General features: G+C 71.1%; 55 protein-coding genes and 1 pseudogene (1 of these 56 cut by a window edge). 32 read left to right on the top strand and 24 right to left on the bottom strand.

The features are described from left to right. Both IEZ10_RS31455 and pknB read left to right on the top strand, forming a co-directional pair. A protein-coding gene (locus tag IEZ10_RS31455) for a protein kinase domain-containing protein (RefSeq protein ID WP_189250148.1) crosses the window boundary here: on the top strand, positions 1–301 show its 3' end. Its footprint begins 1,262 nt before the window's first position; 301 of the gene's 1,563 nt are visible here — the last part of the coding sequence; the start codon falls outside the window, past its left edge; its stop codon occupies positions 299–301. An 82-nt stretch (positions 302–383) separates the two neighbouring features. Then, positions 384–2,291, top strand: a complete 1,908-nt coding sequence (gene pknB, locus IEZ10_RS31450; protein WP_189250147.1) for a Stk1 family PASTA domain-containing Ser/Thr kinase — start codon at positions 384–386, stop codon at positions 2,289–2,291. 151 nt (positions 2,292–2,442) lie between these two features. Here the strand turns inward: pknB and IEZ10_RS31445 are convergent, their stop codons facing one another. The 3 genes from IEZ10_RS31445 to IEZ10_RS31435 are packed head-to-tail and all read right to left on the bottom strand — an operon-like array spanning position 2,443 to position 4,095. Further along, entirely contained in the window at positions 2,443–3,081 is a 639-nt protein-coding gene (locus IEZ10_RS31445) for an anthranilate synthase component II (protein WP_229811841.1), read from the bottom strand. Then, the gene (locus IEZ10_RS31440; protein ID WP_189250146.1) at positions 3,078–3,236 is read right to left on the bottom strand and encodes a hypothetical protein; all 159 of its coding nucleotides are present in this window, start codon (positions 3,234–3,236) and stop codon (positions 3,078–3,080) included. Before IEZ10_RS31440 ends, IEZ10_RS31445 begins: the two co-directional genes overlap by 4 nt. A 10-nt stretch (positions 3,237–3,246) precedes the next feature. After that, complete coding sequence (locus tag IEZ10_RS31435; RefSeq protein WP_189250145.1) at positions 3,247–4,095, bottom strand: class E sortase; 849 nt, start codon at positions 4,093–4,095, stop codon at positions 3,247–3,249. 206 nt (positions 4,096–4,301) lie between these two features. On the opposite strand from IEZ10_RS31435, the gene IEZ10_RS31430 reads away from it, so the two are divergent. Next, entirely contained in the window at positions 4,302–4,547 is a 246-nt protein-coding gene (locus IEZ10_RS31430; protein ID WP_189250144.1) for a cell division protein CrgA, read from the top strand. Positions 4,548–4,598: 51 nt separating this feature from the next. Here the strand turns inward: IEZ10_RS31430 and IEZ10_RS31425 are convergent, their stop codons facing one another. Next, positions 4,599–5,477, bottom strand: coding sequence for a rhomboid family intramembrane serine protease (locus tag IEZ10_RS31425; protein ID WP_189250143.1), 879 nt, complete (start codon positions 5,475–5,477; stop codon positions 4,599–4,601). Between the two features lie 234 nt (positions 5,478–5,711). After that, positions 5,712–6,248 (bottom strand): peptidylprolyl isomerase, encoded by a 537-nt coding sequence (locus tag IEZ10_RS31420; RefSeq protein WP_189250142.1) that lies wholly within the window; start codon positions 6,246–6,248, stop codon positions 5,712–5,714. Positions 6,249–6,426: 178 nt separating this feature from the next. On the opposite strand from IEZ10_RS31420, the gene IEZ10_RS31415 reads away from it, so the two are divergent. Continuing rightward, positions 6,427–6,999, top strand: coding sequence for a hypothetical protein (locus IEZ10_RS31415; protein WP_189250141.1), 573 nt, complete (start codon positions 6,427–6,429; stop codon positions 6,997–6,999). 161 nt (positions 7,000–7,160) lie between these two features. On the opposite strand, the gene IEZ10_RS31410 is transcribed toward IEZ10_RS31415, so the two are convergent. The 3 genes from IEZ10_RS31410 to IEZ10_RS31400 form a co-directional block, all read right to left on the bottom strand. Beyond that, positions 7,161–8,141: a GNAT family N-acetyltransferase gene (locus IEZ10_RS31410; protein ID WP_189250140.1), complete on the bottom strand. Its 981-nt coding sequence runs from the start codon at positions 8,139–8,141 to the stop codon at positions 7,161–7,163. A gap of 130 nt (positions 8,142–8,271) precedes the next feature. Further along, complete coding sequence (locus IEZ10_RS31405; RefSeq protein WP_189250139.1) at positions 8,272–9,525, bottom strand: hypothetical protein; 1,254 nt, start codon at positions 9,523–9,525, stop codon at positions 8,272–8,274. Then, a complete protein-coding gene (locus tag IEZ10_RS31400) occupies positions 9,522–10,034 on the bottom strand; it encodes a SigE family RNA polymerase sigma factor (RefSeq protein ID WP_189250138.1) in 513 nt (170 codons plus the stop codon). Before IEZ10_RS31400 ends, IEZ10_RS31405 begins: the two co-directional genes overlap by 4 nt. A gap of 244 nt (positions 10,035–10,278) precedes the next feature. Here IEZ10_RS31400 and IEZ10_RS31395 point away from each other — a divergent pair, with 244 nt between their 5' ends. The 6 genes from IEZ10_RS31395 to IEZ10_RS31370 all read left to right on the top strand — a co-directional run bounded on the left by IEZ10_RS31395 (position 10,279) and on the right by IEZ10_RS31370 (position 14,936). After that, entirely contained in the window at positions 10,279–11,184 is a 906-nt protein-coding gene (locus IEZ10_RS31395; RefSeq protein ID WP_189250137.1) for a GNAT family N-acetyltransferase, read from the top strand. A gap of 168 nt (positions 11,185–11,352) precedes the next feature. Then, positions 11,353–11,925: a GNAT family N-acetyltransferase gene (locus tag IEZ10_RS31390; RefSeq protein WP_189250136.1), complete on the top strand. Its 573-nt coding sequence runs from the start codon at positions 11,353–11,355 to the stop codon at positions 11,923–11,925. 197 nt (positions 11,926–12,122) lie between these two features. Beyond that, positions 12,123–12,803, top strand: coding sequence for a hypothetical protein (locus tag IEZ10_RS31385; protein WP_229811840.1), 681 nt, complete (start codon positions 12,123–12,125; stop codon positions 12,801–12,803). A 125-nt stretch (positions 12,804–12,928) separates the two neighbouring features. After that, positions 12,929–14,101: a sensor histidine kinase gene (locus tag IEZ10_RS31380; RefSeq protein WP_229811839.1), complete on the top strand. Its 1,173-nt coding sequence runs from the start codon at positions 12,929–12,931 to the stop codon at positions 14,099–14,101. Positions 14,102–14,127: 26 nt separating this feature from the next. Continuing rightward, positions 14,128–14,277, top strand: a complete 150-nt coding sequence (locus IEZ10_RS31375; RefSeq protein ID WP_189250134.1) for a hypothetical protein — start codon at positions 14,128–14,130, stop codon at positions 14,275–14,277. Next, positions 14,268–14,936 (top strand): response regulator, encoded by a 669-nt coding sequence (locus IEZ10_RS31370; protein WP_189250133.1) that lies wholly within the window; start codon positions 14,268–14,270, stop codon positions 14,934–14,936. The genes IEZ10_RS31375 and IEZ10_RS31370 overlap by 10 nt, the downstream gene beginning before the upstream one ends. A gap of 223 nt (positions 14,937–15,159) precedes the next feature. Here IEZ10_RS31370 and IEZ10_RS31365 read toward each other — a convergent pair whose 3' ends face one another. Together IEZ10_RS31365 and IEZ10_RS31360 are read right to left on the bottom strand one after the other, a co-directional pair. After that, positions 15,160–15,537, bottom strand: coding sequence for a VOC family protein (locus IEZ10_RS31365; protein WP_229811838.1), 378 nt, complete (start codon positions 15,535–15,537; stop codon positions 15,160–15,162). A 221-nt stretch (positions 15,538–15,758) separates the two neighbouring features. Further along, a complete protein-coding gene (locus IEZ10_RS31360) occupies positions 15,759–16,700 on the bottom strand; it encodes an LLM class flavin-dependent oxidoreductase (RefSeq protein WP_189250132.1) in 942 nt (313 codons plus the stop codon). A gap of 75 nt (positions 16,701–16,775) precedes the next feature. Between IEZ10_RS31360 and IEZ10_RS31355 the strand changes: the two genes are divergently transcribed. Next, positions 16,776–17,582: an MmyB family transcriptional regulator gene (locus tag IEZ10_RS31355; protein ID WP_189250131.1), complete on the top strand. Its 807-nt coding sequence runs from the start codon at positions 16,776–16,778 to the stop codon at positions 17,580–17,582. Here IEZ10_RS31355 and IEZ10_RS31350 read toward each other — a convergent pair. The 3 genes and pseudogenes from IEZ10_RS31350 to IEZ10_RS31340 form a co-directional block, all read right to left on the bottom strand. Then, positions 17,554–17,973 (bottom strand): hypothetical protein, encoded by a 420-nt coding sequence (locus IEZ10_RS31350; protein WP_189250130.1) that lies wholly within the window; start codon positions 17,971–17,973, stop codon positions 17,554–17,556. The genes IEZ10_RS31355 and IEZ10_RS31350 overlap by 29 nt on opposite strands. Positions 17,974–18,914: 941 nt before the next feature. Continuing rightward, positions 18,915–20,138, bottom strand: a pseudogene (locus IEZ10_RS40490) (RNA polymerase sigma factor); the annotation flags it as partial. Positions 20,139–20,398: 260 nt separating this feature from the next. Next, complete coding sequence (locus IEZ10_RS31340; RefSeq protein WP_229811836.1) at positions 20,399–20,737, bottom strand: YciI family protein; 339 nt, start codon at positions 20,735–20,737, stop codon at positions 20,399–20,401. 324 nt (positions 20,738–21,061) lie between these two features. Here IEZ10_RS31340 and IEZ10_RS31335 point away from each other — a divergent pair, with 324 nt between their 5' ends. Both IEZ10_RS31335 and IEZ10_RS31330 read left to right on the top strand, forming a co-directional pair. After that, positions 21,062–21,796 carry a DUF998 domain-containing protein gene (locus IEZ10_RS31335; protein ID WP_189250129.1) on the top strand — a complete coding sequence of 245 codons (735 nt, stop codon included), beginning with the start codon at positions 21,062–21,064 and terminating at the stop codon, positions 21,794–21,796. A gap of 109 nt (positions 21,797–21,905) precedes the next feature. Further along, positions 21,906–22,562, top strand: a complete 657-nt coding sequence (locus IEZ10_RS31330; RefSeq protein WP_189250128.1) for a class I SAM-dependent DNA methyltransferase — start codon at positions 21,906–21,908, stop codon at positions 22,560–22,562. A gap of 130 nt (positions 22,563–22,692) precedes the next feature. Here IEZ10_RS31330 and IEZ10_RS31325 read toward each other — a convergent pair whose 3' ends face one another. Together IEZ10_RS31325 and IEZ10_RS31320 are read right to left on the bottom strand one after the other, a co-directional pair. Then, entirely contained in the window at positions 22,693–24,243 is a 1,551-nt protein-coding gene (locus tag IEZ10_RS31325; RefSeq protein WP_229811835.1) for a serine/threonine-protein kinase, read from the bottom strand. Positions 24,244–24,352: 109 nt separating this feature from the next. Continuing rightward, the gene (locus IEZ10_RS31320) at positions 24,353–25,210 is read right to left on the bottom strand and encodes a DUF72 domain-containing protein (protein WP_189250127.1); all 858 of its coding nucleotides are present in this window, start codon (positions 25,208–25,210) and stop codon (positions 24,353–24,355) included. Between the two features lie 242 nt (positions 25,211–25,452). Between IEZ10_RS31320 and IEZ10_RS31315 the strand changes: the two genes are divergently transcribed. After that, positions 25,453–26,049 carry a dihydrofolate reductase family protein gene (locus IEZ10_RS31315; protein ID WP_189250126.1) on the top strand — a complete coding sequence of 199 codons (597 nt, stop codon included), beginning with the start codon at positions 25,453–25,455 and terminating at the stop codon, positions 26,047–26,049. 271 nt (positions 26,050–26,320) lie between these two features. On the opposite strand, the gene IEZ10_RS31310 is transcribed toward IEZ10_RS31315, so the two are convergent. Continuing rightward, the gene (locus IEZ10_RS31310; RefSeq protein WP_189250125.1) at positions 26,321–26,623 is read right to left on the bottom strand and encodes a hypothetical protein; all 303 of its coding nucleotides are present in this window, start codon (positions 26,621–26,623) and stop codon (positions 26,321–26,323) included. Positions 26,624–28,008: 1,385 nt separating this feature from the next. Here IEZ10_RS31310 and IEZ10_RS31305 point away from each other — a divergent pair. From IEZ10_RS31305 to IEZ10_RS31270, 8 genes are all read left to right on the top strand, one after another. Beyond that, positions 28,009–31,131, top strand: coding sequence for an AfsR/SARP family transcriptional regulator (locus tag IEZ10_RS31305; protein ID WP_189250124.1), 3,123 nt, complete (start codon positions 28,009–28,011; stop codon positions 31,129–31,131). A gap of 1,114 nt (positions 31,132–32,245) precedes the next feature. After that, entirely contained in the window at positions 32,246–33,217 is a 972-nt protein-coding gene (locus IEZ10_RS31300; protein WP_189250123.1) for a TSUP family transporter, read from the top strand. A 292-nt stretch (positions 33,218–33,509) separates the two neighbouring features. After that, positions 33,510–34,160, top strand: coding sequence for a DNA alkylation repair protein (locus tag IEZ10_RS31295; RefSeq protein WP_229811850.1), 651 nt, complete (start codon positions 33,510–33,512; stop codon positions 34,158–34,160). 357 nt (positions 34,161–34,517) lie between these two features. Further along, on the top strand, positions 34,518–36,203 hold the full coding sequence (gene xynC / locus IEZ10_RS31290) for a glucuronoarabinoxylan endo-1,4-beta-xylanase XynC (RefSeq protein WP_308426324.1): 1,686 nt from the start codon (positions 34,518–34,520) through the stop codon (positions 36,201–36,203). A gap of 402 nt (positions 36,204–36,605) precedes the next feature. Further along, positions 36,606–37,277 (top strand): thermostable hemolysin, encoded by a 672-nt coding sequence (locus IEZ10_RS31285; RefSeq protein WP_189250121.1) that lies wholly within the window; start codon positions 36,606–36,608, stop codon positions 37,275–37,277. A 93-nt stretch (positions 37,278–37,370) separates the two neighbouring features. Further along, positions 37,371–38,957, top strand: coding sequence for an AMP-binding protein (locus tag IEZ10_RS31280; protein WP_189250120.1), 1,587 nt, complete (start codon positions 37,371–37,373; stop codon positions 38,955–38,957). Between the two features lie 3 nt (positions 38,958–38,960). Then, positions 38,961–39,917, top strand: a complete 957-nt coding sequence (locus IEZ10_RS31275) for a TauD/TfdA family dioxygenase (RefSeq protein ID WP_189250119.1) — start codon at positions 38,961–38,963, stop codon at positions 39,915–39,917. Then, positions 39,917–40,639: a class I SAM-dependent methyltransferase gene (locus IEZ10_RS31270; protein ID WP_189250118.1), complete on the top strand. Its 723-nt coding sequence runs from the start codon at positions 39,917–39,919 to the stop codon at positions 40,637–40,639. The genes IEZ10_RS31275 and IEZ10_RS31270 overlap by 1 nt, the downstream gene beginning before the upstream one ends. Before the next feature lie 202 nt (positions 40,640–40,841). Here IEZ10_RS31270 and IEZ10_RS31265 read toward each other — a convergent pair whose 3' ends face one another. Further along, the gene (locus tag IEZ10_RS31265; RefSeq protein ID WP_229811834.1) at positions 40,842–41,552 is read right to left on the bottom strand and encodes a trimeric intracellular cation channel family protein; all 711 of its coding nucleotides are present in this window, start codon (positions 41,550–41,552) and stop codon (positions 40,842–40,844) included. Between the two features lie 137 nt (positions 41,553–41,689). On the opposite strand from IEZ10_RS31265, the gene IEZ10_RS31260 reads away from it, so the two are divergent. Continuing rightward, entirely contained in the window at positions 41,690–42,955 is a 1,266-nt protein-coding gene (locus tag IEZ10_RS31260) for an amidohydrolase (RefSeq protein WP_189250116.1), read from the top strand. A 259-nt stretch (positions 42,956–43,214) separates the two neighbouring features. On the opposite strand, the gene IEZ10_RS31255 is transcribed toward IEZ10_RS31260, so the two are convergent. Beyond that, positions 43,215–43,793 carry a TetR/AcrR family transcriptional regulator gene (locus tag IEZ10_RS31255; protein ID WP_189250115.1) on the bottom strand — a complete coding sequence of 193 codons (579 nt, stop codon included), beginning with the start codon at positions 43,791–43,793 and terminating at the stop codon, positions 43,215–43,217. Between the two features lie 68 nt (positions 43,794–43,861). Between IEZ10_RS31255 and IEZ10_RS31250 the strand changes: the two genes are divergently transcribed. Together IEZ10_RS31250 and IEZ10_RS31245 are read left to right on the top strand one after the other, a co-directional pair. Beyond that, positions 43,862–44,650, top strand: coding sequence for an ABC transporter ATP-binding protein (locus tag IEZ10_RS31250; protein ID WP_189250114.1), 789 nt, complete (start codon positions 43,862–43,864; stop codon positions 44,648–44,650). An 11-nt stretch (positions 44,651–44,661) separates the two neighbouring features. Then, on the top strand, positions 44,662–45,972 hold the full coding sequence (locus IEZ10_RS31245; protein WP_229811833.1) for an FtsX-like permease family protein: 1,311 nt from the start codon (positions 44,662–44,664) through the stop codon (positions 45,970–45,972). Positions 45,973–46,176: 204 nt separating this feature from the next. Here the strand turns inward: IEZ10_RS31245 and IEZ10_RS31240 are convergent, their stop codons facing one another. Further along, a complete protein-coding gene (locus tag IEZ10_RS31240; protein ID WP_189250112.1) occupies positions 46,177–46,971 on the bottom strand; it encodes an ArsR/SmtB family transcription factor in 795 nt (264 codons plus the stop codon). A 456-nt stretch (positions 46,972–47,427) separates the two neighbouring features. Here IEZ10_RS31240 and IEZ10_RS31235 point away from each other — a divergent pair, with 456 nt between their 5' ends. Then, entirely contained in the window at positions 47,428–48,006 is a 579-nt protein-coding gene (locus IEZ10_RS31235; protein ID WP_189250111.1) for a hypothetical protein, read from the top strand. On the opposite strand, the gene IEZ10_RS31230 is transcribed toward IEZ10_RS31235, so the two are convergent. After that, positions 47,981–48,280, bottom strand: coding sequence for a hypothetical protein (locus tag IEZ10_RS31230; protein ID WP_189250207.1), 300 nt, complete (start codon positions 48,278–48,280; stop codon positions 47,981–47,983). The genes IEZ10_RS31235 and IEZ10_RS31230 overlap by 26 nt on opposite strands. Here IEZ10_RS31230 and IEZ10_RS31225 point away from each other — a divergent pair. Beyond that, positions 48,261–48,740, top strand: a complete 480-nt coding sequence (locus tag IEZ10_RS31225) for an IS3 family transposase (RefSeq protein ID WP_189250110.1) — start codon at positions 48,261–48,263, stop codon at positions 48,738–48,740. The genes IEZ10_RS31230 and IEZ10_RS31225 overlap by 20 nt on opposite strands. 47 nt (positions 48,741–48,787) lie before the next feature. Here the strand turns inward: IEZ10_RS31225 and IEZ10_RS31220 are convergent, their stop codons facing one another. Then, positions 48,788–49,843 (bottom strand): sigma-70 family RNA polymerase sigma factor, encoded by a 1,056-nt coding sequence (locus IEZ10_RS31220; RefSeq protein ID WP_189250109.1) that lies wholly within the window; start codon positions 49,841–49,843, stop codon positions 48,788–48,790. 76 nt (positions 49,844–49,919) lie between these two features. Here IEZ10_RS31220 and IEZ10_RS31215 point away from each other — a divergent pair, with 76 nt between their 5' ends. From IEZ10_RS31215 to IEZ10_RS31200, 4 genes are all read left to right on the top strand, one after another. Beyond that, on the top strand, positions 49,920–50,279 hold the full coding sequence (locus tag IEZ10_RS31215) for a VOC family protein (RefSeq protein ID WP_189250108.1): 360 nt from the start codon (positions 49,920–49,922) through the stop codon (positions 50,277–50,279). Between the two features lie 2 nt (positions 50,280–50,281). Continuing rightward, on the top strand, positions 50,282–50,947 hold the full coding sequence (locus IEZ10_RS31210) for a maleylpyruvate isomerase family mycothiol-dependent enzyme (RefSeq protein WP_189250107.1): 666 nt from the start codon (positions 50,282–50,284) through the stop codon (positions 50,945–50,947). Between the two features lie 227 nt (positions 50,948–51,174). After that, positions 51,175–51,741 carry a histidine phosphatase family protein gene (locus tag IEZ10_RS31205; RefSeq protein WP_189250106.1) on the top strand — a complete coding sequence of 189 codons (567 nt, stop codon included), beginning with the start codon at positions 51,175–51,177 and terminating at the stop codon, positions 51,739–51,741. Positions 51,742–51,790: 49 nt separating this feature from the next. Then, positions 51,791–52,045 (top strand): hypothetical protein, encoded by a 255-nt coding sequence (locus tag IEZ10_RS31200; protein WP_189250105.1) that lies wholly within the window; start codon positions 51,791–51,793, stop codon positions 52,043–52,045. Positions 52,046–52,395: 350 nt separating this feature from the next. Here IEZ10_RS31200 and IEZ10_RS31195 read toward each other — a convergent pair whose 3' ends face one another. The 3 genes from IEZ10_RS31195 to IEZ10_RS31185 all read right to left on the bottom strand — a co-directional run bounded on the left by IEZ10_RS31195 (position 52,396) and on the right by IEZ10_RS31185 (position 55,005). Continuing rightward, positions 52,396–53,475 carry a CU044_5270 family protein gene (locus tag IEZ10_RS31195; protein ID WP_229811848.1) on the bottom strand — a complete coding sequence of 360 codons (1,080 nt, stop codon included), beginning with the start codon at positions 53,473–53,475 and terminating at the stop codon, positions 52,396–52,398. 80 nt (positions 53,476–53,555) lie between these two features. Next, entirely contained in the window at positions 53,556–54,086 is a 531-nt protein-coding gene (locus tag IEZ10_RS31190) for an RNA polymerase sigma factor (RefSeq protein ID WP_229811832.1), read from the bottom strand. 484 nt (positions 54,087–54,570) lie between these two features. Further along, the gene (locus IEZ10_RS31185) at positions 54,571–55,005 is read right to left on the bottom strand and encodes a MerR family transcriptional regulator (RefSeq protein WP_189250103.1); all 435 of its coding nucleotides are present in this window, start codon (positions 55,003–55,005) and stop codon (positions 54,571–54,573) included. A 56-nt stretch (positions 55,006–55,061) separates the two neighbouring features. On the opposite strand from IEZ10_RS31185, the gene IEZ10_RS31180 reads away from it, so the two are divergent. Beyond that, positions 55,062–55,763: an SDR family oxidoreductase gene (locus IEZ10_RS31180; RefSeq protein ID WP_189250193.1), complete on the top strand. Its 702-nt coding sequence runs from the start codon at positions 55,062–55,064 to the stop codon at positions 55,761–55,763. Positions 55,764–56,257: the final 494 nt, after the last annotated feature.

Raw genomic sequence — 56,257 nt, 5'->3', positions numbered from 1 at the left:
CATCCCGGCCAGCCCGACCGTCACAACCTCCCCGTCGCCCACGCCGACACGCCCCCGGCCGGTCCGGAGCCGGCCGTCGGCCGTGCCGACGAAGCAGCACCGGCCTTCGTCCACGCCGTCGGCTACCGTAAGCACATCGGCCACGCCCAGCGCCCGGCCGAGCACGTCGCCGACACCCAGCCCCACTCCGACCGCCCCGCCTCCGCCCCCGACCCCCACCGCCCCTCCGGCGACGCCGAGCACCACGACCAGCACCACCCCCGACCCCGGCGAAACAGACCCGCCGAACGGGGAGACGTAATGTGGCACGGGGTCGATGATGGACACCGGTGGACCAAGGGATCACCGGCACCCAAGATGAACGGTAAGGGACAGTGCAGGAAATGACTCAGCCCCGACGCCTCGGCGATCGCTACGAGCTCGACGGCGTCGTCGGACGCGGCGGCATGGCCGAGGTGTACCGCGCTCGAGACATCCGGCTGGACCGGGTCGTCGCCATCAAGACTCTCCGCGCGGACCTCGCCAGGGACCACATCTTCCAGGCGAGGTTCCGCCGGGAGGCGCAGTCCGCCGCGTCACTGAACCACCCGTCCATCGTCGCGGTCTACGACACCGGTGAGGACGTCACGGACGGCGCGCCGGTGCCGTACATCGTGATGGAGTACGTCGACGGCCGCACGCTGCGCGACCTGCTGCGCGCCGACCGGCGGCTGATGCCCGAGCGGGCGGCCGAGCTGGTCGACGGGATCCTGCGGGCGCTGGACTACAGCCACCGCGGCGGCATCGTCCACCGGGACATCAAGCCGGCGAACATCATGATCACCCGTAACGGCGACGTCAAGGTCATGGACTTCGGCATCGCCCGCGCGATGGCCGACTCGGCCGCGACCATGACGCAGACCGCGCAGGTCATCGGCACCGCCCAGTACCTGTCGCCGGAGCAGGCCCGGGGCGAGCGCGTCGACGCCCGCAGCGACCTGTACTCCACCGGCTGCGTGCTGTACGAGCTGCTGACCGGGCAGCCGCCGTTCACCGGCGACTCCCCCGTGGCGATCGCGTACCAGCACGTCCGCGAGGATCCGATCCCGCCGTCGCAGATCGACCCCGAGATCCCCAAGTGGGCCGACGCCATCGTGCTCAAGGCGATGGCCAAGGACCCGGCGCACCGCTACCAGAACGCCGGGGAGATGCGGGCCGACATCCAGCGGGCGCTGTCCGGGATGCCGATGGACCCCCAGACGATGGCGATCACCAACAACTACGGCTCCGCCACCCGGACCATGCAGCAGACCCAGGCCGGCGTCCCCGGCCCGGCCACCCAGCGCACCACCGCCGTCCCGGCGTACGAGTACGGCACCGAGGTGGCCGGCGGGGGCGGAGGCGGCGAGCGCGGCCGGCGCCGCCAGCAGGGCAACGGCAACGCCGCGGTCAAGACCGCCGCGTGGATCCTGGTCCCGCTGCTGATCATCGGCGCCTTCATCGGCGTGGGCTACATGTTCCTGAGCGACCCCGGCGACACCGCCAAGGGCAGCAAGGTGAAGATCCCCTCGCTGGTCTCGCAGACCGAGGAGGCGGCGAACAAGACGCTCACCGATATGGGGCTCAAGGTCAAGGTCGTCGAGAAGTACGACGAGGAGATGGAGAAGGGCGCGGTCATCGACACCGACCCGCCGGCCGAAACCGAGGTGGACAAGGGCAGCGAGGTCGTCCTCACCGTCTCCAAGGGCCTGGAGAAGGTCGCGGTGCCCGACGTGGTCAGCATGACCACCGAGGAGGCCACCTCCGCGCTGGAGGCCAAGAACTTCAAGGTCAGCGTGGTTCCCCAGGTCTCCAGCGGCAAGGAGGGCGTCGTCTTCAAGACCGACCCCGAGGCGGGCAAGCGGGCCGCCAAGGGCAGCACCGTCCGGCTCTACGTGCCCAAGGCGGCCGTGGAGGTGCCGAGCGTGGCCACCCTCACGGTCCAGGACGCCAAGCGGCTGCTGCAGCAGGCCGGGCTGAAGGTCAAGGTCGTCCCGCAGGCGAGCGAGCTGCCCAAGGACACCGTCCTCAGTCAGGGTCCCGAAGCGGGGACGAAGGTCCAGCCGGGCACCACGATCACGCTGGTCGTGTCCAGCGGCGAGGCGCCGCAGCCGACCCAGCAGCCGTCGACCCCGAGCGACGATCCGACCACCGGCGACGAGCCCCAGCCGGACGACACCAACACCGACGACGGATGGGGTGACGGCGGCGGCCAGGACGACGGCGGCGGCGGCGACGTCTTCGACAACCCGCCGCCCGGCGACGGGAACTGAGCGACCGGTCGGCACCACGATGAAGGGGCCCCGCCGTACGGCGGGGCCCCTCGTCGTTCACGGACCGCGCGAGCCGTTCCGGGCCGGAGAGAGCCGGAGAGAACGGTGAGCCCTTCCGTCACTCGGGGGCGATGGCGGAAGGGCTCACTGGTTAGTCGTTCAGGCGGACGCGGGTGTTACAGACCTCGCCGAGCCAGTTTCCGAGCAGCCGGTGACCGTGCTCGGAGACCACCGACTCCGGGTGGAACTGCACGCCCTCGACGGGCGCGGTACGGTGCCGCAGGCCCATCACCGTGCCGTCCGCGGTGGTCGCGGTCACCCGGAGGTCGGCCGGTACGGTTCCCGGGACGACGGCCAGCGAGTGGTAGCGGGTCATGGTGACCGGGGACGGCAACCCGGCGAAGACCCCGCTGCCGTCGTGGGCGACCGCGCTGGTCCGGCCGTGCATCAGCTCGGGGGCCCGCGCGACGGTCGCGCCGTGGGCCACGGCGATGGCCTGGTGGCCGAGGCAGACACCGAGCAGCGGCAGGCCGCGGTCCCGGCAGCGGATCACGAGCGGGACGCTCACCCCGGCGTCCTCGGGGGTGCCGGGGCCGGGGCTGATCAGGACCCCGTCGAACCCGTCGGCGTCCTCGGCCGCGACCAGGTCGCGCGGGCGGACGTCACAGGAGGCGCCCAGCTCGCGGAGGTACTGGACGATCGTGTGGACGAAGCTGTCGTGGTTGTCCACGACGAGGACGCGCGGCGCCGTCCCCGGCCGGCGCGGGGCCATCGGGTGGCGCGGGGTCATGGGACCATCGTGACGTGGTCGAAGGGAATCCGGGTCTCCATCCAGGGGAACACGAGAAACCAGAGTACGGCCACCGCCAGCCCGGCCAGTGTCAGCGCCGTGACCGTCTTCCCGACGGGGCCGCCGGGAAGCAGCCGCCAGATCCACCCGTACACGCGACCCTCCTCATCCGCTCGTGTCGTGCCCGCCCGCCGGGCCGTGCGCGGGACGCCCGTCCGCCGGGCCGTCCGTGGAGTGCCCGCCCGCCGGACCGTCCGTGGAGTGCCCGTCTGCGGCGTGGTCTCCCTTCACGCCCGTTCCCGCGGCCGGGCCGTCCGGTGGGCGGTCGGCCCGCGGTGGTTCCGGCTTCCGATCGGCCCGCGACGGCTCCTGCTTCCGGCCCGCCCTCCAGGGGCGGTGGTCCCGGCGTCCCTCCAGCTCGCCGGTGACGACCAGCCGCTGGGCGGCGGAGTACTCCGGGTGGCAGGTGGACAGCGTGATCAGGGCTCTGGTCGGCCTGCGATCGGGATGGGCGGGGTTCGGGGCGATGACGTCGATGTCGGTGGGATCGACCACGCGCTTGCCGGTGACCCGGTAGGTGTAGCGGGCATCGCGGGCGTCGACCACGATGTAGTCGCCCCGGCGGAGCTCGTCAAGGCGGTTGAACGGGGCGGCATAGGTGGTTCGGTGCCCCGAAATAACGAAATTTCCAACTTTTCCGGGCAGGGCGGAGCCGGGGTAGTGGCCGGGCCCCATCCGGAGCTGCTCCCAGCCGACGCCCTCCACCACGGCGTACCGGTAGAGATCGCCGAGCCGGGGGATCCGCAGCATGGCCAGCGCCCCGCCCACCTCGACCTCGCCGAGCCGGCCGGTCCGCACGATGTTCTTCCTGGCCTCGACGAGCTGTCTGCGCAGCAGCGTCTGCTGCTCACCCGTGTAGGAGCCGGTCCCCCAGACGAGGTAGGCGCAGAAGAGCAGCAGGACCGCGCCCAGTGTGATGCCCGTCTCCCCCAGGGCTCTCAGCGCGGCTCTCATTCGCCCAGGCTAGGCGGGAGAGGCGGCCCGGGACCGGAGCGAAGCGCGCCGTTGGCGCAAGGTTTGCCCCATGCTGATCGCCCGTGGGATCGCCATGTCCCATGTGTGCGGTCTATTCTTACTCGGGTCTTCACCCACCAGCGACTACGCTGGCTACACGGCCTGCGCACGATCCGGACCGCGCAGGGTTGACGCAGGAGAACCCAGTGCCCAAGTCCAAGACTCGTAAGAAGGCGGTCTACACGCCGCCGCAGACGGCCCAGACGGTCAAGGTGAGCCCGCGCTGGCTCGCGCCGGTCATGGTGGCCTCCTGGATCATCGGCATCCTGTGGATCGCCGTCTACTATGTGGCCCCCACCGCGCCCCTCATCGGCGCCCTCGGCAACTGGAACCTGTTCATCGGGTTCGTTTTCATCATCTTCGGTGTGGTGCTGTCCACCCGCTGGCGTTAGTTCTTTCCACAGGGTTATCCACACCCTGGGGAAGCCCCAGGGTGTGGATGATCAAACAGGAAGGCCGTACCGCGCCTCGTAGGCGATCGGCGGCAGCAGCACGACCGCCGCCACCAGCAGCAGGAGCACCGCCACGCAGCCGGCCAGCTGGAACGCGTTGCGGTTCCCGCGCGGGGCGTGGACGAGGATCGCCGCCACCGCGACGCCCGCGACCAGACCGCCCAGGTGGCCCTGCCAGCTGATGCCGCTGAGGGTGAACGTGAGCAGCACGTTGATGCCGATCAGCCACAGCACGCCGGTGACGTCGTAGCGGAGCTTCCGGCCCACCACGAACAGCGCGCCGAACAGGCCGTAGATCGCACCCGAGGCGCCCACCGCGTTGATGCCGAACAGGTATATCGCCACCGAGCCGCCGAGCGCGGAGAGCAGGTAGAGGGCCAGGAAGCGCAGTGAGCCGAGGCTGCGTTCGAGCTGCGGGCCGATGACGTACAGCGCCAGCATGTTGAACAGGATGTGGGTGATCGAGAAGCCCTGTCCCGGCTGCGCGTGCAGGAACGCGCCGGTGACCAGGCGCCACCACTCGCCCTCGTGGATGGCGGGGGAGAAGGTGGAGAAGGTGACGATCACCCCAGGGTCGAGGAACTGGGCGCCGTAGGCCAGGACGTTCACCACCAGGAGCGTCCAGACCACGTACGGGGTGCCGACCGGCCTGCCGCCGAAGACCGCCTGGGTCCGCCGTACCGTCTTGCCGCCCTCGGCCACGCACTCGGGGCACTGGAAGCCCACCGAGGCGTCCCGCATGCAGTCGGGGCAGATCGGGCGCTCACAGCGCTGGCAGCGCACGTAGGTCTCGCGGCCGGGGTGGCGGTAACAGGTGGGGACGGCCGCGGTGTCAGCGGTGTCAGGCTCGCCGGGAGGCTGGGTGGTCATGGCGTCTCGCTGCCCCTTCGACCGTGCTGTTGTCCACAGACTGCCAGCCTATTAAGGATCCCGGGTGCCCGCGCACGCCACGGTGGCCGGGAACGGACGTACGGCGGGCGCTGACGTCCGCGCGATGCGGATACGGGCCCGCGGTGGCCGTACGGCGGGCACGGGTGCCCGCGCCGTGAGGCGGCCGGCGACCCCGTGCGCGGGGTCGCCGGCCGCCCGGCGGTCGCGGACGGATCAGCCCTGGACGCGGTCGATGGTGACCGACTCCAGGACGACCGGCTCCTTGGGCCGGTCACGGGCGTCGGTGTCGGTCTTGGCGATGGCGTCGATGACGTTCTGGCCCTCGACGACCTCGCCGAAGATGGTGTGGCGGCCGTTGAGGTGCGGCGTGGGCACCACGGTGATGAAGAACTGCGAGCCGTTGGTGCCGCGGCCGCCCTGGATGCCGGCGTTGGCCATGGCCAGCAGGTAGGGGCGGTTGAAGAACAGCTCGGGGTGGATCTCGTCGTCGAACTTGTAGCCCGGTCCGCCGATGCCCTGGCCCAGCGGGTCGCCGCCCTGGATCATGAAGCCGTCGATGACGCGGTGGAAGACCGTGCCGTCGTAGAGCTTGTCGGTGGTCTTCTGGCCGGTCTCGGGATGCACCCACTCGCGGGTGCCCTCGGCCAGCTCGACGAAGTTGCGCACCGTCTTGGGCGCGTGGTCCGGGAAGAGCTGAACCTTCACGGTGCCGCGGTTGGTGTTCAGAGTAGCGATCAACTTCTCAGCCACGAGGGACTGCCCCCTTCGGGTCTCTTTGTTCACACCCTGTGCGAGGTGCTGTTTTGTGGTCTTGTGATGGCTGCGGCCGGAGCCGGTCCATCTAGCATCCTCCCACGGCCGGTAATGATTGAGCCGCCTTCGATCGGGAAGGGGACGCAACGGGGCCCCGACGACTGGGGAGGTTGATGTGCCTCTTGTACTGCTGAGGAAGCAGAAGATCGAGAAGATCATGCCGACGGACGCACGGTTGATGACACAGATGAAACTGCAGCAGATGAAGTCTCAGGTCGCGAGTGCCGCCGATCGCATGGCGCCGGTGGCCGTCCAGGCCCGGGACATGGCGCAGGACAAGCTCTACGTGGCCCGCGAGTGGGCCGCGCCGAGACTGGACGCGGCCGCTCACTCCGTGGAGGAGCAGCTCGCCCCCAGGGTCAGCGCGATGCTGTCCCAGGCCGCGGCCAAGGTCGACCCCGCGCCCAAGGGGAAGTCCCGCAGCTGGCCGATGTTCCTGCTGCTCGCAGGGCTCGCGGTCGGAGCCGCCGGCTTCGCGATGTACCGCAGGAACTCCGAGCAGTGGACCGACATGCTGAAGGAGAACGCCTCCGACGCCTCCCGCTGGGTGAGTGAGAAGGCTCACACCGGGACGCAGAAGGCCGGCGAGATGACCGGGAAGACCGCCTCCAAGACCGGCCCCGAGGCGGACGGGCACGCCGACAAGGGCGAAGCCCAGGCGGATCAGGCTTCGAACAAGCTGTCCTGAGCAACGCGAGTGCGGCCCACCCTTGCGGGGTGGGCCGCACTCGCGTTCCCGGATGCCGTCCGGGCGCCGGCGATCGCGCTTCACCGGATTCCCGGCCGCTGCATCCGTGTCTCGCGCCCCACCGGGCCGCGCCGCCGCGAACCGCCGGCAGCGGACCGCGGTCAGCCGCCGGACGCCTCACCGGCGAGCCGGAGCACGTAGGTGGTCGTGCGGTTCTCCACCTCGAACCCGGCGCGGGAGTAGACGCCCAGGGCACCGGTCGGATTGTCGGCGTCCACGCCCAGGGCGGCCCGCCGGTAGCCCCGCGCGCGGAACTCTCCGAGGGCGTGGGCCAGCAGCGCCCCGGCCACCCCCTTGCCCCGCCACTCCCGCACCGTGCCGATGATCTGGATCCACGCCTCGCGGATCCCGGTGGCCTGGGTGTCCGCCTCGTAGTAGTGGGTGATCAGCACCGCCACGCCCCTGCCCGACTCGTCCTGTACGAGGTAGGAGTCCTCGGGACGGAAGGCGTGCACGCCGACGATGGTCCGTTCCCAGCTCTCCGGGGTGTGCGGGACGCTGCCCCAGTGGTCGGTGAAGGCGGCGTTGCGCACCCCGCGGGCGGCGTCGGCGAGGTCCGCGCGGTAGGGGACGATCCGCAGACCGGCCGGCAGGGCCGCCGGGCGGATCTCCGTGCCCAGGTCGCGGCCCATGGTGAAGAACCACCGGGAGGGGGCCATCCCCGCCGTCCGCATCAGCGCGGTCGCGCCCTCGTTGCCGTCGAAGACGCCGGTGTGGAGTTCGAGGGGACGGCCGGGATGACGCCGCTCGTGCAGCACCGGCGTGTTGCGGACCGCCCAGTCGAGCACGTGACGGCCGAGGCCACGGCGGCGGTACTCCGGGTGGACCGCGGCCCACAGGTGCATCCGGTGGGCCGGGTCCGCGGCGGAGCCGCAGGCGGTGAGGCCGAAGGCCACCATCCGGTCGCCGTCCCAGGCGGCCAGGGTGCCCTCGGCCAGGTCGAGCAGGGGATTGTCGAGGTCGTCGGTGAGATCCTCGGCCCCGTAGTTCTCCCCGATCCGGTCCGCCTTCTCGACCTCGGCGAGCAGCGTCGCCCACCGCTCGACGTCGTCCTTGGTCAACGGCCGCCACTGGAGAGTCATGGGCCGCAAGCCTAGGGGGCGCCTCGCCGCGCCGCGAGACGTTTTCCGCCGTGCCCGCCGTACGGCCCGCGCCGGGGTGCGCGGACCGGTCCGGTGACGGGAGCGGGCCGTACGGCGGGCACGGGCCGGTTCAGCGGCGGGAGAAGACCGGCACCCAGGTTCCGGGCCGCAGGCTGTTCTCCCGGTAGCCGGTGAGCGGCACGACCGCGCCTCCCCGGACGTCGACGAGGAGCAGCCGGTTGCGGAACTCACTCTTCACGCAGTCGTCGGCCCCTTTGAGCTCGCACGCCCAGGCGATCACGTGTCCGTCGTCGGCCCAGGCGGCGAGTTGCTCGATCCAGTAGCCGTCGACCGGCCTGAGCGGCTTGACCTCGCCGGACTCCATGTCCTTCACCGCGGTGACCGCGGTGCGGTCCGGGCTGTTGGACGCGAGCCACCGGCCGCCGGGTGACAGCCCCGCCGTCTGTTCCCGCTGCACCGGCTCATCCGGGGGCACGGGCCGCGGGGCACCGTCCATGCCGTAGAACTTCTTGGATCTACCGGGGTTGGTCCACTCCCAGATCAGGGTGCCGTCCGCGTTCCAGAAGAAGTCCTGCCTGCTGGCCCCCCCACCATCGCCTTCCACCGCGGCCGGGTGGAAGTCCTGCCGTCCGGCGGCGGGGTCGATGAGGGTGAAGCCGGTCCGGGTCGCCAGAATCACGGTCCAGACGTCCTTCCCCATGACCTCGACCTGGTCGGGGTCGTCGTCGTAGTTGGTGACCAGCAGTCTCGTGCCGTCCGGTGACCACGACACCGCCCCCGCGGGGTGTTCGAGGTCGAACCACCGCACGTCGCCGCCCCGTACGGTCACCACCCCGACCCGGCGCGCCGGGATCGACTCCAGCACCGCGGCGGACTCCCCGCCCGGCGCGGGATCGAGCCACGCCCAGGGGGTCTTCTCGTAGGTTCCCGAGTCGCCGTCGTAGAGGTGCCAGGTGAGCCGGCGTGCCTCCCGGTTGCCCACGACCTTCTCGTTCCTCCAGGTGTAGTAGGCGTAGACCGCCGTGTCCCCCGCGGCCACCAGGGTCTCGGGCGGCGCGGAGTCCGCGTCCCCCAGGGTCTCCCGGGTCCCCGCCGACGGGCCGGGCGCGGCGGACGGGTCGGAGCCGGTGGCGACGGCCACGGCGGGCGCGGTGCCGTCCGATCCGGAAAAGCCCCCGGCGACCAGGTCCGGCACCGCGAACGCGCCCGCGACGACGGCCGCGGTCGCCCCCGCGACCACCGCGAACGTCCTCACCCTGGAACGCCGCCGCCTCCCCAGCGCCCGCGACGCCAGGTCCGCGGGGACCCGCGCCTCCTCCGACCAGCCGTGGAGGGTCCGCCTGACGAGCTCGTCGATGGTCATCTCTTCGCCTCCCCAAAGATCATGTACGGCTCCCGCAACTCGGGCGCGAGCTGCCGCAGCCTGGCCAGGGATCGGTGGGCGGTGCTGCGGACCGTGCCCACCGAGCAGCCGAGGACCCCGGCGACCTCGGCCTCCGGCAGGTCCTCGTAGTACCTCAGGACCAGGACGGCCCGCTGCCTCGCCGTCAGCTTCGCCAGCGCGCGCCGCATGACGAGCCGCAGCTCCACCCCGTCCGTGCCGTCCGCCGCGGCCCGGTCGGGCGGCTCGGGGACGGCCGCCTCCCGGTGCCGCCGCCACCACGAGACCTGCTGGCGGTACATGACCTGCCGGACGTACGCCTCGGGCGCGTCCACCGTCCGCCACCTGGTGACCGTCCTGGCCAGCGCGGTCTGCAGCAGATCCTCGGCCGCGTGCTGGTCGCCCCCGGTCAGCAGGAACGCCAGCCGCATCAACGCGGGGGACCGCGCCGAGACGAACTCGCGGAAACGTCGCTCCTCTGCGGCGTCCACGATCACCTCCACTGTGTGGTTACGTCCTACAGACGCGCCCGGGGCGCCCCGCTATGCTCCGCGCCGGCCGCCTGTGAAACCCGCGTTGCCCGAACCGCCGTCGCATCCCGTCGCGACGGCGGAGAATGCCGGATGTGATGATCGATCCGGCGTGCCACCCGAATCATCTGGGATCGCCGCGGAGGCGTGTGGACCCGAACCGTCCGGGATCGTCGCGGAGGTGCGAGGAGAGGGAGCCGTACAGGTGAACGACATCGTCATGCGGCCCTGTCACGGTCCCGGCGCGTTGCGCAGGATGCAGGAGCTCGCGTGGACCACCTGGACGTCCGGCAGCCGCTGGCACGTCGGCGGCCTCGCCTGGAGCCGCTGCCGGCACATCGGGCGGGACGGCGAGTGGCCGACCATGCTGTGGGAGCGCGACGGCCGCCCGCTGGCCTGGGGGTGGGCCGAACCGCCGGGCGAGCTGCGCCTGCTGGTGCATCCCCGTCACCCCGGGCTGGCGGATGAGGTGCTCGGCTGGTTCGAGACGGTCGCCACCGGCGACACGCTGAACGTGGAGATCATGGACGGCGAGGGTCCGGTCTCCGCGGCCCTGACCCGGCACGGCTACCGGCCCGCCGACGGCCTTCCCTTCCTCGTGCGCATGGCCCACGACCTGCGGGAGCTTCCCCCGGTGGAGCCGCCCGCCGGGTTCGCCGTCCGGCACGTGCGGGACGACGGCGACGTGCCCGCCCGGGTCGCGGCGCACCGGGCGGCGTTCCACCCCTCCCGGGTCACCGAGGAGAGCTACCGCGGCGTCATGAGCGCCTGGCCGTACCGGCGTGAGCTGGACTGCGTGGCCGAGGCCCCGGACGGCCGGCTGGCGGCGTACGGCCTGGCCTGGCTGGACGCCGGAAACCACGTCGGGGAGTTCGAGCCCGTCGGCACGCACCCGGACTTCCGCCGGATGGGGCTGGCGCGCGCGGTCTGCCTGGAGGCGATGCACCGGCTGCGGGCGGCCGGGGCGCGGACCGCGGTCGTGCACGTCCGGGGCGACGCGGCCCACCCCGGACCGGCGCGGCTGTACGCCTCCCTGGGTTTCACGGTCACCGGGCGTACGGTCACCTACTCCCGGGCCCGCTCACACCGTCCAGGCGGGTCGAGGGCGTAGAGCCGCCCGGTCCTCCCCTCGCGGAACAGGCGAAACGGTCGGCGGGCCCGTACGGAGCGGGCACAACGACCGCCCTGCCCACGCGGAGCGGGCAAAACGGCTGCCGTACCCGCGCAGAGCGGGCAAAACGGTTGGCGGGCCCGCCTGCCGCCGGACGATGATCGGACCGTGAAGATCTTTCTGGAGACCGAGCGGCTGACGCTCCGCGAGCTGACCGACGCCGACGCGGACCACCTGTTCGAGCTCGACGGCGACCCGGAGGTCATGCGCTTCCTCAACGGCGGCAGGCCCACCCCGCGCGAGGAGATCCTGGGCCGGGTGCTCCCCCGGATGCTGCGCCGCCACGACCTCTTCGGGCACCCCGGGTACTGGGCGGCCGAGATCCGGTCCACCGGGGAGTTCATCGGCTGGTTCGAGTTCCGGCCCCTGGTGGAGGAGGACACCCCGGAGACGGTCGAGCTCGGCTACCGGCTGCGCCGTACGGCCTGGGGGAAGGGCTACGCCACCGAGGGGGCGCGGGCGCTGGTGCGCGAGGGCTTCACCGGCCTCGGGGTCGAGCGTGTCGTCGCGCGGACGATGGCGGTCAACACCGGCTCGCGGAACGTGATGGAGAAGGCGGGCCTGCGCCACGTCCGCACCTTCTTCGCCGACTGGCCGGAGACCATCCCGGGCAGCGAGCACGGCGAGGTGGAGTACGCACTGACCGGGGACGAGTGGCACCAGGCGGCCCGGAGGTCCTGACCTCGGCGCGTCCCGGGACCTTCTCCGGACCGGTCCCGGGTCCTTCTCCGGACCGGTCCCGGGTCCTTCTCCGGACCGGTCCCGGGACCGGTGCTCCCCCGTGGGAGGGAGCGCCGGAATCGCTCTCCTCGGCGATCCCCCGCGAACGGCGGACGGCCAGGATCTACGCAGGAGAACACCACCGAGGAGCCTTCCCGATGACAACCCGCACCCCTGTTTCCACCGCCCCCGTCGCCCCTGCCGTCACCGGCGGCCCTGCCCCGGTCACCTCTGCCCCGGGCGCCCCCGCCTCCCCCTTCTTCCGGGTCGCGTTCGTCGCCGCCCCGCTGTTCGTCTTCGCCTACGGGGTGCTCCGGCTCCTCGACGGGCTCGACGGCAGCCGCGGCCCCGGCCTCGCCTGGACCTCCGGGCACCTCGCCTTCATCGCGGCCCTCGCGTTGTTCATCCCGATCTACTGGCGGATGCGGCGGATGGCGGGCGGGAACGCCCTGGCCACGACGAGCGCGGTGGTCGGTACGGCCGGCGCCCTCGCCCTTGTCGCGCAGTTCGCCATCGACATCGCGGTCGGCTTCATGTCCGCCGACCACGCCGCCATGAGCCCCCTGTTCGAGCAGGTCAAGGCGGTTCCGGGTGTCTCCCTGGCGGTCTACGACGGCGGGCCGTTCCTCTTCTACATCGGCCAGCTCGCGCTCGTCGCCCAGCTCGCCGTCCTCGGCCGCGTCAAGGCCTGGACGCCGCTGCTCGTCCTGCTCGACCTCGCCTTCCCGTTCGTCAGCAAGGACTTCATCCCCCTCGGCGCGATCTGCCTGCTCGTGTCCTTCCTCCCCCTCTCCCGGCAGGCCGCCCGTCCCGTCCGCGCCGCCCACGCCCTCCCGTGAAGGACGCCCCGCACGCGGATGGCACCCCGCGCATGAAGGAGTCCCCGCTCGCGAAGGGGTCTCCGCGACGCCTCCGGCCGACCGGCGTGCCCGAGATCCGGTGGGAGACGGCAGGATTGGGTGCTGTGCCAGTTCTGTCCCACCTCGGTCCTGTCCGTGACCGCCTGAGGTCGCTGCCGCCTCTGTGGGTGGACGCGGCGCTCGCCGTGGCGGTGCTGGTCGTGCAGCTGTGGCCGCTCCTCTCCCCGGACGAACCGCGGGACGGGCCATGGAGCTGGTGGGGGTACGCGGTCGTGGTGGCCGCCACCGTGCCGCTGGTGTGGCGGCGCCGCGCGCCCATCGCCACCCTGCTGGCCAGCCTCATGGCGACCGCCCTCTACGACCTCTCGGACGACGTGGCCGCCCAGCCCATCTGGTACGGCGGGCTGATCGCGACCTACACGGTCGCCGTCCACTCCCCCCGGTGGCCGCGCGTCGCCGTACTCCTCGCCACGATCGTCGGGGGCCTGCTGCTGGCCGGCTCCTCGGAGACCGCGCTGCGCGGCGTCGTGCTGTTCGTCGCCGCCTACGCGATCGGCCGCGCCTCCGCCGCCTCCCGCGCGTATGCCGCCGTCCTGGAGGAGCGGGCCGTACGGCTGGAGCACGAGCGCGTGGTCGAGGCCGAACGGGCCGCCGAGCGCGAGCGGGCCCGGATCGCCCGTGACATGCACGACATCCTCGCCCACGCGGTCAGCCTCATGGTCGTGCAGGCCGAGGCCGGCCCGGTCGTGGTCAGGAGCGACCCGGCCCGCGCCGAGGCGGTCTTCGACGCGATCGCCGCCGCCGGGCGCGACGCCATGGTGCAGCTCCGCCGGACGCTGAACGTGCTCAAGGAGGAGGCGGGGCCGCGCACTCCGCAGCCGACCGTCGCCGCCCTGGCCGAGCTGGCCGAGCAGGTCTCCGGCACCGGGATCGAGGTGGTCTGCTCCGCCTCGGGGGAGCCGGGTCCCCTGCTCCCCGACGTCGAGGTCGCCGCCTACCGGATCGCCCAGGAGGCCCTCACCAACGTCGTCAAGCACGCGGGCGCCACCCGCGCCGACGTCCGGATCCGCTGGGAGGACGACGTGCTCGTGATCGACGTCACCGATGACGGCCGCGGCTCGGCGTCGTCGTTCCCCTCCGGGGGGAACGGCCTGGCCGGCGTCCGCAAACGCGCCGAGTCCTGCGGCGGTTCGGCCGTCGCGGGGCCCCGTACGGACGGTCCCGGTTTCCGGGTGACCGCGCGGCTGCCGCTGGCGGCCCGGCCGGTGACGGCATGACCGGCGCGGACCCGACGGACCGCGGCGTGACCGGCGTGAACCTGGCGGACCGCGGCGTGGCCGGTGACGGCATGACCGGCGCGGACCCGGCGGACCGCGGCGTGACCGGCGTGAACCGGGCCGGCGACGGCATGACGGAGAAGAACAGGGAGAACGGAGTGACGGCATGGCGGTGAGGGTCGTGGTGGCCGACGACCAGGAGCTGGTGCGCGCGGGGTTCGGGATGATCCTCGGCGCCCAGCCGGACATCGAGGTCGTCGCCGAGGTCGGCGACGGCGCCGCGGCCGTCGCGGCCGTCCGCGAGCACCGGCCGGACGTGGTCCTCCTCGACATCCGGATGCCCGTGATGGACGGCATCGAGGCGGCCGGCGTCGTGTGCGCGGAAAGCGACTGCAAGGTGCTGATGCTCACCACGTTCGACCTGGACGACTACGTCTACGACGCGCTGCGGGCGGGTGCGAGCGGGTTCCTGCTCAAGGACGTCCGCCGCGACGACCTCGTGCACGCGGTCCGGGTCGTCGCGGCCGGGGACTCGCTGCTCGCCCCGGCCGTCACCAGGAAGCTGATCACCGAATTCGTCTCCCGGACGGCCCCGCGCCCCGCCGCGCCGTCCGCCGAGCGGCTCGCCGTGCTGACCGCCCGGGAGCGGGAGACGCTCCGGCTGATCGCACGGGGGCTGTCCAACGCCGAGATCGCCGAGACCATGGTGGTCAGCGAGCACACGGTCAAGACGCACGTCAGCAACGTGCTGACCAAGCTGGGCCTGCGCGACCGCGTGCAGGCGGTGATCGTCGCCTACGAGACCGGTCTCGCCGTCCCCGGCGGCCCGGCGTAGGCCACCCTCGCCATACGGTCACGGCGGCCCGGCGTAGGCCACCCCCGCCGTACGGTCGCGGCGGCTCGGCGTAGGCCACCCCCGCCGTACGGTCGCGGCGGCTCGGCGTAGGCCACCCCCGCCGTACGGTCGCGGCGGCTCGGCGCGACCCCGGAAGGTCCCCGAGCCCGGACCGGTTCCCGACCACCGGTTCCCAGAGCGGATCCGCGGCGGCCGGTCCCCGTTACCGCTTCCAGAGGCAGAACGGGTGGCCGGCGGGGTCGAGGTAGACCCGCACGTCGTCCTGCGGCTGGTAGGTCGCGAGGGCCGCCCCCGCGGCGACCGCGTGCACCCCGGCGATGTCCAGGTCGTCCACCTCGATGTCCAGGTGCATCATCATCTGCTGGTCATCGGGCCCCGCGGGCCATATCGGCCGGACGTGGTCCTTCTCGGTCTGGAAGGACAGCCCGGCGCCGCCGCCGGGCGCGGCGAGTGAGACCCAGTCGGGCGAGTCCTGCCGGACCTCCCACCCGAGCAGCCTCCGGTAGAAGGCCGCCAGCTCCCGGGCGTCAGGCGCGCCCAGCACCGTGGCCGTCAGCGTCATCCGCAGCGTCTCCGTCATCCGGCCTCCCTGTGTCCCGCTCCCTGTGTCCCGGCTCCCGCGGCATCCGTGGCGGGGCCCGGCCACCGGCCCGCGCGGGCCGCCCGGCCGGTCCGGTGCCCCGTTGCCATACCCGGGGCCGCCGCCTCCTCACCTGGAGTCACACGGCTCCGCGTCCTGCCCGGCCGTTCCGGCCCGGCTCCATCCCGTCCGGCCGCCCCCGGCCGGGTCGGCGCGACCGGTCATCGTCCTGCCGGGACCGGGCGGACGATCTCGGCGACCCGTTCCAGCTGTTCGAGCTGCGCGTCCATGTCCGACGCGGCGAGGCGGCAGATCAGGTGCTCCGCGCCCGCCTCCAGGTAGCGGCCCAGCGTGGCGGCCACGTGATCGGCCGGGCCCGCGACCATCGCCTGGATCGTCCGCGCCACCTCGTACGGCACGCCGTAGATGGACCGGCAGTAGGCGTCGAGCTCGCGTTCGCCCCGCGCCACGTCGCCGGTGACCAGGACCGTGACGAACAGCGCCGGGGTGACCGCGTCGGCGGGCCGTCCCGCCTCCGTGGCGGCGCGCCGTACCGTGGCCAGGCCGGCGCGGTAACCGTCGGGGTCGGGCGGGTAGGGCAGCCAGCCGTCGTAGCGCCGCCCGGCGTGCTCCAGGGCCGAAGGGCTCGCCCCGCCCAGCCAGATCGGCGGGCCGCCGGGCCGGTGGGACGGGGTGGGTTCGGGCAGGTCGTCGAAGCGCAGTACCGCGCCGTGGAACGCCCGCTCGCCCGACCACAGCGCCCGCCACAGGGCGACCGTGTCGTGCAACCGGCCGAAGCGGCGTTCCCAGGGCACCTCCGACGCGGCGTACTCGATCTCCGACCGGCCAGGGAAGCCCGCACCCACGGTGACGACCAGCCGGCCCCCCGAAAGATGGTCGACGGTGGCGAGCTCCTGCGCGGCCAGGACCGGCCTGCGGAGGGCGGGCAGCAGCGCCGCGGTGCCGAGCGTGACGCGCTCGGTCACCGCGGCGAGCGCGGACAGCGTGGCCAGCGGTTCGGCGCGCGCGCCGATCAGGGTGTCGTTGGCCCAGACCGAGTCGTATCCGAGCCGCTCGGCGTGGAGCCCGAAGTCGAGGAGCCGCCGGGCGTCTTTCCACTGGCTGTGCTGGGTGGGGAGCAGGACCCCGAGTCGCGTGTTCACAGCGGGGATCGTGCTCCCCGAGAGGAATGCCGGCAATTCCCCGGAGGGAATGGACGGCCTCGGCACACTGGATGCGTGGACTTCCCCCAGACGCTGCGCGCGGCCCGGCGGCGCCGGCACCTCAGCCAGCTCGACCTCGCCCTGCGCGCCGGCACGACACAGCGCCACCTCAGCTTCATGGAGAGCGGCCGTTCCCGGCCGGGCCGGACCATGGTGGTACGGCTCGGCGAGTCGATGGAGCTGCCGCTCAGGGAACGCAACGAGCTCCTGACCGCGGCCGGATACGCCCCCGTCTACCCGCGGACCCCGCTCGACGACCCCGCCCTCACGCACGTGCGCGCCGCGCTGGGGCACATCCTGACCGGCCACCTCCCCTATCCCGCGGTCGTCGTGGACGCCGATCACGAGCTGGTGCTGGCCAACGACGCGTTCGGCCTGCTCACCGAGGGCGTCGCCGGGCACCTGCTGCGCCCGCCGGTCAACGTGCTGCGCCTCTCCCTGCATCCGCAGGGGCTGGCGCCGCGCATCGTGAACCTGGCGCAGTGGGCGCGGCACATCCTCGACCGCGTTCCCCCGGGTGACCTGCGCGAGGAGCTGTCCGGCTACGTGCCGCACGCCGAGCCGGGGCACGACCACGTGGGCTTCGCCGTACCGGTGCGGCTGCGCTCGGCGCACGGTGAGCTGCGGCTGACGACCACGATCACGACGTTCGCGACCGCGCTCGACGTGACCGTGGCGGAGCTGAAGCTGGAGGCGTTCCTGCCCGCCGACGCGGCCACCGCGGCGGTGCTGGCCGGTGGCTCCCGGGCGGCGGACCATGGGGACGGCCCCGGGACGGCTCACCGGCCGGCCGTCACCCGGGGAACTGGTAGTCGGCGGTGATGCGGCCCTCACCGTCGAGGACGAGGATCTCCAGACCGCCGCCCAGTGCCTCGCCGCCACCCGCGGGCGCCATCTCCCAGGTCAGCTTGACGACGTCGTCCAGGCGGACGGGCTCACCTCCCTGCCGGAAGACGAACTCGCCCGGGGCGACGAACTCCTCGTGGGCGCGGCTCACCCGGACGTCGATCTCGTCGTACCCGCGGGCCCGGAGCGTCGAATGGTCGAAGCCCAGTTTCGCGGCGGCCTCCCGGATCTCCTCGGACGGGTGCAGGACGTGAACGCCGTCCTCGGCCCACAGCTCCTCGATCGTCTTGCGGCGCAGCCCGCCGTCCGGTTCGTTCCAGAGGGCGACGTAGCGTTCGGTCAGCTCCCGGACGCGGATGTCGGTCACCGTTCCTCCTCGGCTGGTGTGTCGGTGTTCCCGTGTTCCGGTCCCACCCTGCGGCCGGGGCCGCCGACCGGCAATTCCCCGCGGGGAATGAGCAGCCGGTACGGCGTGGCGGAGCCCGCCGGAAGCACGGGCGGTGACCTGTTCGGACGGGCGGCGCCCGAGACGGTACGGCGCCGCCGCTACCTGGCGCGGAGCCGGCCGAGGGTGTGGCCGGTGGCCTGCTTGAACAGGTACTCGGCGCGTTCGTAGGAGAGTCTGCGGCGGCCGGTCTCGGGGCACAGGTCGCCGGGCGCCGGGGGGCGGCCCGGCCCCGGTCTGCGCTCGGACAGGAACAGCGGGCCGCGGCGGCGGCCCGCGACGAGCCCGGGGAGCAGTTCGGCGGCGCCGTCCCCCCAGCGGATCCACCCGGACCCGCCGGCCGTCCGGGCGCGTCTTCCGGCCAGGTCGAGGTTCTCGACGTTGAGCGCGAGCACCGGGCCGACGCCCGCCGCGCTCTCGTGCAGCAGCAGCCACAGGACGCGCTCGCGCAGCGCGATGTCCGGTCGCTCCCCCAGCGCCTCGACGCGAGACCGGTCGATCGGGCGGGTCCGTCCCCGGGGCTCGTACCGGCGGCCGAGCCCGGCGGCCAGGTCACCGTCCGGCCCACCGGTCGGCCGGCCCTGGGCCGCCGCCCAGGCGGAGAAGGAGCGGACCGCGCCGCGGTGCCGGTTCCACGTCGCCGGCGCGGCGCTCCCCCATGCCTCGGCGAAGACCCGGGCCACCCGCCCGGCGCTGACGTCCGCCAGCGGGACGTCGTCACCGATCTCGCGGCGCAGGCGGCCCATGGTCTGGCCGTAGGAGCGGACGGTCGCGGCGTCCAGGTCCTCGCGAGCGAGGAAGTCGTCCGCCGCCTCGCCCAGGGTGACGGACCCGCCCGGGGCCGCCCGCACGGCCGCCGCCGCGTCGGCGCAGGCCGCGGCGCGTTCCAGGAGGACCGTGCGTTCCGGCACGTTACGGGTGAGCGCGGCGGCGCGTTCGAACTCGCGCCGGGCCTCCTCGTGGCGGCCGAGCCTGGCCAGCAGGTCGCCGCGCACGCTGGGCAGGCGGTGGTAGCCGCCGAGCGCCGGCTCGCCGGCCAGCGCGTCGGCGGCGGCCAGGCCCGCCTCGGGACCGTACGCCATGGCCAGCGCGACCGCGCGGTTGAGCCGTACGACGGGTGTGGGCAGCACCCGGGTCAGCACCTCGTACAGGTCGGCGATCCGCTTCCAGTCGGTCTCCTCCGCCGTGGCCGCCTGCGCGTGGCAGGCGGCGATGGCGGCCTGGAGCACGTACGGTCCCAGGGGGCCGCCGCACTCCCTGGCACGCAGCAGGGCCTCGAAGCCGCGGTGGATGAGGAGCCGGTCCCAGCGCCCGCGGTTCTGCTCGTGCAGCGCGAGGGGCCGGCCCGACGGGTCGTTCCGGGCGGCCAGCCGGGACGCCTGGAGCTCCATCAACGCGACCAGGCCGTGCACCTCGGCCTCGCACGGCGCGAGCCCGGCCAGCAGGCGGCCCAGGCGCAGCGCCTCGTGGCAGAGGTCCCGGCGCGTCCAGTCCTCGCCCGCGGTCGCCGCGTACCCCTCGTTGAAGACGAGGTAGACGACCTCCAGTACGGACGACAGGCGCGCCGCCCGGTCCGGGCCCTCCGGGACCTCGAAGGGGACCCGGAGGTCGGCGAGGGTGCGCTTGGCGCGGACGACGCGTTGCGCGACGGTCGCCTCGGAGACGAGGAACGCGCGGGCGATCTCCTCGGTGCGCAGGCCGCCGATCAGCTTCAGCGTCAGGGCCACCCGGGACTCGGTGGACAGCGCCGGGTGGCAGGAGACGAACATCAGGCGCAGGACGTCGTCGCCCACCTCGCCGTCGAGGACGCCCAGGGCCTCGTCGACGCCGGCCTCGCCGGTGTCCGGCCGGGTGGCGAGGTCGTGGGCGAGCCGTTCGTTCCCGCGTTCGTGCCGCTCGCCGCGCCGCAGGTGGTCGACGGCTCGGCGCTTGGAGACGGCCATGAGCCAGGCGCCCGGGTTGTCCGGCACGCCCGCCTGGGGCCACTGTTCGAGGGCGGCGAGGAGCGCGTCCTGGGCGAGCTCCTCGGCCAGCCCCACGTCGCCCACCATCCGGACGAGCCCGGCGATGATCCTCGCCGACTCCATCCTCCAGACCGCGCCGACCGCGCCGCGGGCGTCCCCGGCCCGGCCTCCGTTCCCGGCCTCGCTTCCGTTTCCGCCCCCGGCCTCGCTTCCGCTCCCGTTCCCGGACGTCACCTGCCCGTCTCCGTGCCCGGACGTCACGCGTCCGTCCCCGTTCCCGTCTTCGTGCCCGGACGTCACGCGTCCATCTCCGTTCCCGTTTCCGTTTCGGACGCCACGTGCCCGGTCATCGGCGGCGCCCGGCCCGGCGCGCAAGCGTGGGATCAGCCCTGCGGGCCGAAGACCTGCTGGATGTGACCCTCACCGTTACCGATGATCTTCCAGAAGCGACGGGACATCTCGACGGCCTCCTCCTCGGAGCGCGTCTCGATGAGCGCGAAGCTCACGATCGCCTCCTTGGCCTCGGTGAACGGGCCGTCGGTGACGGTGATCTTCCCCTCGGACGCCGAGACGTGGATGCCGGCCGGGTCCAGGCCCCCGGTGGCCAGCAGCACTCCCGCGCGGGTCATCTCCTCGACGAACGCCGCCATCTCGGCCATGACCTCCGGGGTCGGAGGAGCAGCGTCGATGCCCTTGGTGGTCATCAGGAACCGCATCGTCATATCTCCCTCGTTCGCCGGGCTGTCATTCCCAGCTTTTGTACCGGACTCCGCCGGAGTGACCGATTCTCTCCGGTCTCCGGCTACGCGTCGAACGAGGCGGGCGGATATCGACATCCGGTGTCCGACCTGGGAGATCGCGCGATGTGACAGGGAACGCGATGTGACAGGGAACGCATGACGCCGCAGGTCAGAACGGTCCAGACGCGTGGCGGCGCGGCGGTGTCGAATCCGTCCCGCCCCGTTCGACGCGTCAGCGAGGCCGGACGGAAGCCGGCCGTTCGAACACCCCGGCGGAGAACCCGCCGCAGGAGAGGAAAAGCAACCATGACCACCGTCCAGCCCGCCCCCGCCGTCTCCGCCCGCCGCACCACCCGCGCCGGCACCTCCGGGCGGTCCGAGGCCGCCGCCCGGCCCGGCGCCGCCGCCCCGGCCACGCGTCTCCTGCTCGCCTGCCTGGTGGCGGCCACGCCCGTCTTCGGGTTCGTGTCGCTGGCCCAGGTCTTCACCCGCGAGGGCTTCGACCTGCTCCGCCACCCGCTGAGCATGCTCAGCACCGGTGACCTCGGCTGGATCCAGATCGCGAACTTCCTGGTCTCCGGCGCGCTGACGATCGCCGGGGCGACCGGGCTCCGCCGTGTCATACGCGGCACGCCCGGCGGGACCTGGGCGCCCCGGCTGCTCCTGGTCAACGGCGTCATGCTGGCCGTCGCCGGGGTGTTCGTCATGGACCCGGGCGACGGCTTCCCTGCCGGCACCCCGCTGGGCCGGCCGACGGCCATGAGCTGGCACGCCATGGCGCACATGGCCGCCGGATCCGTCGCGTTCACCGCGCTCATCGCCGCCTGCTTCGTGCTGGGCCGCCATTTCTCCCGCGCCGGCCGTACCGGTTTCGCCGTGGCCTCGCGGGTCAGCGGCGCCGCCCTCCTCCTCGGCAACGGCTGGGCGATGTCGGGCGGGCGCGCCGGTTCCCTCACCCTGTGCGTCGGCGTGCTGGTCGCGATGGCGTGGGCCGGCGTGGCCGCGGCGGACCGGCTGGCCGCGCTCCGGCGGGCCTCCTGAAGCGGAACCGCGGGACCACCGGCCGTACCGGGGCCGGGATCCGGGACGCCCCGGGCCCCGGCCCCGGTACGGCCGGCCCGCGCCGACGGGTGGGTTACGATGACCGGCCATGATCGAACCGGACTTCCTGAGCACCACCCGTACCGCCTACGACGCGGTCGCCGACACCTACGCCGAGCTCATCAGCCCGAAGTTCGCGAGCACACCGCTGGTCCGCGCGATGATCACCCCGTTCGCCGAGCTGGTCCGGGCCACCGGTGGGCGGGTCGCCGACCTCGGCTGCGGCCCGGGCCACGTGACGGCCCACCTGAGCGCCCTCGGGCTGGACGCCTTCGGCGTCGACCTGTCCGCGGAGATGGTCGCCCTGGCCCGCCGTACCCATCCGGAGTTGCGGTTCGAGGAGGGCTCGATGTTCGCCCTCGACCTGCCGGACGAAGCGCTCGGCGGCGTCCTCTCCAACTACTCGATCATCCACACCCCGCCGGAGCGGGTTCCGGAGGTGTTCGCCGAGTTCTCCCGGGTGCTGGCCCCGGGCGGCCACCTGCTGGTCGCCTTCCAGGCCCACGAGGACCCCTCGGCGGCACCGGAGGCGTTCGACCACACCGTGGCGCTCGCCTACCGCTGGTCGCCCGACCACGTCGCCCGCCTGCTCCGCGAGGCCGGGCTCACCGAGGTGGCCCGCATGGTGATCTCGCCGGACGAGGACGAGAAGCGGGGGTTCCCGCAGGCGTTCGTGCTGGCCCGCAAACCGGCCGCGCTCGGCTAGGCGCTGTTCCGTGGACGATCCCGCCCGCCGCGGTCGTCCACGGAACAGAGCCCGGGGACGACGTCTCCACGGGCCGGACCCCAGGCGGTGGGGCCCGGCCCGTGCCGTGCCCCCGGCCGGTGCCCCCCGGTCAGTCCCGCGGCATCGTCCGCAGCACCCTGCCCTTCACGCTCGCCGTCAGATAGGCGGCGCCGTAGCCGTCGGATACGTAGACGAGGAGGACCGGTTGGCCCCCCGCGAAGACCCAGCCGCCCTCCGCTATCACGTAGTGGCCGGTCGGACGGGGGATGCCGAGCTTCCGGTCCGCCGTGCGCAGCAGCGCCGGAAGCGCCTCCCAGTTGAACGACTCCGGCTTCACCCGCTTCTGGAGCGGCGTGACGGTGCTTCCCCTGGTCCGGTTCACCTGACCGTCCCGGTAGGTGTACATGTCGTAGAGCTTCTTGTCGCCGGGGAGGAGGGCCTGGGCCACCACGTACTCGTCGTACACGACGAATCCCACGAAGTCGGTGCCGCCCGTCGCCTCCCTCAGCACCTTGATCGCCTCCCTGACCCGGCTCGGGTCCAGCAGCGTTCCGGAGCCGGTTTTCTCCTCCGGCTCGGAACCGGTGCTCTCCTCCGGCTCGGGGGCGGCGCTCTTTCCGGCCCGCTTCGCGTCGGCGGTGACCGGGGTGCGCGCGGAGCCGCCGGTGGGCTGTGACGCCTCCGGGACCGCCCCGTCTCCGAACCCGCCCGGAACGTTGAGGAGGACCACGGCGGTGAGGACCACGCTGAGCGCGACGGCCCCGGCGACCGTCACGGCACGGAGCCGACGTGGGCCGCCGCGCGACACCGGAAGTCCGGGGTGCGTGTTCGAGGCCGGGTCGGCCGCCCAGCCCAGCATCCGGTCGAGTTCCGCGGCGGGCGGGCGGGCGGCGGGGTCCTGCGCCAGCAGGGCCGCCAGGACGGGCGCCAGCGGGCCGGCCCGGCGCGGAGGCGGGACGTGGCCGTTCAGCACGGCCGCGAGCGTGGCCATGGTGGTCTCGCGGCGCATGGGGTGATACCCCTCCACCGCCACGTACAGCAGCATGCCCAGCGACCACAGGTCCGAGGCGGGGTCGCCCTCCCTGCCGCGCAGCCGTTCCGGCGCGATGTACTCGGGTGAGCCGACCAGCTGACCGCTGGCCGTGAGGCTGGGCGCGTCGTGCAGCGCCGCGATGCCGAAGTCCGTGAGCACCGGACTGCCGTCGTCGCGCAGCAGGACGTTCGCCGGTTTCACGTCGCGGTGGCAGATGCCCGCCGCGTGAGCGGTCCACAGAGCGGCCAGGACGCCTCTCCCCAGGCGCGCCGCCTCCGCCGGCGCCAGCGGGCCCTCCGCCAGACGGTCCTGCAGCGAACGGCCGCGCACCAGCTCCATGACGATCCACGGGTACGCCGTCTCGCCCGCGTCCACGATGTGGTGGATGGTCACCACGTTGGGGTGGTTGAGCCGGGCCAGCGCCCGCGCCTCACGCATCACCCGTTCGCTCAGCATCCGCGCCCTGCCCGGATCGTCCTCCGCCGCGCCCGACGGACGGACCTCCTTCAGGGCGACCTCCCGGTGGAGGGCGAGGTCGTGGGCGCGCCACACCGTGCCCATGCCACCGCTTCCCAGCCGCTCCAGCAGCTCGAAACGGTTGTCGATCACAACCCGCCCGGACGTCACGGCAGACAGCCTAGAGCCCTCGCAAGCGGGCGGAAGGGGCAAATGACCACTGTCACCGCGCCGAAGCCACCGAACGAGACGGACACGGGCGGCGTGGGAGGCGCGGCGGTCAGAAGAGGGTCAGCGGTTCCGACGGCATGGGTTCGGGGAGCGGTTCGACCTCGGGCAGGTGGGCCCGTACCTCGTCGTGGAAACGGCGGGCGAGCATCAGCGCGTCGGCGTTGTCGGGCGTGTGGATGAACACGGTCGGCGAGCGGCCTTCGCGCAGCCATTCGACGACCGTGCCGACCCATGGCCGCCAGCCCTCGACCGTGCGCTCGGCCGAGTCCCGGCCGAGGTAGCGGATGATCGGGCGGTCGGTGAGGGCGGCCGACCGGCGCGGCAGGCGCGGCTTCCTCGTCCACGCCTCCCGCTCGGCGTCACTGGTCGGAGGGCTCCGGAAGAGGACGGTCGTGTCGAACGGGACCCACTCGGCGCCCACGCCGCCGAGAACCCCTTCGAGCAGCCGCCCGGCGCGCTCGTCCTCGAAGAACGCGCGGTGCCGGACCTCGACGGCGTACCTGTGCGAGCGGGGAAGCGCGCGGAGGAAACCCGCCAGGACGCCGAGGTCGGCCGGGGCGAACGATCCGGGAAGCTGGACCCAGAGGGTCTCGGCCCGCGGCCCGAGCGGCTCGATCGCCTCCAGGAACACTCCAAGCTCCTCGTCGGCGCCGGGACCGGTGAGGCGGCGCTCGTGCGTGATCGACTTGGGCAGCTTGGCCACGAAGCGGAAGTCCGGCGAGGTCTGCCGCGCCCACGACTCCACCGTGCTCCGCGCCGGGGTCGCGTAGAACGTCGTGTTGCCCTCCACCGCGTCGCACCAGGTCGCGTAGGCCCGCAGGCGCTCCCCGGGCGGGAGTGGGTGGGGCAGGAAGCGCCCCTGCCACGGGGCGTGGGTCCACATCGCGCATCCCACATGAAGCCGCATGCCCCGACGCTATCCAACCCGTCTCCCGCACCCGAAACCACCGACAAGCATTTCATCCTTGACAAAAAAAGTTGTCGGGGCATAGTCTCTGATCACACGGAACGCCGCGGCCGGGGAGACCGGCCGGCGGGGTTCCGCCGGACCCGCCGGACAGGCGGCTTCGCGACCGGAACGACCGCGGAGCCGCCCGCCCGGCGGACGGACCGGCCACCCCGACGACACAACCCGAAGGAGCACCTCCCATGCGCATCCTGGTCAGCGAGTTCATCAGCCTCGACGGCGTCGTGCAGGCACCGGGCGGGGTCGACGAGGACACCGACGGCGGCTTCGCCCACGGCGGCTGGTCGCACCAGTTCTTCGACCCGGAGGTCGTGGGCGGCTCCTTCGACGACGCGCTGAGCAACGCCGAGGCGCTGCTGTTCGGACGCCGCACCTGGCAGACGATGGCCGCGGCGTGGCCCGGACAGGCCGGCGACCCGTTCGCCGACCGGATGAACTCCATCCGGAAGTACGTCGTCTCCGACACGCTGGGCGAGAACGACCTGACGTGGAACAACACCGCGCTCATCCCCGGCGGCGAGGCGGTCGCCCACATCCGGAAGCTGCGCGAGACCGAGGGCGGCGACGTGGTCGTCATGGGCAGCCCCACGCTCGTGCGCGCCCTCCTGCGCGAGGGCCTGGTCGACGAGCTCCGGCTCGTGGTCATGCCGGTTCTCCTCGGCGGTGGCAAGAAGATCTTCCCGGACGACGGCGCGCTGCGCACGTTCGAGCTGGTCTCCACGACCACCGGCGGCGCCGGCGCGAACGTGTGCGTCTACCGGGCGGTCACCGGGAAGTAGACCGCACCGGGCGGCGTCTGCCGCGCCCGCAGCGCTCGCAGTGCCGCCCGCGGGAGGTCCGGGCCGGGCCGGGGACGACCGCACCCGGCCCGGACCCCGGCCGCATGACCCTGGATCCCGGCTTCATGCCCCGGACCCCGGCCGCGTGGGCCCGGGCCCCGGCTCCATGCCCTTGTCACCGCCCCGGAGACTCATCCGGCGACGCCGGCCCGGTGATCACCCGGCCCCGCCGTGTCCCGTGGTGGCGCCGGAGCCGAGAGCCGGCCTTCTCTCAGTCCTCGCCGCGGTAGCCGCGCAGCTCGCGGCGGGCCCGGTGACGGCTCCGGCGGCGATCCTCGCGCCGGAGGTGGTACCACTCCCGGTTGCCGCCCCTGGTGAGGTTGCCGAACACGTAGTGGGCCGGGCCGCCCCAGTGGCAACCGGTCATGCGGCGGCCCAGGGACGCGCTGTCGGCGGTGATCTCGTCCGGCAGCGTGCAGTGCCCGAACCGGTGGTCGTGTACGGGGAGGCAGGTCACCATCGGTGCGTCGGCCATCCGCACCCACCAGGGCCGGGTCTTGTCGGTCTTGCTCATACGGTCACCTTTCGGCTCCGTGACACCCCGGGATGGGGCTGTCACAAGACCGGATGCACCGTGACCACCTCCGATGTCGCACGTGACGCGCCGGAACCGCATGCTTCCCCGCGACGCGCCGAGCGCGGGGACGGCCGAGCCGGTAGGGGCGACGGCGAGACCGACGCGACGTACGCCCCGGAGTCAGGCTACCTCCGGCGGCCATGGCGGCCGATGCCGATGCCGATGCCGATGCCGATGCCGATGCCGATGGCGATGCCGATGGCGATGCCGATGGCGACGGGATCCACGCGCCGGGTTCGGTGATCCGTCCGGGAGGCCGCGACCACGGGGCGATTCGGTGCGCCCGGCCCGCATTCGGCCCGCGCCCGGCCTGAGCCCGGCCCGCGTTCGGCGCGCCCGGCCCACAGAGGATCCGGCAGACGGCGACCCGCCGCCCGGCCCAGTCCGGCCCAGTTCGGCCCCGTCCGGCCCGGCCCGGTCCAGCGCGGCCCGGCGCGAACCCGCGCATATTCTCAGGACCGAAATGGCGATCCACCGTCTGACCTGGTGCGGCCTCGAACTTATCTCCGGACCGAAATCACGGCCCCGCCGCACCTCTCTCGATTTTGGTGATCTTCATGCATCACCAATCCCGACAATCATCCATATTATATCAAATATAGAACATATAAGATATTTACTGGCATATCCGCAAAGGTTAGGAAAACGTGAGTCACGGGTGAGGTCGTTCTGGTGTACTGGGGCTTGAGGTACTAGAGAGAACGTCTCTCCGAGGTCTCAAGCTCGCCACCGAAGCCGTACGGCGGACCCACGGCACCGGCCGCTCCCGGCGGTGCGGTCCCGCTCCACGTGGAGCGCCGTCGGCATCCGGGAGCGCGACCGGCGGCACACAGGGCGCGGAGAGAGCGGGAGAAGCCGTCGAGCACGAGATTCCGACGGCCGTCCGGCAAGGCTGACGCGGCGGACTCCCGGGACGAGGACGTGTCCCCAGGAGCGCCGCGGCTGATTCGACATGCCCCGAGGAGATGCCAATGCTTAAGATCATTTGCTCGATGTGCGGCAGAGGGCACTACGGCCCGTGCATGCCCGGCACACAGGCCGCCCCGGAGGCTCCGGCGGCCTGATCGCCGCGAGACCGGCGGGTTCCGGCGGGCTCGCTCCGGTGCCGGTGGGATTTCGACAGGCCCTTTCCGGTGCCGACGGTTTTCGGCGAGCCCGTTTCCGGTCCATACGGCCACCTGTTTCCGTCCCTTCCGGTCCCGATGGCCACAGGACCACTTTTCTTCCTCCTGGATTTCCGGAGCTCCGAGTGAAATAATTCGATATTGAAGAAAAAACCCAACCCGGAAGGGCTCGGGGTGGAGTTCCGTATTCTCGGTCCTGTGGAGCTGTCGGCCGACGGCCTGCACCTCGGGCTTGGCTCGGCCAAGGAACGCCAGGTGCTGGCGATGCTGTTGTTGACGGCGGGACGCCCGCTGCCGGCCGAAGCCCTGATCGACCGGCTCTGGGGGGCGAACCCGCCGCCCAAACCCCGTGACAGCCTCTACGCCTACATCGCGCGGCTCCGCGGCCGGCTGGCCGCGCTCAGGGACGGGACGGCCCGGTTGTTCTCGGGCTCGGGAGCCTACACCCTGGAAGTCGATCCCGACCGCGTCGACCTGCACCGGTTCCGGCGGCTGTGCGACCAGGCACAGGCCATCGCCGAGAGCGGCGACCCGGAGCACGCCCTGCGGCTGCTCCGCGAAGCCGACGCGCTCTGGCGTGGCGAAGCACTGGCCGGAATGGACAGCGACTGGGCGAGAGAGATCCGCACCGCCCTGGAGAGCGAGCGCCGGACGGCGACGCAGAGACGCGTCGCCGTGCAACTCGATCTGGGACAGCACGCGGACCTCGTCGCGGAACTGTACGGGCTCGTCGCGCAGCATCCCCTCGACGAGGAGTTCATCAGGTACCTGATGGTGGCCCTCTATCGTTGCGGCCGCCAGGCGGACGCCCTGGAGACGTACCATCAGGCTCGCCGCCGCCTGAACACCGAACTGGCGATGGAGCCCGGACCGGCCCTGCGGGACGCGCACCAGCGCGTCCTGCGCGGTGATCCGGAGATCGCGGGGCCGCCGGGCCGTCAGAGGATCGTCGATCAGACGGCTCCGAACGACCTGCCCCGGGGGATCTCGAACTTCACCGGGCGGGACGCGGAGATGGAGCGGCTGCTCGGCGCCCTCGGCGAGGAGTCGCTCGGCGACGTGGCCCCGGTCGAGGTGATCGACGGCATGCCCGGGGTGGGGAAGACCGTCCTGACCGTCCGCCTCGCGCACCGGCTGGCGCCGCGCTATCCGGACGGGCAGCTCTTCCTGCGGCTGCGCGCCCACGACCCGAACCAGGACCCCCTCGACCCCCGGGAGGGTCTCGCGGTCCTCCTCCGGCGCCTGGGCGTGTCGCGCAACCGGATACCGGCCTCCCTCGACGACAGAGCGGCGCTGTGGCGGAGCGAGCTGGCCGACCGCAGAGCGATCATCGTGCTGGACGACGCGGCGGACCAGGACCAGATCCGCCCCTTTCTGCCGGGCGCGCCGGGCTGCCTGGTGCTGGTCAGCAGCCGCCGCAGGCTGACCGGGCTCGAAGGCGTCGACTCGCTGTCCCTGGACGTCCTTCCGACGCGGGACGCCGCGGCCCTGTTCCGCAGGGTCGTCGGAGACGACCGGCCCATGGCGCCGGATGACGTCGAAACGGTCGTACGGCTCTGCGGTCACCTGCCCCTGGCCATCCAGCTGGTGGCGAGCCAGCTCCGCCACCGGCCGGCTCGCGGCGTCGCCGACCTCGTCACCCGGCTCTCGGGAGCGAGGCTCCGGCTGTCCGACATCAGGGCGGGAGACCGGGACATCGCCGCGGCCTTCGAGCTGTCCTACCGCGGGCTGACCGACGAGATGCGCCGGGCGTTCCGCCGGCTCGGCCTGCACCCCGGGATCGATCTCACCGTGCATTCGGCCTCCGCCCTCATCGGCTGTGACCTGTCCGTGGGCGAGCGCCTGCTCGAAGACCTCCTCGACCATCATCTGGTCGAGGAGGCGGTGGCCGGCAGGGTGCGGCTGCACGGCCTGCTGTGGAAGTTCGCCGCCGAACGGGCCTTCTCCGAGGAGTCCGAGGACGAGGCCCGCCAGGCCGTGCACCGGCTCCTCGACCACTACCTCCACCTGGCGGACAGGGCGGACCGCGCCCTGAGCCCGAACCGCCGCCGGGGCCGGACCGAGATCGTCCACGTACCCGAGAACCCGCCGCCGCTGCGGACCGTCGCCGAGGCGCAGGAGTGGCTGAAGGCCGAACGCGTCAACCTCGTCGCGAGCGCGCAGTACGCGGCCGACCACCGATGGCGCCCCCATGCCCGGCGGCTCCCGCAGGCGCTCGCGGCCTTCCTCGAACGTTTCGGGCACTGGGACGACGCCGTGGCGACCCACGAGAAGGCTCTGGCCGCCTGCCGCGACATGGGCGATCGGGCGGGCGAGGCCGAAGCGCTGCTGGAGCTCAGCCTGCTGCGCGGTCACACCGGTCACTTCGAGCTCGCCCTCGGCTACTGCCAGGAGGCCCTGGCGATCCACCGCTCCATCGGCGACCGCCTCGGTGAGGCGGAGACGCTCGACCAGCAGGGGCGCGTGTGCTGGTACTCGGGACGCTTCAAGGCGGCGCTCACCCACACGACGGAGGCCCTGACCATATTCAGGAGCGTCGGCGACCTGCGCGGCGAGTGTCAGGCGCTCGTGCACAAGGGGATCCTGCTGTGGCAGGCGGGCAGGTACCGGGAGGCCGTCACCGACTTCGAAGAGGTCATGGATCTCAACCGCGGCCTCGGGGACCGGCGTCTCCAGGCGCAGGTGGAGAACAACATCGGTGAGATCGCGTTACGCCTCGGGGACGGCCGGCGGGCCCTGCGGATGTTCCACGACGTCCTGACCACGATCCGGGACATCGGATGGGCGCAGAGCGAGGGCGTCGTCCTCAACAACATCGGGAACGCCTACGAGCACGTCGGCGAGCACGGCGAGGCGCTCCGCTTCTACCGGGAGGCGCTGAAGATCTACCAGGCCACCGGGGACCGCCGGAACACGGCGAACGTGCTGAACAACATCGGCTACACCTACGTACGCGACCAGCGGTACGCCGAGGGGCTCATCCACCACCAGAAGGCTCTCGGCATCGCGCAGGCGATCACCGACCCCTTCGAGGAGTCGCGCGCCCTGCGAGGCGTCGGCGCGGCCCATCGGGGCACCGGCCACTACGGCGCGGCGCTCGATGCCCTCCGTACGGCGCTGCGGCTCGCCGGCGACCTCGACGACCCCTACGAGCGGGCCTGCTGCCTCGAAGGGCTCGGCGACGCGACGCTCCACGTCCAGGGCCATGATTCGGCCGAACCGCTGTGGAACGAGGCTCTGGAGATCTTCGAACGGCTGAACGTGCCCGAGCAGACGGCCCTGCGGGCGCGGCTGCACGGTCTCGATGTGAACGCTTCCTGACCGGTGTGTTCTCGGACCCGCGGGGCTCTGGCATGCGCGATCGGGAATGGCCGGCTTCGGCCGCGTCATCCATACCCAATTCACATAATTGGATTTTTCTGGATATGCCGCACGATGCTTCCCGGCATGGTTAACATGTGACCAACGTGACCACAGTTAAGCGAGGGGAGGCAGTGATGTTCACTCCATTCCAGATGATCTACATCATCGTCATCTGAGCCGATCGGGTCATCGGCGCCCGAGTGGCCGTCCGCCACGAAAACGCCGATCCCGGCGCGGTGTCCGGGTACGACGCGTGAGCCGGACGGCTCCGCGAACGAACGCGTGACCTCGCGCGATCGTCGCGCGCGTCCCCGGGACGCGATCCATCACGCAGGAGCGATCGGCTGCCACCGCGGAACGATCGATGACCGTGCACGCCGAAAGTCGCCATGGCCGACCGGCGTTCCGGTATGGCATCACCGGCCGGCGGCGGCCGATGCTCTTGACCTTTTGTCAGCATCCGCTCGATTTCCCCGACCGAGCTCGGAACATATATCGATTTCATCTGGCCGACGGTGGAGAACTCCCGGCGGAGTTCCCCGGAACCGATTCCGGCCCGCCCGTTCCCATGACCCCGAAAGCCGTCCCGCGTCGGTTCCGGCGGCAGGCCCGAAAACCGTTTTCCGCGCCTGACCTGGACTGCAAGGTAACGGCAAGATTGGCATCAAGGTACGGCGCGCACCCTGACCGCGGGTGAGGAACCTCACCCGCGGAACACAGGACCGAGCCCGGAGCACAGCCGGCCACGATGGCCGGAGGCAGCACCCGGTACGAAGCACGTGGCCGGCATCTCCCGCGAGACAAGCACGACGATCCTCGCGGCTGCCGGCGGCGTGTCGTCAGGACAGCCGATTCGGCTGGACTGCCGGCCTCTCGAGACCTGGATCCGCCGGTCATCTCCATGAGAGGTCGCCATGGGCCTGACGGAGCCGGTCACAGGAAGAACATTCGTGAGGACCCGCGGCGCGCGGCGGAGGTGCGCCGGCCGTACGGGAGGTCCCCTCCGCGGAGGGGATCCGGGGCCGGGGGACGGTGCCGCGGCGGTCACCGGCGTGACCCCCCGGGACCGATCATGACGTGGTCGGACACCGTCTTCCTCACGACCATGGGCGTCGCCTCGGGTGCGCTCAACACGGTCGTCGCCGGGGGGTCGCTGGTCAGTTTCCCCGCGCTGATCTGGCTGGGATATCCGCCGGTGCTGGCCAACGTCATCAACGGCCTGGGCCTGCTGCCCGGAGGGATCTCCGGGGCGTACGGCTACCGCACGTGGTTGCCCAAGCAACCGGCGCTCCTGGTGAAGATCACCATGGTGGCGGTGGCCGGCGGCCTCGTGGGCAGCGTGCTCCTGCTCAGCCTCCCGGCCAAATACTTCGCGACGGCCACGCCGGTGCTCATCCTCGCCGCCACGGCCCTGGCCGCGGCGCAGCCGCTGCTGGGCCGCCGCACCGGGCGGGAGTCCGGCGTCCCGGCCCGGGAGGCCGTGTCCCCCGTGTCCCCCGCGTCCCGGCCCGCCCTGGTGCTCGTGCCGGCCGCCTCGGGGCCGTCCCCCGCCGGGACGGGACCCGATCCGGCGGGAGACGGTCCGGCCGTCGCGGTGCCCGCGACCGCGGACACCGCGGTCGCCGACTCCGCGGCCGCCGATCCGGACCGTCACGCCGCCACCGGCGCGTCGCATCCCAGCAGGCTTCGCCGCTACGGGCCGTGGGCCATGATGCTGGCCGTCAGCGTCTACGGGGGCTACTGGGTGGTGGCTCTCGGTGTGCTGCTGTTCTCGGTGTTCAACGTGGCGTTCCCGCGCATGTCGCTCCAGCAGATAAATGCTCTCAAGATCCTCACCGCGACGACGATCAACGCCACGGGCACGGTGGTCTTCATCATGACCGGGCATCTGCTGCCGGTCTGGCAACCCGTTCTGCTGCTCGGCGCCGGCGCGCTTCTCGGCGGCTGGGTCGGCGCGGTGCTCGGCCGGCGAATGCGGGCCTCGTACCTGCGGACGCTCGTGATGGTCATAGGTCTGTTCTCGGCGATCTGGCTGCTCACCTGATACCGCCGGTGGCGCGGAGCGGCGCGGCTCCCGCCACCGGCCACACCCCGCGCCGTGAGGCGGCCCACGGCCGTCCACGACGCGGCCGGCGGCCGGCTCCGGCCCGCGCGGACACGGATGGGATTCGTCCTGACAGCGGTCCTCGATGATCAGCCTTGCCTTATATAAGCCATGGGTGAGACCGTTGGCCCGGGGCACGCGCTCGATCCAGCGTGGCGTGAATCCCGCGCGTGACGGACAGGAGAACGAGGTGGCCGAGACGACGCCGACCGGGACGACGGTGGCCGAGGTGATGGCCGAGCTGGCCGGGCTTGAGGACCCGAGGGCCCGCGAGGTGAACGAGAAGCACGGCGACGATCACGGTGTGAACCTCGGCAGGCTGCGCGCGCTCGCCAAGCGGCTGAAGACGCAGCAGGAGCTCGCGCGCCGGCTCTGGGAGACGGGTGACACCGCGGCGAGGCTGCTGGCCCTCCTGATCTGCCGCCCGAAGGCGTTCGGACACGACGAGCTGGACGCCATGCTGCGTGAGGCGCGCACCCCCAAGGTGCACGACTGGCTCGTGAACTACGTGGTGAAGAAGAACCCGCACTCCGAGGAGCTGCGCCTGGCCTGGTCCGCCGATCCGGATCCGGCGGTCGCGGCCGCCGGCTGGGCACTGACCGCCGAACGCGTGTCGAGGAAGCCCGAGGGCCTCGACCTCGCGGGGCTGCTCGACGTCATCGAGGCGGAGATGAAGGGCGCCCCGGATCGCCTGCAGTGGGCGATGAACAACTGCCTGGCTCAGATCGGGATCGAGCACGCCGAGCACCGCGCCCGTGCGATCGGCATCGGTGAGCGCCTGGAGGTGCTCAAGGACTACCCGACCTCCCCGGGCTGCACGTCTCCGTTCGCGCCCGTCTGGATCACCGAGATGGTGCGTCGGCAGAGCGGCAGGGCGTCGTGAGCGGGCCCGCCGACGGCGGATCGCCGACCTGAAAATTTCACGGTCCGGCGAGCCGTTCACGCAGTTCGCCCACCCGCCGGCCCGCGTCGCACTTGACCCCGGCCGAGGACCGAAACACACTCCGCCGGAGTGTCGCCCCTCACGCGACCACGTGAGCGACCCGTGAACCCCGTCACGCTCGCGTGCCGGTCCATCGGCGTGAAGTTAGCGCTAACAAAACTGAGGGCCGACCGGAACCGGACGGGCCACCGACAACGGATCGGCGTCCGCCCCGGAGCCGGTGCCGGCCGGGCCGGCGGGACCGGGAGGACGCGGATCACACCGACAGCCAGGAGAAACCGACAGCCAGGAGAAGACGTGACGCAAGATCAGAATGAGCCCGTGGGCGGCGAGCGGAGACCGCTGAGCCGGAGGACCGTCCTGGCGACGATGGGGGCCCTGCCGGTCCTCACGGCCGCGGCCTCGGTCCTGGGGGCCTCGGAGGCCGCCGCCGCGACAGCGGTCATCGATCCGTCGGTGCGGCGGCAGACGATTCGGGGCTTCGGCGGAATGGCCCACGCGGCCTGGGCCGGCGACCTGACGGCCGCCCAGCGGGACACCGCGTTCGGCGCCGGCGAGGGCCGCCTGGGGTTCTCCATACTGCGGATCCCCGTCGGCGAGAACCAGTCGGACTGGAGCCGTGACCTGGCGACGGCGAAGCGCGCGGTCGAGCTCGGGGCGACGGTCTTCGCGTCACCGTGGAACCCTCCCGCCGGCATGGTCGAGACCTTCACCCGCGGCAGCCAGACCAACGCCAAACGCCTCAGGTACGGCTCGTACGCCGCCTACGCCCAGCACCTCAACGCCTTCAGCACGTACATGCGGAACAACGGGGTGAACCTGTACGGCATATCCGTGCAGAACGAGCCCGACTACGCGCATGACTGGACGTGGTGGACCCCCACGGAGATGGTGCGGTTCCTGCGGGAGAACGCCGGCTCGATCAACACCAGGGTCATCGCGCCCGAGTCCTTCCAGTACCTGAAGAACATGTCGGACCCGATCCTCAACGACTCCGCGGCGCTCGCCAACGTGGACATCATCGGGGCCCACCTCTACGGCACGCCGTACTCGAACTTCCCCTACCCCCTCTTCCAGCAGAAGGGCGCGGGCAAAGAACTCTGGATGACCGAGGTCTACCACCCCAACAGCAGCGACTCGGCGGACCTCTGGCCCCAGGCGCTCGACGTGGCGGAGCACATGCACCGCGCCATGGTGGAGGCCGAGTTCCAGGCGTACGTCTGGTGGTACATCCGGCGCAGCTACGGCCCCATGCGGGAGGACGGCCAGATCAGCAAGCGCGGCGCGATGATGGCGCACTTCGCCAGGTTCGTCCGCCCCGGCTACGTGCGGATCGGGGCGACGGCGAACCCGGCGTCGAACGTCTACGTCTCGGCGTACCGGGGTGGCGACACGATCGTCATCGTCGCCGTCAACAAGGGGACCTCCGCGGTGAGCCAGCAGTTCACCCTGGCGAACACCACCGTGTCCAGCGCCTCGTCCTGGCTGACCGACGCGAGCAGGAACGTCGCCCCCCAGGGGACGATCCCCGTGTCGAACGGTTCCCTCACCGTCACGCTCCCCGCCCGAAGCGTGACGACCTTCGTGACCACCGTGGGCGACGGCCCCTCGCCCACCGCGACGCCCACCGCGACGCCGACCGTGACACCCACCGGCGGCCCCGGCACCGGACCCCGGGTCACCTACACGATGAGCACCTGGAACAACGGTTTCACGGCCGCTATCAGCATCACCAACACCGGAACCTCGGCGATCAACGGCTGGACGCTGGCCTTCACCCTGCCCTCCGGCCAGACCATCACCTCGGGCTGGAACGCCACCTATTCACCCTCCAGCGGCCAGGTGAGCGCCCGCAACGTCGACTACAACGGCACGCTCGCCCCCGGAGCCACCATCGAGATCGGCTTCCAGGCCACCCACACCGGCGACACCGCCGAGCCGACCGCCTTCACCCTCAACGGCGTTCCCTGCGTCGTGGCCTGACCTGCAGTCGTGGCCTGACCGGTGTCGTAGCTTGACCGTTGTCGTGGCCTGACCGGTGGTCGTGACCTGACCGGCGCCGGCCGGCGGAAGGGCGCGACCTCGCCGTGCGCCCTTCCGGCACCTGACAGCCCCGTACGGAGGACCCTCCGTACGGGGCTTCCTTTCGCCGCCGATCGTCTCCCGCGGACGTCCTTTCCCGCCCCTCACCTGCCCTTACGGAGATCTCCGGAACCCGCGGCGTCGTCCGGTACTGGGCCGTACGGCATGTCAAGCGCCGGTCTTTGGCAGAAAACTGCAGCCCCGGGCAGTTTGCTGCACCCGAAACTCCTGTTCCGGCGACCCGGGGTCACGCAGAGTTGTGCATACGCAAGCAGATCGGCACTTCGAGATGAGGATGAGGAAATGGCAACACCTGGCACCGCGTCCGACTCCTTGTCCGTATCCCTGCCGTCGCTGGAGGAGGTCCGGTCCGGCCCCGCGACCTCCCCGCTTCTCCGGACGGGGTTCGCCAGTCCCGGCACGCCGAACTACCGGTTCTGCGTCGACAGCGTGAAGCGCAAGTACCTCGACCGGTACGGCGCCGTCGTCACCCCCGGCCCCGACCTGTTCGTCACCGCGTGGGACGGCGCCCGCGACTCGCCCACCTTCGGCCGCATCCTGGGCGTCGCGGGGCTCACCACCGCCGCCGGGCGCCGGCTGCTGTCGGAGAACTACCTCGACGTCCCGGTCGAGCGGGCCTGCGCCGACCTCGTCCCCGGGACCCACGTCGACCGCCGCCGGGTCGTGGAGATGGGCCCGATCGCGTCGTTCCACCCCGGCGCCGGCCTGTTCCTCATGCGCGCCCTGCCGGGGATCGCCCTCCACCTGGGATACGACTTCCTGCTGTCCACGCTGACCGAGAAGCTCCACGACGTGGCCAGGGTCGCGGGCTGGGAGTTCCACACCCTCACCAACGCCCGCCGCGCCGACCTCGCCGGGACCGGCGGCACCGACTGGGGCACCTACTACTCCGCGAAACCCCGCACGGGCATCCTCCGCTGCGGGCGGGACCTCGCCCCGCGGACCGCCGCCTGACGGCGTTCTCCCGGCCGGACCTTCAACCGGCCTCTCAACGGCACTGAGCCTTTCAACAGCACCGAGATCTGAACGCATAGAAGGAGTCCGCTGATGCGTTGGCTTGACCATGCCCTCGACCGCCTCGGCTCACTGGAGAAAGTGGCCGTGGAGGAGATGAGGTCGTCCGCGCCGCCCCGCCCTTACACCTACGGGACCGTGCTCGGCGCGGCGATCCGCACCGGTGACGCGGTCGCCGCCGCGGCCGAGGGAAGGGACACCGGGACCAGCACGATCGGCCTGCTCACCGGCAACGGCGTGGAGGGGATCGTCGGCGACCTGGCCTGCCTGCTGACCGGCGTGCGGTCGGTGCCCATCCCGATCGCCTTCGGCCGGGACCAGGCCCGCCATCTGCTGTCGCACTCGATCGTCTGCCTGGTGGACGAGCAGGGCCGCAAGCGCCTGGCGGAGTGGGGCGGTGAGGACAGGATCCTCCCCGAGGGGTGCGAGGTCATCACGATCACGGTCGAGGAGGGGTACTCCCCGGAGGAGATCACCGCCAGGGTCCGGGCCGCGGCGACACTGGACGAGTCCGCCATCTGCAAGATCGTCCACACGTCCGGCACGACCTCCACCCCGAAGGGCGTGATGCTCCGCCGCGGCGCGGTGGACGACCTGATCGACTCCGTCACCAGCCGGGTCGGCGTCGAGGCGTGGCAGCGCTACGTCTCCGTCGTGCCGACGAGCCTGCTGGTGGAGCAGGTCTTCGCCGTCTACCTGACCTTCCTCGCCGGCGGCACGGTCGTGTTCCTGCCCGAGGAGGCCAAGCCGCTGGGCACCGCCGGCGGCGACGTCGAGCAGGTCCGCGGGCTGCTCGCCGAGGCCCGGCCCACGGTGTCGCTGGTACCGCCGTCCCTCGTGGAGTCCATCGCGGCCCACGCCAGGACCATCCCGGACGCGACCACCCGTGAGCTGTCGCTGGCGGTGTACGGCCGGGAGGACCCGATGCTGCTGTTCAGCGGCGGCGCCCCGGTGTCCGACGAGGTCCTGCGTGTCATGTGGGACCGCGGCCTGCCGGTGTACGTCGCGTACGGCCTCAGCGAGAACGGCTCCGTCGCCACGCTCAACGGCCCCGGCCTCGTCCGTCTCGGCACGGTCGGCAAGCCCCTGCGCCACTGCGAGGTCAGGCGATCCGACACCGGCGAACTCCTCATCCGCAGCTCGTCCCTGCTCACCGGCTACCTCGGATCGGACGACCCGACCGCGCTCCCGCTGGACGCCGAGGGCTGGCTGCACACCGGCGACATCGCCGACATCGACGACGACGGCTACGTCACCATCACCGGCAGGCTCAAGAACATCATCATCACCTCCAACGGACGCAACGTCAGCCCGGAATGGGTCGAGGCGCAGTACAAGAGCCGGCCCGGCATCGAGGCCGCCGCCGTGTTCGGCGACAACATGGAGCGGCTGATCGCGGTCTTCGTCGTCAGCCGCGGCACCGACCCCGCCACCGCGCTCGCCGACGTGCGCCACGTCAACGCCGAGATCCTCTCGGAGATCGAACAGGTCGGCAGCGCCGCGTTCGTCGAGGCCGACGAGACGTTCTACGCCGAGTTCTTCACCGTCACCGGACGCCCTCGCCGTAAAGAGATCAAGGAAGCACTCACCACCGGCCGATTCGGCCTGACGGAGGTCTGAGAAATGCTGGGCAACTTCACCACCACCGACCACGCCGACGGCAAGGGCCTGGTCGTCACCGCCGCCGACCGCGCCGGACTCGACACCGTCGACCGCGTCGAACTGATGACCGCACTCGCCGAGCACGGCTACGTCCTCCTGCGCGGCTTCGACACCGACCCGGCCACCTTCTCCACGCTCATCCAGAGCATCTCATCGCGGATCACCCTGGACCCGGCGCGCAAGTTCGCCGGCGGCAACGTCGCGCAGAAGATCGAGGCGGGGCTGGTGCCGCAGGGCCTGCACGTGGAGAACGGCGCCACGCCGTGGGTGCCGGACCTGGTGTGGTTCTACTGCGAGACCCCGGCCAAGGTCGGCTCGCAGACCACCATCTGCGACGGGTTGCACGTGTGGGACCGGCTGCCGGCCCGTACCCAGGAGCTGTTCCTGTCCACCCGGATCACCTTCGCCAGGCCGATGCCCGAGGACAAGTGGAAGAACCTCGTCGTCCGCCTGCTCGACGGCGCCAAGACCGCCGACGAGGTCGTCTTCGACGACCTGCTCGCGGTGACCGACGACGGCGTCGACGTCAAGTACCGGCTGCGCCCCGACGGCTCCGTCCACTACAAGTACTTCACCTACGCCGCGCACACCACGCTGTTCGGCACCGACATCGCGTTCACCAACAGCATCCTCACCCCGTCGGTCAACTACGAGCCCCCGGTGATCGAGTTCGAGGACGGCCGTCCGCTGGACGCCATGCTGATGCGCCAGATCATCGAGGCGACCGAGCTGGAGACCGAGGAGATCGACTGGCACGCGGGCGACGTCGCGCTGGTCGACAACAGCAGGCTCATGCACGGCAGGCGCAAGATCCGTGATCCCCTCCGATCCCTCTACAACGCCCAGAGCTACGCCAGGGACGACGTCGTCGCCGCCGTCCGCGAGCGAGCGACCTCCGCCACCCGCAGGGCCGCCTGATGCGGACCCAGTACGACGACATCGGCCGGTCCTACGAGCGGCTCAAGCGGGAGATGCCCCTGGCCAGGGGCCCCGAACGGGCCACGGTCGAGGCGCTGACCGGCGCGGTGGCGGGCGGGTCCGTGCTGGACCTGGCCTGCGGAACCGGCTGGTACAGCAGGATCATCGCCCGCGCCGGCGCGGCCTCGGTGCTCGGGGTGGACATCTCCGAGGAGATGGTCGCCGTCGCCGAGCACACCGAGGCCCGCGAGCCGCTCGGCATCGCCTACAAGGTCCACGACGCCCGGACGCTCGGGGTCGTCGGCCGGTTCGACCTGGTCAACGCGGTGTGGCTGCTGTGCTACGCCCGTGACCGGTCCGACCTCGCCGCCATGGCCCGCACCATCCACGACAACCTCGCCCCCGGAGGCGTGTACACCGGCCTGGAGATGAACCCGAACTTCGACTGGGACGGGCCCCTGGCCACCAAGTACGGCCTGACCCACCGGCCCGACGCGGACTTCCCCGGCGGAAAGGAGCTGACGGTCACCGCGCACGTGGACCCGCCCATCTCGTTCCAGGCCTGCTTCTGGGAGGAGGAACCGGTGGTCACCGCCCTGCGCGACGCGGGGTTCCGCTCGGTGGAGATCGTTCCCCCCGTGCTGCCCGCCGACCACGGCGACGCGTTCTGGGACGACTTCCGTACCAACCCCGCCATCGTCGGCATCCGTGCGGTCAAGTAACGAAAGGAGTCCGTACGGCCAGAGAACGAAAAGCCGCGAGCTCGGCCGGCGAAAGGAGCACGAGACGAGACGAAGATCGAAGCCCAGGTGAGGCGACAATGCCTGACCTGGGCTTCTTCCTGCCGGGAGGGCGGTGGCGCCCAGGAGGTCCGGACCCCTGACATCCCGCCCGCGGGAGAACACGGACCGCCCGCGCCGTCGTTCAGTCACCGCCCTCGTGACGCCGGTCACCACGGCGGTCGCGGCGACGGCGGCGCGGCGGGCGGACGGCCTTGCCGAGGACGTCACGCGCCTCCCATTCCATGCCGCCGGGCAGCTCCCACCCTCGCCGGTAGGCGACCAGCCGCAGCACCGTGCCCGCGACGACCCCCAGGGACGTGCCCACCACCATGGACACGCCGAACGCCGAGCAGACCACCTGCACCGCCGCGACCAGGGCGGCGACCGACGCGTACAGGCCGTTTCCCCCGAACACGGCCGGAACGCGCTGCACCAGCAGGTCGCGCGTGGCGCCGCCGCCGACCGCGGTGATGGTGCCCAGCAGGATCGCCGGGAGCCAGCCGAGCCCGGCGGCCAGCGTCCGCTGCGCCCCCGCGACAGCCCACACGCACAGCGCGATCGCGTCCAGCACGTAGAAGATCCGGTTCCATTCCCGCTCGGTGAACTTCAGCAGGAACGCCACCCCGGCCCCGGCCAGCGCGATCGGGATGTAGAGGGGGTTGGTCAGGGCGAGCGGCGGCCCGTGCTGCAGCAGCACGTCGCGGATCAGCCCGCCGCCCAGGCCGGACACCACCCCGATCACGACGTACCCGAACAGGTCCAGCTCCCGGTGGCGTGCCACCGAACCACCGAGCAGGCTGTTGATGAACACTCCGACCAGGTCCAGCACCGTCGTGACTGTCTCGACCCGCACAGGCAGGAAGCCTAGGGACACCCGCGGGGAACCGGCGGCGGTCCGCTCACGGCTGGCCGAACGTTTGCCTCCATTTGGAGTAATGGGGATTTATATCCGGAAAGCATCCCCTGCGAGGGAGCATGAGGAGGCGGTCGATGTCCGTCGACACGGTGCTGGCCGGGCTTGACGCCATCAGGTCCGGCCTGGAGGCGTACTACCGCGACCTGCACGCCCACCCCGAGCTCGGGCACCAGGAGAAACGCACCTCGGCCCGGGTGGCCGAGCAGCTGCGGGCGTACGGCTATGACGTGCACGACCGGGTCGGCGGCACCGGCGTGGTCGGGGTGCTGGCCAACGGCGACGGGCCGGGCGTGTTGTTCCGCGCCGACATGGACGCCCTTCCGATCAAGGAGCGGACCGGCCTGCCGTACGCGAGCACGGCCACCAGCGGCGACGGTCACCCGATCATGCACGCCTGCGGGCACGACACCCACGTCACCGCCCTGCTGGGTGCGGCCCGGCTGATGTCACGGGCCAAAGATGCCTGGAAGGGCACGCACATCGCGCTGTTCCAGCCGGCGGAGGAGCCCGGTGACGGGGCCCGCGGCATGATCGCCGACGGGCTGGCCGACCGGATCCCGAAACCCGACGTGTGCCTGGCCCAGCATGTGCTGCCCTATCCGGCGGGCCAGGTGCTCACCCGGCCGGGGCCGGCGCTGTCGGCCGCCGACAACTACCGCGTCACCGTGTACGGCCGCTCGGCCCACGGCTCATCCCCCGAGCAGGGCATCGATCCGGTGGTGATGGCCTCGATGCTCGTGGTCCGCCTGCAGACGGTCGTCTCCCGCGAGGTCGGTCCGCTCACCCCGGTAGTGCTCACGGTGGGCAGCGTCCACTCCGGCGCCAATCCCAACAACATCCCGGAGACGGCCGAGATCCAGCTGAACGTGCGCACCTACCGGGAGGATGTGCGGCGGCGCGTCAAGGACGCCATCGTACGTATCGCCCACGCCGAATGCGCCGCCTCGGGGGCTCCCAAGCCCCCCGACATCGACCATTTCGGTACCTTTCCCGCCACGATCAATGACGAGGACACCACCCGGAAGGTCGCGGCGTCCTTCTCCGCCTTCTTCGGCGACCGGGCGGGAGCGCTCGATCTCCAGACGGCCAGCGAGGACTTCAGTGAGATACCGAAGGCGCTCGGCGCGCCGTTCACGTACTGGGGCTTCGGCGGCACGGACCCCGGCCGGTACGCGGGGGCGGCCGCGGAGGGCACGATCGCCACCGACGTCCCCGCCAACCACAACGCCGCCTTCGCCCCGGTCGTCCAGCCCACCCTGGACACCGGCGTGCAGGCGGCGGTGGTCTCGGCGCTGGCCTACCTGGGGGACGGCGCCAGCCGTAAAGGGCCCGCGGACTGATTCAGGGCTGTGGACGAGCGTTCCAGCGTTTCTCACCCACGGCCGCACCACCGGTGTCCAGCTGTCCAGCCGTCCGGCGCGGGGTGAGCGGGGTCTCGGGTTCGACGGTCACCGCGATGGTCCGTTCGGTGCCCGGGAGGTCGGCGAACCATAATTCGCTCAGAGTGCCCAAAACATTGCAAACAAGAATATTTCGCTCTTCAGCGGCCTATGATCACCATCAGCGCCAACGCCGTCCACCTCACCAGGAACCCCGCCGTCAGCGGCGGTCGCCGGAGCCGACGTTGGCGGCGACGAACCGCTCTGCCGTCGGCGCGTGTTCAGGGTCGGTGAGCCATTGCGCGGCAAGCCCGACGAGCAGGGCGAGGTAGTGCGATCCGGCCGCGTGGACCGCTTCCGGATCACTATCCGGCCCCAGGCCGGCGAACGCCCGCGCCAGCGAGACCCTCGCAAGCTTCTGACCGTCGGCGATCATCCCCCGGATCTCGTCGTCCTGTCGTACGGACGCGACAGATTCGAAGTTGACGAACCACAGCGATCGGTTGGCCTGAATCGAGTCGATGATCCGGCCCCACAGGTCTTCCTGATCGCCGGGCCGGGACCGCGTTTCGCCGGCGAGGCCGGGTTCCTCAAGCACCGCGAACAGCAGCTCACCCCACTCCGTGTTGAGATCGCGCAGAGCCCGTGTGAGCAACTGCTCCTTGGACCCGAAGTGGTAGTTGATCGACGCCTGGTTGGCCCCCGACGCCGCGACCAGGTCTCGCACGGTCGTGTGCGCGTACCCCTTGGCCAGCAGGCAGTCACGCGCCGCCAGCAACAGCTTGTCCTTGGCACTCATATGCTCTACCGTATCAAATAAACATTCGTATGAAACGATCGTTTAAAACACTCTTTTAGGGAGGCTCCATGATCCCGTACGCCACTGCCACGTCCATGCCGCCCATACTGCGCATCCGCGCGCTCCGCTGCGAATATCCAGGAGAGGCCGGACCCGTCCATGCCCTGCGCGACGTTGACCTCAGTGTCGCCCGGTCATCCTTCTTGGCGATCATGGGGCCATCAGGGTCCGGCAAGACCACCCTCCTGCACTGCGCCGCCGGGTTGCAGAATCCGACGTCAGGCTCCGTCGAGCTCGACGGGCAAGACCTTCGCGGACTTGATCAGGTACAGCTCGCGCGGTTGCGCCGGCGCCGCATCGGATTCGTCTTCCAGTCGTTCAACCTTCTGCCCGCGCTCTCGGCCATCGACAACGTCGAACTCCCCCTGCGCCTCGACTCCCGGAAGATCGAACCCGCGCGCACAACCGAACTGCTCACCCGCGTGGGGCTCGGCAACCGGGGCAGCCACCGCCCGCATCAGCTGTCAGGCGGCCAGAAGCAACGCGTCGCGGTCGCGCGAGCGTTGATCGCCGGCCCGGACATCGTCTTCGCCGATGAGCCCACAGGCGCCCTCGACATCCGCAGCGCCAGGGAGGTCCTGCGGTTGATGCGTGAACTCGCGGACCACGGTCAAACGATCATCATGGTCACACACGATCCGGTCGCCGCCTCCTATTCCGACGCCGTCCTCTTCCTCGCCGACGGCCGGATCGTCGATCATCTCCCGCGTCCCACCGCGCAGCAGGTCGCCGGCAGAATGGCCGTCCTTGTCGAATCGGCGGAACAGGCCGTCCACGGTACGGCGGTGCACCGGTGATCAGGATCGCCATGCGCTCTTTCGCGCATCACCGCACCGCCGCGATCACCACCGGCCTGGTCACGCTCGTCGGCACCATCCTGGTGACGGGCATGATGTGCCTGCTCGGCACCGGGCTGGCCGAGAGTACGGTCGCCGCCGACCGCGCGTTCCTGGTGCAGTTCCCGCTCATCATGGGCGGCTGGGCGGTCTCGATCGTCCTGTTCGCCATGGTCTCGACGATCAGCGTCGCTCTCACCGGCCGCGCCGGGGAGATCGCAGGCATCCGTCTCATCGGCGCGAGCCCCCGGCAAGTGCAGCAGATGCTCGTCATCGAGACAGCGGCCATCTCAGCCATCACGGCGCTCCCGGGGCTGGCCACCGGCTACCTCGTCGGCTGGATCGTCACACAGAGCATCCGTTCCGTCGGACTCACCGACGCGGCCTCGGTCTTCGCACCCGGCGTGCTCCTCCCGGCCCTCGGCGTGCTCATCGTGCTGGCCGCGAGCGTACTCGCGGCATGGATAGGCAGCCGCTCCCTCGCTCACCGCAGCCCCGTGGCCGATGCGTCTCCGCCCCCACGCCGTCGTACGGGACGGCGTCCGGGACGACGGCGCCGAATCACCGCGGCGATCATAATCGCCGCCGGTCTGGCCTCATCGGCCACGGTACTCGCCATGGACCCGGCCGACGTGCTCACTACCGCGATGACCGGGCCCGGCTGCGTACTTGTCGCCGTCGGCCTGTGCATCCTCGCCCCGGAGCTCGTCGCCACGGCGAACGCCACGCTCAACGCCCTCTGCTCAGCACGCACCACCGCCCCCTCCCATCTGGCCGCGATCAACCTCTCCGCGGCCCCGGACCGGATACGACCGGCCGTGACCTTCCTGACCCTCTTCGTCAGCGTCGCCGCAGGCACGCTCAGCATGCAAGGCATCGAGAACAGCGTCGGCACGGCGAACAGCACAGCTCAGGTCCTCGCCACGATCAACTACTTCGTCGTCGCCCTGATCGCGGCATTCATGGCCATCGCCCTCACCAACAACCTCGTCGCCTCCATCACCCAACGCCGCGCGGAATTCGCGGTCATGTCCCTCATCGGCTCGACCAACGCCCAAACACAGCGGATGCTCATACGCGAGATCGGCGCGGCCACCGCCATCAGCGTCATCGCCGGAAGCGTAGGAGCGTTCGTCACCGTCCTGCCCTTCGCCATCGTCAAAACCGGCAATCCGCTGCAGGCAGCGGCGCCCCTGCCCTACGCGGTCACCATCGTGATCGGGGTCGGCGTCACCTTCGGCGTCACATCTCTCGTCGGGAGGCGCACCATCCGCACGGCGTGAGGCCGTGGCAAGCAAGGGCGGCGGCGACTGTATCGACCGGACAGGGGGCCGGCGATGAGCTGCCCGAAGCCGGCGCTCCCCCTCGGGGTCCATCGGCGTCACTGCTGACGACGCGGCGGTGCTGGCGTGGAAACCGGGCGGCGGCTCACCCCGGCCCATCCGGCACGCGTCCGGCTTCCTCACACCGAGCCCCGATCGGGGAGGTCACGCATCCTCCGGCAGTGGTTCACCGGTCTCCAGCAGTGACTTCAGGCTCGCCACCACGTTCGGCCAGCCGTGGCCGACCATCTCGGCCAGGATCGATCCCGGCTCGAAGCCGTCGTGCACGACGGTGAGCTTCACGACCTGCGCGGCCTCCTCAAGTGTGAAGGTGACCTTCGAGCGGGCCTCGCCGGACAGCCGGGCGAGCGCCTCCTCGTCCCAGCCGAAGCGCTTGGCGAGCTCCGGGGTGATGGCGTGCCAGGTGTAGGAGAGCCTGCTGTAGGGCTCGGCCTCCAGCACGACCTGCTCCGGGTCGCTGATCACCACTCCGTGGTTGTCCCAGGTCATCGGCGAGCCGACGGACCAGTCCGTGATGAACTCCGTGGCCCAGTAGCGGCGGGTGAATGCGGGCTCGGTCAGCGCCTGCCAGAGCTTCTGCGGGGTGGTGCGGATGTAGGTGGTGTAGACGAAGGTCGGAGCGTTCATTGGGGGGGCCTCCTCCAGGGCGAGTTTCAGATCCGCCAGGGCTTGGACCCTGGCCCGGTCATAGCGGCTGATCCACCGGTGGGCGATCTCGTGCACGGGCGCGGCGTTGAGGTAGTGCAGCTTCTCCCGGCCCCGCCGCACGGTGGTGACGAGCCCGGCCTCCTCCAGCACCGCGAGATGCTTGCTGACGGACTGCCTGGCCATGTCGAGTCCGGCGCACAGCTCGCGCAGCGTCTGCCCGTTGCGGACGTTGAGCGAGTCGAGCAGCGCGCGCCGACTCGGATCGGCCAGCGCCTTGAACACCTCGTCCATGGCCGCCCTCGTATCCCGGTTGCCATCCGTCAATATGCAGCCTTTCGGCTGCCTTTAATTTAGGCAGCCGAATGGCTGCATGTCAAGGCATGAGGCCACGACAGGCGGAAACGAGAGTCGATCACCTTCGGTACGGCCTCGACGCCCGTACGGTCCCGGCCCCGATTCCGGGACCGGCTCCTCGAACCGGACGGGGAGACTCGCAAGGACGCCCGCCGGCCTTGCTTGGCATACGGAGATGCAGCTCAGGGCGCTGATCGCATTCCCTGCGACTCCCTCTGCCCCTCGTCGCTCCCACCTCATCGAGCACGCGACGCGCACGGGTGCCCACAGATCAGCAGAGGCGCTCTGGACCGAACTCGGCGGCTCGGCCACGATGAGGGCATGACCGGAAGCGGATCAGCGCAGCCGCCGGCAGCGGGCGGAAGAGCAGGCTCGCGTCTGAACTGGACGGCGGTGAGCGCTCTGGCGGGCACGATCGCCGCCGTGGTCGCGCTGGTCGCCTACCTGATGCCGGCCCCGCCTTCGCAGCCCCAGCCCGGCCCGGCGCTTCCCACCCCGGCCCCGCCTTCGCAGCCCCAGCCCAGTCAGGTGGTTCCCACCCCGGCCCCGCATTCATCGTCACCGGATCCGGCCACCACCCGGCATGCACCGCCGACCTCGAGTCCATCGCCTGAGTCCGGCACGCTCCGACCGCCAAGCCCCACGCGAGCGGTCCCGGTCTCCACCCCACTGCTGCCGGCGGCCCGGCCCGACGGCTGCGACGAGGCGGCGGCGGCGCTGACCGCATACAGCCGGAACGCCGGGACCGTCCGCAGCAGCCAGGCGGCCGCGGCTCAGCAGACGTACCGCGATCTGATGGGCACAGCCCTCCACGCGCAAGGAGTGGTGGGGACGAAGATCAGTCGGCTGGCCGCTGAATTCCAGGAACTGAACTTCCGCCTGACCGGCATGACCGGTGGCGACCCCAACCAGGTGATCGCGGATATCAATACAGACGTCGCGGAGCTCAACAGGCTGTGCGGATCCGGCTGACCTGACGACACGTCTCAGCCCGGACCGGCGCACGACGGCTGCGGAGCAGCGGGGCCGCCGGGGCCGCGCTGGAGCGCCGTTCCCGCGTGCTCATCGCCTCCGCCAGACGAACCCGGCTCGATCCGGCAGGGTGATCGGCCCAGACGTTCCGGCCGTTGGTCCACAGTTCGGAGGCGTGGTAGCCGAACCGGTCGAACAAGCCGTCGTCCTGGTAGCGGCGCAGGCACGGCATCGGCGAATCATGCCCGACCAGCTTGGCCAGGTGCGGCGACATCACCTACCTGCCCACCGACGAGGGCCGGCTGTATCTGGCCACGGTCATCGACATCGCCTCACGTCGCGTGGTGGGCTGGGCCACCGCCGATCACCTGCGCACCGAGCTGGTCGCCGACGCCCTGCAAGCGGCCTGCCGGCGACGTCGCCCCGCCCAGGAAGTGATCTTCCACTCGGACCGCGGCTGTCAGTACACCAGCGGGGCGTTCGCCGATCTGGCCGAGCGGCTCGGGGTGCGGCTGCCGGTCGGCCGGACCGGTCAATGCTGGGACAACGCCCTGGCCGAGTCGTTCTTCGCCACGCTGAAGGGCGAACTGCTCAGTGATCGGGCCTGGCCCAGCCGGGCCGCCGCCCGCAGTGCGATCTTCGAGTTCATCGAGGGCTGGTACAACCTGCACCGGCTGCACAGCAGTCTGGGTTACGTTAGCCCTGCCGCCTACGAGGCCGCTGTCGCGGCCTGACCACCACACCAAAGGTGTCCGTCAAAGCGGAGCAAGCTCACTCGGGATCAGGGCAGCGAGGCAGGCAGCCCGAAGGCCGGGAAGTGGTCGGGACCAAGGAACGAGACGATCCGGCAGATGCGCGCGTCGCGGAGCGCGAGCACGGTGATCGACCAGGCGGCGTGCGATCCGATGGCGTCGCCGCCGATGTAGAACGCCACGGCGGGCTGGCCGTTGGCGCTGGTCCGAAGAGACCGCCAGCTCGGGCATCTGGTCATGGGGACCTGCACGGCGAAGTCCGTGACGGCCGCCAGCCCCCGGTACCAGGTCGCCAGAGGCGGCATGGACCAGGTGACGTCCTCGGTCAGCAGCGGCACCAGGGCGTCGATGTCGCCGCGTTCCAGCGCCGCCGCGAACGCGGCCACGAGCCGCTGGACCTTGGCATCGCCGATTTTTCGCAGCGCCCGCTGCTGACTCGGGGAGGGGATCTTTTCTGCCACGAGCCTGCGGGCCCGCGCCAGAGCGGAGTTCACCGACGTGGTCGAGGTGCCCATCATGGAGGCGATCTCGGCGGCGGAGAACCCGAGAACGTCGAACAGCAGCAGCGCGGCCCGCTGGTTGCCCGGCAGGTGCTGCAGGGCGGCGACGAAGGCGAGCTCGACGGACTCGCGCCGCTCGTAACGTGCCTCAGGGGCGGCCCGGCCGTCGGCGAGGCCCTGGTCGGGGTAGGGGCCCAGCCAGGCGACCTCGGTCAGCGGGGCGGCGTCGAGCACGGCGCGTTCGCTGGATGGGCCGAGGTCGACGGGCAACGCCCGCTTGCCGCGGGAGTCGGCCAGGTCCAGGCAGGTACGGGTGGCCACCGTGTAGAGCCACGAACGCAACGAGCCGCGTCCCTCGAAGCTCGCGAGCCCCCGCCACGCGCGCAGCAGGGCATCCTGCAGGGCATCGTCGGCGTCGTGACTCGATCCCAGCATCCGGTAGCAATGACCGTGCAACTCCTGGCGTAGCGGTCCCACCAGGCGGGCGAAAGCGGCATCATCCCCCAAGCGGGCCTGGGCCAGGTCAGCGTCCTGAACGCGCCGCACCGCAGGATCCGTCTGGATCTCGAACGAATTTTCCCCCATGAGCGACGATTCTGCCCTACTGCGGCAGTCTTACCAGGCGAGGGCGCATACCGGCCCCATGTGAAGGAGGACTGCCATGACTTCTACCGGATCCCATCCCACGCCCGGATGGTTCGACATCTCCACCCCCGACGCCTCGCGAGCACGACGCTTCTATCAGGAGCTGTTCGGCTGGACGGTGAACACCATCGACGAGACCTACGCACTCATCGATGGTGACGGCGACCGTCCGGCAGGCGGGATCGGTCAGGCCGGTCCCGGCAGCCCGTACACCGGGATCGTGGTCTATTTCACGGTCGACGACGTCGAGGCCGCACTGGCGAGTGCGGAAAGCCTGGGCGGCAGCCGCGTCATGGAACCGGCAGCGACACCCCTGGGACGGATCGCGGTGTTCGCCGACCCCGACGGCAACCATGTCGGTCTGGTGAGCCACTGACGATGACCGACTCCGCACCCGAGCCGACGGCACTCCGCAAGGCCGATATGTGGTCCCTGGTCCACACCGAGCGGGCGGCCCTGGCGGCCGACCTCGCGGACCTGACCGGCGAGCAGTGGACCACACCGTCCCTGTGCACCGGACTGACGGTGCGCGAGGTGCTGGCGCACATCACCTCAGGGGCGAGCCTCACACCGGTACGGTGGATGACCGGTGTCATCCGCTGCCGCTTCGACTTCGACAAACAGGTGGCCATGCGACTGGCCGAGCAACTGGGCGCGACCCCGGTCGAGACGCTCGCCGGGTTCCGCCGCATCGTGACCAGCACGACCAAGCCGCCCCTGCCCGTCATGGCGATGCTGGGCGAGACAGTCGTGCACGGAGAGGACATCCGGCGACCGCTGGGTGTCCGGCGCGACTACCCGATCGGGATGCTCACCCGGGTAGCCGACTACTACCGGCGCTCCGACCTGGTCGTCCTCGCCAAGGGCCGAATCCGCGACCTGCGCCTCGTCGCCACCGACGGTCCCTTCACGACCGGCTCCGGCGCGCTCGTGACCGGCCCCACACTGGCGCTGATCATGGCGATGACCGGACGCACCGGCTACTGGAACGAGCTCGAAGGCGACGGCGTGGCGACCCTGCGCGCCCGCGGCGAGGTCACATGACCCCTCACCCCAGGCCCTCGGCCCCTCCGGCTCCGAGCGGTTCGGACCGTACGTCCACACATTGAGCGTGTGACGGCCGCGCGCGTGACGCTTTCCGGCGCGAGGCCGTCACGCTGTCGCCTGCGACCACCGCATGATCTTCGTTTGTCAGCACAGCAGTCGATGATCGCGGTGGTCGCATACGGTCTTCGTCTGACCACCACGATGCCTTGTGGAGGAGGATGCCCATGCGTTGGCTGGACGTGCGCCGGCACAGCCTGACCAAGAAGGGCGCGATGCGTGGCCGAGGGTCCCACCTGTCGGCTGACGGCATCGCCCTGGCCCGTTTCATCGGTTCCGGAGTCGGCCCCTACGAGCGCGTCGTCACCAGTTCGTCCCCTCGGGCGGTTGAGACCGCCGTGGCGATGGGTTTCGCCGTCGACGACACAATGGAGATGCCGTCAGGCTACGTATCCGAAGAGATCCCTCGGCATGCTCAGTGGGACTGGATCGAGCCATACCGGCAGATCGCGGACATCATCCGAAAGGGCCGTACCGCGGCGGCCGTGGCCGAGACCCACCGCGCGATCTGGGCGGAAACGGTGGACGGTGTCGCGGAGGGCGGGTCGGCGCTGCTGGTCGGACACGGAGGGGCGATCGAACTGGCGTTGGTGGCGTGTTTGCCGGATGCTCCGCACGACACGTGGGGAACGCCATTCGCACACTGCGATGGCGTACGTCTCGGCTTCACCGACGGTCACTTTGTCAGCGTCGAGTTCCACCGGGTACGGCAGAGCCCTCCCCGGCCGAACTGAAGATCACTGAGTACGGCTGGAGCAGTGGACGCTGAATGGCTGATCGGGCATGCTTGCCATCCTGGTCCGGGAAACCGATAAAGGACTCGGGATGAAAGACGGCCTCGTCGTACTCGTGAGCTGGGTGCTTTCCGCGGCGCTGTTATTCGTCATCGTCTACTGGGCGGTGCGGTTGGCGATTCGGCACGAGCGTCGAAGAGAACCGACGTTACATGAGCGCGTGACGGCCGAGCGTGCCGCCCAACGGCGGGAGTGGGCGGAACGCGAGGCTCGAAGACGGGACGCGGAACTCGACGAGTCATAGCGGCGGCTCGAATTCGCGCACCGCGTGCAGGACCGGCCTCAAGCCGCTCACGCGACGCTTCCCCTGATCCTGATGGCCTCACCCGCGAGGCACTCGGAAAGTGCTCAGGCACTCGACGGGCACGCCGGCAACGACGTCCGGTGGCCCAGGGCCGATGAAGCCCTGGACCGGCGATCGCCTCCAGTCATCGATGATGGCCGGCCACGTAGGGGCGATCGTAAGTGCCGTACCGATTGCGGAGTCCGCACTCTTCACCGATGGCCATACCGCTCTCCCACGTCGCGCATCAAGGGTGACCTGACGTTTCGTGCTCCCGGCTCAGCGACGACGGGATGCGACAGGGCGTGGCGTCATCCGAGGCACTCGTTTCTGCCGTTCCTCTTCGGGGCGGGGCAGTCGGCGGGGAGAGTGGGAGGGGTGTCCGTCCAGGTGGCCTTCTGGTAGACGAGCGCGTGGTAGATCGACCCCCTGGGCAGACCGGCGATCCCGTCGGCACCGGGTGGATCCTGCGACGCCTGCTCAACCACGACCTGTTGGAGCGCCAGCAGGCTGCCGCTGGACTCGTCCACGATGAGCTGTGTCTCGCTCCACCCATCCCCCATCGCCCGTCGCCAGCCCACACCGATCCCCAGACGTCCCTCGGCGTCCCGAACCTGACCCAAGGCACGAGTGCCGGGCAGGCTCGCCACCATCCGGTAAAGGGCGGCGCGGGTCCCAGCCGAGATCGGGGAGTGCTGGAGGAGTTTCAGCGACAGATCCAGGAGCCAGGCCTCCTTGGTGGGCAACGACGTCCCCGAGGACGGTGAGGGCCAGGCGGCCATGGTCTTCTCATAAGCGGGCCAGAACGACAGCAGTCGCTTCTCCAGCACGTCGGGGTCTTGAGGCAGATCGAGCAGTTCGCTCGCCGGAAGAGTGAGACCCTGGTCGCGGATCGGCCACGTACCGGGCATGAACATGAATCTGGTGCGTCCGAGCGGCGCCGTGTCGTTTCCGCAGTCGGAGTCGTTGCCGCAGAGCTTAGGCGCGCCTGCCCGCCGCCATGCCTGCTCGTCCGCCGCCGAGGCCCGTACCGTGGGCAGGCCACTCTCGGTGAGCACCGTGTACTCCGAGCCAAGCGGCACCCAGCTGCTCGTCTGAGCTCGAGTTCTGATCCGATAGCGGTTATCCGGTGAGCCGATGATCTCTTCCCCGAGGATCATGCCTGAGGTGTGCCAGTAGCGTCCGGGCGCCTGTCGTTGACCGGCTGCCCGATCCGCCGCCGCGTCCAGGACGTTTGCGGAGGAGGGGCCGACCACCTGACCGGTGACGGCGCCTTGGCCCATCAGCCGGGGTACCGTCAGGAGGGCGATCACGGACACCGTCGCCAGAGAGGCCGCGACCGCTCCGAGCCATCCGGAGTGCCGCCTTCTGATCGGCCTGCCCAGCTCCATGACCTGTGCGCGAGGTGTCCCCGGTGGGTCGAGGTCTGCGGGGCGAGCCGCCGCAAGGACGTCCAGAACGTCTTTCCGCTTCACTGCTCCTCCTCTGATACCAGCGCGCGCCGGCGGCGCACCGCCGTCACGTCGCCCATGGCCGCCTTCAGACGCCGCCTGGCGCGATGCAGCCGTACGAAGAAGGCCGACCGGGTGCTCCCGACGACCTTGGCCGCCTCCACGGAGGTCAGCCCGTGCCACGAGACCAGCATCAGCACCTCTTTGTCCTCGTCGCTCAACGTGGCCAGCGCCCTCAACACCGCCGCGCGTTCCGTGACCTCTTCGGCCACATCGGGCCCGATCTCGTCGGCCCACGCGTGTAGCGCGTCGTCCAGCGCCGCCCGCCGGAGCTCCTCCCGGTGAACGTCGCGGATCACGTTGCGCGCGACGCCCAGCAGCCACGGCAGCGCGTTCTTGGCCGGAATGTCGTCATGCCGACGCCAGGCGACCACGAACGTCTCGCTGACCACCTCCTCAGCCAGTCGGCGGCCACAGCGGCTCACCGCGTACGCGTACACGCGGGGATGGCACGCATCGAACAACGCGGCGAACTCCTCTTGTTTCAGCACCCAGGCTCCTTAACCGACACTCATGAGGTAGTGGTCGAGAGCAGCCCGGTCTTACCGGCTTTCCACAAGATTCCTGCCGCACCCTTGCGTCGGGACCGTGCAGGGTCTCCGGTGAACGAGGCCGGCGGTGAACTCTGATGGTGGCGCGCAGGCATCCCCGCACGTCGAAATGCCCTGGCCCGGGCTCGGGCTCAAGCAGGCCCGATCCCGGTGCGGGGCGGCCCGAGCGGCCGCGTCCATCTCCCGCAGGCGCCTGGCCGGCATGTCTCCCTACCCGCCCGGGCAGTCGGGCTACGACAAACGGCCCAAGACGCCGAATGGCCCGGCGGACCGTGGCTTGCCGCCCCGCCCAAGCACCACCTTCACCAGCCGTTCGAACCGCCTCATCCGCAGCCCGGTGAAGGTCTCCACCCGCAAAGGACCAGCTCGCAACGGCCTACCCATACAGGAGAAATGCCCGTGCCACTCTCCTCCGCAGTGCCCTTCAGACTTGCCGTTCGTGCTCGGACAGACACGAACCGGTCCACAGTGGATCGCTGCCGTCGTCGGCGAGTTGCTCTTCGTAAAGCGCCACCTTGCGGGATACCAGGGCCAGGCAGCGCTGCAGTTCCTCAATCTGCGCGGTCACGCGCTCCTGGTGGCTCCGCAGAAGAGCGAGCCGTGCTTGCACGGTCACCTTTCCCTCCCGGACCAGCGCCGCGTACTCGCGGATCGCCGGGAGGGGCATTCCTGAGGCACGAAGTCTGGTGCACAGGTAGAGCCACTCCAGATCACTCTCGCCGTAGACCCGGTGGCCGCCGACACGGCGCACCGGATTGGCGAACAGTCCCTCCTTCTCATAGAAGCGCAGGGTGTGCACGCTGAGGCCGGTGCGCTCGGCTACCTGGCCGATGCTGAGGGAAGCGGAAGTGCGCGGCATGTCCTGACCCTACGGGCTTGCCCTAGAGCCGGCTCTAGGTCCTAGTGTCCGGGCGCATGACTGATCCCCTTGTAATACTGATCACCGGCGGTTCCAGCGGCATCGGGGCGGCGGCAGCCCGGATGCTGCTGGACCGCGGTCACCGGGTCGCCATCACCGGACGAGACCGCGCCCGGCTCGACCGGTTCACCGAAAGCCGTGGAAGGCCGGAAGCGCTGCTGAGCCTGACCGCGGACGCCGCCGACCACCATGCGATGCGATCGACGGTGGAGGCCACGCTGAAGCGGTTCGGGCGGTTGGACGCGGTCGTGGCCAACGCGGGCTCCGCGACTCCTGACAGTGTCATCGACGGCGACCCCACCCGATGGCGGGAGATGGTGCTGACCAACGTCCTCGGACCGGCCCTGCTCATCCGCTCCTCGGTGGAGGCGCTACGGGCGACGCGTGGCCGGATCATCCTGGTGGGCAGCGTCGCGGGCTTCATCCACACCCCTGGCAACCTCTACGGCGCGACCAAATGGGCGATGACCGGCCTTGCCGAGAACACCCGCCGCGCAGTGACCGGGCATGGCGTGGGGGTGACACTGATCGCGCCGGGACGTGTGGACACCGGCTTCTGGGAAAGCCTGGGCGGCCCTCCCGAGGGACAGCTGCTGACCGCCGAGCAGGTCGCCGAATCCATCGTGTGGGCGGTCTGCCAACCGTCCGGTGTGGACGTCAACACAGTGGTGATCCGCCCGATCGGTCAACCCGTCTGACCAGACGACCACCCACAGCACCGCGATCAGCGGGTGACTGTGATCGCTTTTGCAACAGACCTGAGAGTCTGCGCAGACAGGCGCGGTGGCCCGAGCGGCAGAGCGGGCACAGGTCTTGGCGATCATGGAGATGCGACGTTCTGTGATCACTGGGGATACCTGTGCCCGCGCTGCCGTCATGGCTGACCGAACCGCTCTGGCACCAGTTCAGCGGATCGCCGACGCGCTGAGCGCCCGTGTGGAGGCCGAGCAACGCGAGGCGAAGAAGCAGGAAAGGCACCAGGACGACGATGACGACGGAAACGCGGGTGCGCTGACCCCGGTGGGTTAATGGCCCGCTAATGGCCCGGACGCCTCACACCGAGATCGGGTGTGGGGCGTTTTGGTGGTGGGGTGTTCACGAATGGGTTTGGCCAGCGGCTGAGACTGGGTACGGAAGATCGCTTCCCGCGAGAGCGTTGATCGTTTCCCACCGTTACCCCACGAGGCCTGCG

Source organism: Streptosporangium pseudovulgare, assembly GCF_014648055.1.
GTDB classification, from domain to species: Bacteria; Actinomycetota; Actinomycetes; order Streptosporangiales; family Streptosporangiaceae; genus Streptosporangium; species Streptosporangium pseudovulgare.
Note: the sequence above shows the minus strand (reverse complement) of the source record. Positions and strands in the feature narration are given on the sequence as shown.

Bases quoted from the DNA above. Each gene is read 5' to 3' on its own strand.
- IEZ10_RS31300 (WP_189250123.1), top strand. From the start codon at position 32,246: ATGACGTGGTCGGACACCGTCTTCCTCACGACCATGGGCGTCGCCTCG.
- IEZ10_RS31330 (WP_189250128.1), top strand. From the start codon at position 21,906: ATGATCGAACCGGACTTCCTGAGCACCACCCGTACCGCCTACGACGCG.
- IEZ10_RS31200 (WP_189250105.1), top strand. From the start codon at position 51,791: ATGCTTGCCATCCTGGTCCGGGAAACCGATAAAGGACTCGGGATGAAA.
- IEZ10_RS31425 (WP_189250143.1), bottom strand. From the start codon at position 5,477: ATGACCACCCAGCCTCCCGGCGAGCCTGACACCGCTGACACCGCGGCC.
- IEZ10_RS31340 (WP_229811836.1), bottom strand. From the start codon at position 20,737: ATGACGATGCGGTTCCTGATGACCACCAAGGGCATCGACGCTGCTCCT.
- IEZ10_RS31260 (WP_189250116.1), top strand. From the start codon at position 41,690: ATGTCCGTCGACACGGTGCTGGCCGGGCTTGACGCCATCAGGTCCGGC.
- IEZ10_RS31240 (WP_189250112.1), bottom strand. From the start codon at position 46,971: ATGGACGAGGTGTTCAAGGCGCTGGCCGATCCGAGTCGGCGCGCGCTG.
- IEZ10_RS31210 (WP_189250107.1), top strand. From the start codon at position 50,282: ATGACCGACTCCGCACCCGAGCCGACGGCACTCCGCAAGGCCGATATG.
- IEZ10_RS31205 (WP_189250106.1), top strand. From the start codon at position 51,175: ATGCGTTGGCTGGACGTGCGCCGGCACAGCCTGACCAAGAAGGGCGCG.
- IEZ10_RS31370 (WP_189250133.1), top strand. From the start codon at position 14,268: ATGGCGGTGAGGGTCGTGGTGGCCGACGACCAGGAGCTGGTGCGCGCG.
- IEZ10_RS31405 (WP_189250139.1), bottom strand. From the start codon at position 9,525: ATGACCATCGACGAGCTCGTCAGGCGGACCCTCCACGGCTGGTCGGAG.
- pknB (WP_189250147.1), top strand. From the start codon at position 384: ATGACTCAGCCCCGACGCCTCGGCGATCGCTACGAGCTCGACGGCGTC.
- IEZ10_RS31385 (WP_229811840.1), top strand. From the start codon at position 12,123: ATGACAACCCGCACCCCTGTTTCCACCGCCCCCGTCGCCCCTGCCGTC.
- IEZ10_RS31365 (WP_229811838.1), bottom strand. From the start codon at position 15,537: ATGACGGAGACGCTGCGGATGACGCTGACGGCCACGGTGCTGGGCGCG.
- IEZ10_RS31270 (WP_189250118.1), top strand. From the start codon at position 39,917: ATGCGGACCCAGTACGACGACATCGGCCGGTCCTACGAGCGGCTCAAG.
- IEZ10_RS31255 (WP_189250115.1), bottom strand. From the start codon at position 43,793: ATGAGTGCCAAGGACAAGCTGTTGCTGGCGGCGCGTGACTGCCTGCTG.
- IEZ10_RS31275 (WP_189250119.1), top strand. From the start codon at position 38,961: ATGCTGGGCAACTTCACCACCACCGACCACGCCGACGGCAAGGGCCTG.
- IEZ10_RS31435 (WP_189250145.1), bottom strand. From the start codon at position 4,095: ATGAGAGCCGCGCTGAGAGCCCTGGGGGAGACGGGCATCACACTGGGC.
- IEZ10_RS31230 (WP_189250207.1), bottom strand. From the start codon at position 48,280: ATGTCGCCGCACCTGGCCAAGCTGGTCGGGCATGATTCGCCGATGCCG.
- IEZ10_RS31215 (WP_189250108.1), top strand. From the start codon at position 49,920: ATGACTTCTACCGGATCCCATCCCACGCCCGGATGGTTCGACATCTCC.
- IEZ10_RS31295 (WP_229811850.1), top strand. From the start codon at position 33,510: ATGGCCGAGCTGGCCGGGCTTGAGGACCCGAGGGCCCGCGAGGTGAAC.
- IEZ10_RS31310 (WP_189250125.1), bottom strand. From the start codon at position 26,623: ATGAGCAAGACCGACAAGACCCGGCCCTGGTGGGTGCGGATGGCCGAC.
- IEZ10_RS31285 (WP_189250121.1), top strand. From the start codon at position 36,606: ATGGCAACACCTGGCACCGCGTCCGACTCCTTGTCCGTATCCCTGCCG.
- IEZ10_RS31320 (WP_189250127.1), bottom strand. From the start codon at position 25,210: ATGCGGCTTCATGTGGGATGCGCGATGTGGACCCACGCCCCGTGGCAG.
- IEZ10_RS31220 (WP_189250109.1), bottom strand. From the start codon at position 49,843: ATGGGGGAAAATTCGTTCGAGATCCAGACGGATCCTGCGGTGCGGCGC.
- IEZ10_RS31185 (WP_189250103.1), bottom strand. From the start codon at position 55,005: ATGCCGCGCACTTCCGCTTCCCTCAGCATCGGCCAGGTAGCCGAGCGC.
- IEZ10_RS31245 (WP_229811833.1), top strand. From the start codon at position 44,662: ATGCGCTCTTTCGCGCATCACCGCACCGCCGCGATCACCACCGGCCTG.
- IEZ10_RS31195 (WP_229811848.1), bottom strand. From the start codon at position 53,475: ATGGAGCTGGGCAGGCCGATCAGAAGGCGGCACTCCGGATGGCTCGGA.
- IEZ10_RS31180 (WP_189250193.1), top strand. From the start codon at position 55,062: ATGACTGATCCCCTTGTAATACTGATCACCGGCGGTTCCAGCGGCATC.
- IEZ10_RS31445 (WP_229811841.1), bottom strand. From the start codon at position 3,081: ATGACCCCGCGCCACCCGATGGCCCCGCGCCGGCCGGGGACGGCGCCG.
- IEZ10_RS31335 (WP_189250129.1), top strand. From the start codon at position 21,062: ATGACCACCGTCCAGCCCGCCCCCGCCGTCTCCGCCCGCCGCACCACC.
- IEZ10_RS31410 (WP_189250140.1), bottom strand. From the start codon at position 8,141: ATGACTCTCCAGTGGCGGCCGTTGACCAAGGACGACGTCGAGCGGTGG.
- IEZ10_RS31315 (WP_189250126.1), top strand. From the start codon at position 25,453: ATGCGCATCCTGGTCAGCGAGTTCATCAGCCTCGACGGCGTCGTGCAG.
- IEZ10_RS31250 (WP_189250114.1), top strand. From the start codon at position 43,862: ATGATCCCGTACGCCACTGCCACGTCCATGCCGCCCATACTGCGCATC.
- IEZ10_RS31280 (WP_189250120.1), top strand. From the start codon at position 37,371: ATGCGTTGGCTTGACCATGCCCTCGACCGCCTCGGCTCACTGGAGAAA.